Source organism: Thermalbibacter longus, assembly GCF_023806485.1.
GTDB classification, from domain to species: Bacteria; Chloroflexota; Chloroflexia; order Thermomicrobiales; family Thermomicrobiaceae; genus Thermalbibacter; species Thermalbibacter longus.
Genome location: NZ_JAMSLR010000001.1, coordinates 171,706 through 229,376 on the forward strand (window position 1 = coordinate 171,706; position 57,671 = coordinate 229,376).

Genomic DNA, 57,671 nt, shown 5'->3' on the forward strand with positions numbered 1-57,671 from the left:
CAAGGTCTACCGCTACCAGGTGCAGGGGCCGAACGCGAAGGCGGTGCTGGAGAAGCTCAATGGCGGGCCGCTACCGGACGTCAAGTTCTTCCACATGAGCTGGATCACCATCGGTGGTCACCGGGTGCGGATGCTGCACCATGGCATGTCGGGAGTGGCAGGCGCGGAGCTAATCGGTCCCTTCGAGGAGGGCCCGGCGGTCAAGGCAGCCATTCTGGAGGCCGGCCAGGAGTTCGGAATCCGGCACGTCGGCTCGCGGGCCTATGCAACCAACACGCTCGAGTCGGGCTGGATCCCGTCGCCGCTGCCGGCGGTCTACACCGGGGAGGAGCTACGCGCCTACCGGGAGTGGCTACCGGCCACGAGCTACGAGGCAGTAGGGTCGCTGGGCGGTAGCTTCTACTCGCCGAACATTGAGGATTACTACCTTACCCCTTGGGATCTGGGGTACGGGCCCATCCTCAAGTTCGACCACGACTTCATCGGTCGGGAGGCGCTGGAAGAGAAGGCGAAGGGGCCGCATCGCAAGAAGGTGACGCTCGCGTGGAACGGCGAGGACGTCGCCCGCGCCTATGCCACGCTCTTTACTGAGCCGAAGGGCCAGCGAGCGAAGTACATCGACCTGCCGCTCTCCCAGTACGCCACCTGGATGTACGACAAGGTGCTGAACCGGCAGGGAGAACTGGTCGGCATCTCCACCTTCTGCGGCTACAGCTCGAACGAGGGCAAGATGCTGTCCCTGGCGATGCTGCAGGAAGAGTACGCCGAGCCGGGCACCGAGGTAACGCTGGTGTGGGGCGAAGAGGGTGGGGGCTCGCGCAAGCCGAGTGTCGAGCGCCACGTGCAGGTCGAGATCCGGGCGACGGTCGGGCCGGTGCCGTATTCCGAGGCAGCCCGCCAGTACCGTGCCACAGTGGCCCGCCGGTAGACATCCCGCCCTCTAGTGGTATGCGTGCGCCCTGAGGGTACGGCCCTCAGGGCGCATCCCTTCCACGCTGCTCTGGCTACCGCGGTATCAGCGCGCTCGCTGGCGTGCCCGCGAACTGCCGTGTTGCGAGTTGCGCGGCTTCCTGCGAGTGTGACCCTAGCGAAGCCCGTGGATAACGCCGTGCTCGTCGACGTCGATCTCCGCGCCGAGCGGGTGACGACCGAGTGCGGGCATCGTCTGAATATCTCCCAGGAGCACGGTGACGAAGCCAGCCCCGGCCAAGAGTCGAAGCTCCCGGACCTGCACCTCGAATCCCTCTGGCCGGCCCAGCACCGTCGGATCCGCGCTCAGCGAGAGCGGCGTCTTGGCCATGCAGACCGGCAGGCGGTCGTACCCGTGCCTCGTGAGTACAGCAAGTTGTCGCCTGGCGGCCGCGGTGAAGCGCACGCTCCCTGCGCCGTAGAGCGTGCGCGCAATGACCTCGACCTTCCGCTCGAACGGCGCGTCGAGGTCGTACAGCGGGCGAAACGCCTTCGGCTTCTCGAAGGCGCGCAGGAGAGCGCGAGCAACCTCTAGCCCGCCCGGACCGCCGTCCGCATAGACGCTGGCCACGGCGGCTCCCTCGGCGCCGAGGTCCAGCGCCGCGCAGCAGACACGGTCGAGCTCGCGCTCGCTATCGGTTGGGAACCGGTTAACCGCCACGACCACCGGCACCCCGAACGCCTTGATGTTCTCGATATGCTTGGCCAGATTCGGCAACCCGGCCTCGACTGCGCCGAGATCCTCGCGGGCCAGCTCCTGTTCGTCGATGCGACCGCGACGACCACTCAGGCCGCCCTGCGCCTTGATGCTGCGTACTGAGGTCACCAGCACCGCGGCGTCTGGAACCAACCCGCTCCCCCGGCACTTAATGTGGAAGAACTTCTCGGCTCCCAACTCGGTGCCGAACCCGGCTTCAGTCAGCACCACTTCGGCCAGACGAGTAGCGATCAGATCGGCAATGACCGAGCTATTGCCGTGCGCGATGTTCCCGAACGGCCCGGTGTGGACGAACGCAGGCGTGTGTTCGGTTGTCTGGACGAGATTGGGCTTCAAAGCATCCACCAGCAGCGCGGTCATCGGCCCGGCAACGCGCAACTGCTCTGCGGTCACCGGTTGATTGTCATAGGTGAAACCGACAACGATGCGCCCGATGCGTTCCCGGAGATCGCGATAGTCCCTGGCCAACGCGAGGATCGCCATCACTTCCGAAGCGGCAGTAATGTCGAATCGGGTGGAGCGCGTTAGCCCGCCGCTCTCGTTGAGCCCGGTGACGATGTGCCGCAGGGCGCGATCGTTAACATCGAGCACTCGAGGCCAGGTGACGGTTCTCGGATCCAGAACGACATCGCCGTGGTACAGCGCATTGTCGAGGAATGCCGAGCACAGGTTGTGGGCCGCGGTGACGGCGTGGCCGTCGCCGGTGAAGTGGAGCGCGATGTCGGGGAAGGGAAGGACTTGTGCTGCTCCTCCGCCAGCGCCCGCCCCCTTCGTACCGAACACCGGCCCCAGCGAAGACTGCCGGACCGTAACGACCGAGCGCAGGCCCAGGTGCTTGAACGCTTGCCCGAGGCCGATCGTCATTGTGGTCTTGCCTTCGCCGAACTGGGTGGGAGTGGTTCCGGTGACGAGGACGTACTTCGCTCGCGGAGCGGTGAGCCGCTCGAGCACCTCGAGCTTGACCTTCGCCTTGTATTGCCCGTAGAGTTCGATCTCGTCCTGCTCGAGCCCCAGCTCTTCGGCGATCTCGACGATCGGCCGTGGAACAGCGCTCATCGTCCCTCCTCACCCTCCAGTTCTCGCGGTTTTCAGCCTCGTGCGACCGGCCGAATGCCCTTCAATCGATTACTACGTCGATTATCCTACGATCCCGCAAATCCTCGTTCCCCGAGCGCAACGAGGGACTTACCGGGCAGTGACTCTCAACTCCCGCTGCCTGCTCTCGATCCACTCGACCGTTCGTGTGAGCTCATTGAAGGTGCTCCAGTGGATGCCGACGATCTGCTCGTGATCGGGCCCGAACTGCTCGAGGAGCGACTCGATGAGCGACCACGGATCGTACCGGTATCCACCGGTTAGGAGCTGCGGCAGTAACCCCTGCTGCTTCTCGAGATAGCGAAGGGATTGCCCGATCCCGAGGCGTACCGCGATTCGGAGGAGACGATCGATACGGAGCGTCCCGGGGAGACAGAGATAGACCGGCAGATGGAAGCCCTGACTCCTGGCAGCCCTGAGCCAGCCCAGGATCGCCCCGGCATCGAAGCTCATCTGCAATATGGCGTACGTCGCGTAGGGCTGTTTTTTCAGCAGCATGTCCATCAATACACTCGAGGGTATCTTCGGGTGCCCCTCGGGATAGGCAGCGACACCGATAGTCTGTGGCCGGCGATCCAGCGTGCTCAGCACTTCGAGCAGCTCGAGCGCGCCGGTAAACGCGCCGAGCGGTTGCTCCTGGTCGCCACCGATGACAAAGACCTCGTCGATGCCAGCATCGACAAGCGCGTCGATGATGCGCGCTAACTCGTGCCTGTCGCGCACCGCGCGAGCTGCCAGATGTGGGACCACGGTAAATCCCCGGCGCCGCAGCTCGGTGGCCAGCTCGACCGTGCGCGCGACGCCGAGTTTCGGCGAGCTGGTCACCGTGAGCTTGTAGCGCTCAGGGATGCCCTTCGCGATTTCATCTGCTTTGGCTGTAGGCAAGATCTCTAATCGCGCATTGTCGAGGAGACGGCACACCCATTCCACTTCTGCGCCATCAGCGAACTGGCTCGCCCCCTGCCGATCGGACACAGTCCATCGATCCTTTCCGTATCCATTCCCCAAGAAAGATCTACTTCAGCAATTTCTACCATCTTCTGACCAGAATACCTCCTCGGCAAGACCCGCTAGATGTCATCTGTTCAGCTATTCTGAACAGATGACACTCACTGCTCTTCAACTCCATAGTACTACGACCTGACCGTGTACGCAATTCCCTCTTTGCCCGAGGGTCGATGACGCGCTGTCACCCTCACCGCGTTGCCTTCTTCCATGCTTGCAACCGCAGGGGCTCAGGGTATCGCGGCGACGAAGCTCTCCCAGGGCAATCGCGAGCCGGTGAGAAGCTACAGTCGATCTCTCGGCAGTCGCCGCGCAAATGAGCCTTCACCGCGAGACGAGCGTGCCGCCCTAACCCAAAAGCACTGGCGCCACCGGGATGAGCCGGATAGCTCCAACTCCCGTCATCGGCTTACGGGAGAGGTGCGGAGACGCGTAACGCTTCAGGGGAGACGTGCCATTCTTCTGGTGGAAGGGAACACCGATGGTCACGGACGAGCTAGTGCAGCGTGCGCAGCAGGGCGACCGGGAGGCGATCGAAGAGCTCTTCCGGCGCGAGTGGCCCGCGGTCTATCGCCAGATCTCCCGGGCCGTGCCGAACCCGGCCGAGGCCCAAGATCTGACCCAGGAGGTCTTCATCCGCGCGCTCAAGGGGCTGGATCGCTACCAGCCGACCGGCGCTCCGTTCCGGGCCTACCTGCACGCGATCGCCCGTAATCTGGTCCGGGAACGCCAGCGCCGGCAGCGCATGCGCCTGATCGCCCTGGAGCAGGCCGGCGACCTCGCTGGCCCGGTGACACCGGAGGAGCAGGTGCTCGACGCCTTCGCCAGCGCCGACCTGCTCCGTGCCCTGGCCGCGCTCCCTCCCGACTACCAGACGGTCATCCGGCTCAGGCTCCTCGAGGGCCGCTCGACCGCGGAGGTGGCCGCTCTGATGAACCGGACTCCCGGCGCCGTCCGCGTGTTGCAGTACCGGGCCCTGGCCATGCTGCGAAGCCTGCTGCGTGAAGGGGCACGACCATGAACGACCGAGAGCGCGCCGAACAGCTCGACCGGTTCATCGACCGCCTGCTGGCTGGTGAGGCCCCCGACCTCGATGAGGTCGCCGACCCAGAGCTGCGAGAGCTGTGTGCCCTGGCGCTGGAGGTTCGGAACGCCCGCGAGCCGCAGGCCGTTCGGCCCGAGGAGCTCGCGGTGATGGCCGCGCGGGTCGCACAGGAGGTGAGGATGAGCCGCCGGCCGGCCGCGCCGGGCGATGGGGCGCGCCTGCCTGATGGCGGACTCGACGAAGGTGGGCCGGAGAGTGCAGGGGAGCCCGTCACACGGGTAACGGTGGGAGATCGACGGCCTCGCCGGTTGAAGCATGCGGCCGAGCTGCTGGCGGCGGCGATCGTACTGGGGCTCTTCACCGGTCTCCTGATCCTCCTGCTGGGCGGGCGCGCGGAGCGGGGGCTCGGCGGCTCGCCCGCGAGACCGCCGACACCGGCACCCTCGCCGACCCCTCAGCGCCAGCCCGAGCTTCCGGGAACGGCCGTCTCACCGCCATACCGGCTAATAGGGACAGCCCGCACGGACGGTGAATATGCCGTCTGGGTGGCTCCGATGGATCCCGAGTTGACTCGCTTCGAAATCCAGGCGGCCCGGCTCGACGGAGGGCAGATCATCACGGTCGCCTCCTCCGTCGTGCATCCTAGACGATTCGACATCGATGGCGGCATCGTCGTGTGGGACCAGGCCGACCCGACCTGCCCGACCGGCTGCCCCAGTGTGCACGCGAAGAACCTCGCCACCGAGGAGACGTTCGTGGTCGCCGACAGCGAGGGCGAGGTCCACGACGAGGCCCCGGCTCTCTCGGGGAGCTGGGTCGTCTGGCTCCGCATCGACCCCCGCACCGGCTATCAGGCCATCATGGCGCGCGATATCGGCAGCATGGCCAAGCCGATCGTCCTCACCGAGCGCACGCGCGAGCAGTTGGAGCTGAGCCCACCGGCCATCGACGGCGAGTGGGTCGCTTGGACGGAGGGGGACGACGACGCGTCCCAGCACCCCCTGTTGCTCACCCGGATCGGATCGGGCGAACCGGAAACGATCTCCGTGGACGCGCGGCCGGAGAGCTATGCCATCGGTGGCGGCGTCCTCGTCTACATCGAGCGGAGCGGCTCACCGGGAGTCGAGGGCTCGACCGGGGTCGAGACCCTGCTCGCCCGGCGTCTCGACACCGGGGAGACCATGACCGTGCGCGGGCCGCTCCCAGCTGATATCCTCGGGCCGAGCGCACCGGTAACGGACGGCCGCCACGTCTTCTGGGTCGAGGTGTCCCCTGGTGAGCAGTACCCGCAGATCTGGGGCCATGATCTCGCTACTGGGAAGGCTTTCCATGTCACGGGATACGGCATCGACACGTATCCCCATGCAGCCGGTGGCTGGCTCGTTTGGGTGCACCGTCCCGGCCCCGACGCTCCTGCCCAGGTCTACGCCGCGCGGTTCGAGGAGATCGTCGCGCCGAGCGGGGGGGCCGTGATCCGGCGCAGGCTGCCCGCCTCTCCGGCCTCGCGCGGCTCCGGTATTGCCTGGGACCCGGTTCGCCATCGCGGTATTTCCACCGGCTGGCCGGATCGGCTCGATCGCGCTGATCCTGGCCTCCGCAGATCAGTGGTCGGCGTGAAGCCTGGGAGGACGCAGGGCATGCCAGCAGCGTGCCAGGAGGAGCATGCCCTGCCCACCCAGCCAGCCCACGATCGGACCGCCGACCAGCGCGATCGTCGTGTAGAGCAAGAAGTCGTGCCCCACCATCTGGTGGATCCGCAGTGCGACCACGCCTCGCCACCAGGCCTCCCACCCCTGGTCCAAGCGCACCCCGAGCTGCGGCCCACCGAAGCCGAGCAAGAGCGTGCCGGCGTAGAGCGCGTAGTACGCGACAAGCGCGGCGGTCCAGCAGAGCGTCACCGCCAGCGCGGCCAGCTCAGGGCGCCGGCTGGCTCGCATCTCGATCACGATGATCGGCAGTACAGGCAACAGCCAGAGAAGAAACATCAGCCAATCATTGACGAGATCGTACAGAAGTGGATAGTTGATCAGTGCCTTCGGCGGGCGCCACCACGGATCAGAGCCAAGGATGTTCGCTGGAGCGTACCAGTTCAGGAAAACGAGCGTGAGCCAGACCACGAGCCCGAAGAGGATACCGGCGACGCCGTAGGCGAAGCAACGTGTCGATGCACTTCTCATCTAGCGACCTCCGTGTTATGAGCGCAAGCTCGCAGCCTAAGGTCGGAGCTGTCGGCTGGAAATAGGCCGGACAACCCATTGATCATTCTGGGGCAGAGGCCCTTACCGGGTCAAAGACGCTCTGTACACGGTTTTAGTCGAAGTACCAGTATCCGTAGTACGTTATGCATCGCAAGAATGAGCATCGCTCCGTCTGATTGGTGTACTGCCAACCGATATACGAGTCTGGCACAGTCCACCATGCGGTATAGGTTCCAGAGAGCGGGATGTCTCGCACGTGACAGTTATAGAACAGCCCATTCGAGCACGACCGAAGCCACCGGGCTCCGTTGTAGGTCGATCGATCCCTGTCCCAAACATCGCTGACATAACAGCTTGGCTCGACCGTGTACCTCATTTCGTACTCCACAATGTACCCATCGCCGATGTTGTAGCGTCCCCGGATAGTCTTCGAGTGAGCGCTACAGGCTGTCGGTGTGATTCCTTGTGCCCTCAGGCCATCGTGCAGCTCCTGGACGGCCTTGGCGATCAATGCCGCGTCTGTGTCCTCGTTACCGGTAAGCTCGACTATCACGCTCCGCGGATGCCGATCGGCAAGGTCTCGCGGCAAGATCTCAGCGGCCATGATCGTACCAGGCGCGCATGGCTGCGTCTCCCAAGGGCCATTGTCGACCTGCACCTCAAGATGACATTCGAAGTCGCGTCGTAGACCACAGCCACGAGATGATCTTTCTCTGAGCTATTCTTATTCTCAGCGCTGGCAGATCCCCATGCGACCAGCAGCACGAGTCCTGTGAGAATGAGCGAGTATGTGGGTTTCATCATGACACCTCCTCTGAGCTGATCACCGTCTCTCTGCCCGCGAGCGAGCGAGGCGTTCGGATCAAACGGGACTATGGCAAAGCCGCGGCGTCGCCTGCTTCCCTGTCAGGGTGCACCGGCCCACTTCCACTCTAGTCGAGATGCCGCAGATCGGCGCTAGGGAAATCCCCAGGTTTTGTTTGGGTCATGGCGAGGTCGGTGCCGCGCCTTCCTTGCCGAATGGACCGGTGCCTCTTCGGCGACGAGGAGCATGAGGGCATCAAGCGAGGCGCTGCCCAAGTTGTCATTCAGGCTGGGCCGTGACCCAGGGTTTTCCCCAGGACCCTAACCGAGGCACATGCTGTACCATGCGATCAGTTGGTATGGTTGAAGCGCGCGAGGTGGGTTCGCGACGGAGACTCCCATGCCCCCGCGCTTCCAGGTGCCGCGCCCGCAGCGGTGGGCCGTCGCGGCCATCGTCATCCTGGGTCTGGTCTCGCTCGGCGACCTCAGCCTGGCGACGGCCGAGCAGCCGCCAGCGCTCGGCGTGCGAGCGCGCCAGGCAAGCGGGGGACTGATCGTAAGCTGGGTCCAACCGGGTGGCCTGGCCTGGGACGCCGGCGTCCGCCCGGGAGACCGCATCATCGCGGTCGATGGGCGACCAGTCGTCGCGACCGATGCCCCATCGACTGTGGCCTCCACTTCGGAGATTACGACGGAGTCCGGAGATGGGCTGGTCCGGACCGTGCCCTCCAGGGTATTGGAGCCGTTTACCCTGTCCCGGCTCTACCGGCTCGCCTTCATCGCTATCGCGGCCAGCTTCGCGGTCGTCGGCGTCCTCATCTACGTGCTCGCCGGCGATGCGATCGTGGGAGCGATCGCGCTCGGCTTCAGCGTCGCCGGCGCGGTCCTGTTCCTCTCTTTGATCGCCGCACCCTCTGGGGCGGACTGGGCGGTGACCGCTCGTCACGCGGCGGCGCTCGCCTTCGGCGCGGGTGCTCTCCTCCTCTTCCTCGCCTTTCCGGTGGATCGCCTCCGCGCACCGCGGGGCCGCCGGCTCGCGATCGGCTGCCTGTCGGCGACCGCTGTGCTCCTCGCTGCCTATGGCTGGACCTACTTCTTCCGTCCGGCAGCCTACGATGCACTCCGTCCGGTCACCTACGCGGTGCTCATCGGCGAGGTCGTCGGGGCGGGCGCGCTGCTCGTGGCCGGCCTGCTCGCCACCCCGGCCGAACGGCGCGACATCGCCACGCCGCTCAGCGTGGTGGCGGTGGGCGCGTTCGTGGCACTGGCTCCGCCGGTGTGCCTGATACTGGTCCCCTCTCTGCTGGATATCAGCTCCATCGTCCGGCCGGAGATCGCCCTGCTGAGCCTGGCGGCTCTCCCGGCTAGCCTAGGGACGGCCGTACTGAGCCGCCGGTTCTTCGGTATCACCCGGATCCTCCGCCGCGGTCTCGTCGCGCTGCTGGTCTGGATAGCGTTGGTCGGCTCGTACACTGCCGGGTTCGCGGGGCTCGCTCGCTGGTCATCCGGGCAGAATGCACCGGTTCCTGTCGACCTGGCGGCACCGGCTGCGACCGTTGCCCTGGTCGCTGCGACGTTCTGGCCCCTGCAGCACCGGCTGCGGCGGGCGCTGGAGCGCCGGCTCTTCCGCGACGTCTACGACTACCGCGCGACGCTTCGCGAGCTGAGCGCCGAGCTCGTCCAGTTCGGCGAACTCTCTGCGGTTGCGAGGCATGCCCTCGACCGCTTGGGCCGGACGCTCGATCTCTCCTGGGCCGCGATCGAGCTCACCGCCGAGCCCGCGCCGCTCCGGTTTCGCTGGGAAGGCGACGCAGTCATCGCTGCTCCTGACGAAGGCGGGCGGCACGTCATCGCGACTTCTCCCGCTGCGTACCAGGTGCCGCTGATCGCCGATGGCGAGACTATCGGAATGCTGCAGGTGGGTGCCAAGCGGCACGACATCGATCTCCTGCCGGAGGACCGCGAGCTGATCGCCACGGTGGCTCCGCACCTTGCGACGGCCCTGCGCAACGCGCTTCTGATCCGGCAGCTCGAGGCGCAGGTGGAAGCCCTGGCAGATCGGGAGCGGACGCTGGCGACGCTGAACGATCGCCTGCTGAGCGTGCAAGAGGAGGAGCGGCGGCGGCTTGCGCTCGAGCTGCACGACGATCCGCTCCAGCGGGCCATCCAGCTCTCGCGGGAGCTGGGTGCATGGGCGGACTGCCCCCGAGCCGGGCACTGGCAGGAGATTGTCGAGGATATCATCGCATCGCTCCGGGCCATCTGTGACGGCCTTCATCCGCCGGTCCTCGACGACTTCGGGCTTCCGGCGGGCCTGGAGTGGCTGGCCGCGCGACTGCGCGCTGAGACAGACCTGGACGTCCGGGTGGCCATCGAGGCCGTCGACGGCGATCCGTTCGGGCGTTTGGAGCCGGACCTGGAGCTCGCGCTCTATCGGGTCGCTCAGGAGGCGCTCAACAACTGTCTCAAGCACGCGGAGGCGCGGTCGATCACCGTCACGCTCCGGCGAGAGCCGGCTCGGGTGCTGCTCCGGGTGGCGGACGACGGGCGGGGCCCGGCTGCGAACGGTGTTACCGGCGGATCACAGGTCGGGCTCGGCCTGCTCGGCATGCGGGAACGGCTGCAGCGCTGGCACGGCAGGGTCGCGCTGGAAGGTGGGCAACCGCGGGGAGCTGTGCTCACGGCCGAGGTTCGACTCGGGGAGGCCCATGGTGACGAGACCGATAGGTAAGACGATCCGGGTGGTCATCGTCGACGATCACCCGATGCTCCGGGAGGGGACGCGGGTGTGCCTGGAGCGCGCGCCAGGCATCGCCGTCGTCGGCGTCACCGGAATAGGACGCGAGGCGATCCACCTGGTCGCCGAGCACCGCCCGGATGTCCTGCTCCTCGATCTGCGCCTGCCGGACATCAGTGGCGTCGAGGTGGCGCGGCAGGTACGGGCAGCCTACGCCGATACCGCGATCGTCGTCCTCACCGGCTACGGGGACGCCGGCTATCTCCGGGCGTTGCGGCCGCTCGGCATTCGAGGCTATCTGGCGAAGACGGCGACCGATGCTGAGATCGTCGACGCTGTCAGGCGGGCAGCGGCCGGCTGCACGATGGTCACGTCGCAATCCGAAGGCGAGATCCTCACCGAGCCGCTGACGCCGCGCGAGCGCGAGATTCTTCGCCGGCTGGTTGCCGGCCAGCGAAATGCCGAGATCGCCGCCGCGCTCCTGATCTCGGCCAAGACGGTCGAGTATCACGTGAGCAACATCTTCACGAAGCTCGGCGCCCGCTCACGGGCCGAGGCGATCCGCATCGCCCACGAGCAGGGCATCCTCCTGCTCGAGGATGCTGGCCGAAACCAGGAGTGACCCGCGGGTAGAACCCAGGGTTTTCCCTAGGGTGCTGCGCGCCGCCCTGGTGTAGGCTGATTGCAGCGCGCTACAGTCCTCCCAGTCGGGGGGACGCTCCCGAACGCTCCTCCTCTTCCCCACCTGCCGCCCGGGCATGCCCCTGCCCGGGCGGTTCGGTCCTCTGGTACCCGGCTCACCACCCATCCAGGGCACTGCTCATGGTAGAACCAAGCACAAGGACAAGGCTGTGCACCGATTCGACTCCAGGTCGCCATCGCGAACGTTCGTACGTACACTATGACGTGGTGATGACGCGAGGAGCAGCGCATGGAACCGGTCGCCATCCGCCAGCGGATCGAGGCGCGCGAGGAGCAGTGGCTGCACCCGGCCGCGACCCGTAGCCGCGATGCCCGCCGTCCCCGCCCTGAGCCACCCTGCAGCGTGCGCACGGAGTTCCAGCGCGACCGTGACCGGATCATCCACTCCAAGGCATTCCGCCGGCTCAAGCACAAAACCCAGGTCTTCATCGCTCCCGAGGGCGATCACTTCCGCACCAGGCTTACCCATACGCTCGAGGTGACGCAGATTGCACGGACCATCGGGCGCGCGCTCGGGCTCAACGAGGACCTTATCGAGGCGATCGGGCTCGGTCACGACCTGGGGCACACGCCCTTCGGCCACACCGGTGAGCGGGCGCTGGCTGCCGTCTTTCCCGGCTTCCGGCACAACGAGCAGAGCCTCCGGGTCGTCGACCGGATCGAGCGAGATGGCCGCGGGCTGAACTTGACCGATCCGGTGCGCGACGGCATCCTCCGGCACTCCAAGCCGGTGACCAGCATCGCCGGCGAAGCCGCTGGCCGGCCGCAGACCCCCGAGGCCCAGGTAGTCAAGATCAGCGATGGCATCGCCTACATCAACCACGACCTGGACGATGCCATCCGTGCCGGCATGGTGCGGGCGGAGGAGGTCCCCAGGGACGCGCTCGAGGTGCTGGGCTACACGCACGGGGAGCGCATCGACCGGCTGGTGCGCGACGTCATCGAGACCTCGGCGCCGCTGCTCGATCGTTACCTTCCCGGAGAGCAGGTGATCCAGTTCTCCGAGCCGGTCAGGCAGGCGGCCGACGCGCTGCGGGACTTCCTGTTCGAGCGGGTTTACGATCCGCTCAACCGTGTCGAGGCGACGCGCAAGGCCGAGCACCTGGTGCAGATCCTGTTCGAGTACTACGTCGAGCATCCGCATGAGGTTCCCCAGGAGTTCGCCCGTGCCCTGGCTGACGATGGGGTGGAGCGGGTCGCAGCCGATTACGTCGCGAGTATGACCGACCGCTATGCCCTCTCTCGCTTCGAGCTGATCTACGTGCCGCGCTTCTGGTCGGTGCTGGGGTGATGGCGATGCAGCGAGACGATCTCGAACGGGTGCGCGACGCGACCGACATCGTGGAATTGATCAGCTCGTACGTGGCGCTGCGCAAGGCTGGGAAAAACTTCAAGGGGCTCTGCCCCTTCCACCAGGAGAAGACCCCCTCGTTCATCGTCTTTCCGGAAACCCAGACATTTCACTGCTTCGGCTGTGGCGCCGGGGGCGACGCGATCGGCTTTGTCATGCGGGCCGAGAATCTGAGTTTCCGCGAAGCCCTCGAGCGACTGGCCGAGCGCGCTGGGATCACGCTTACCCCGTCACGCCCGCCCGACCCCGAGCTCGATGCCCGGCTCCTCAGGTTGGCTGAACGGAACGCGCTTGCGGCTGCCTGGTTCAGCCATGTGCTCTGGAACACCGCGCACGGCGAGCCGGGCCGGCGCCTGCTCGAACAGCGGGGCGTCGACCGCGATACCGCCGAGCGCTTCCAGCTCGGATTCGCGCCGGAGAGCTGGGACGCCCTGCTCGGCCACCTGACGCGCCAGGGTGCGACGCCGGATGAGCTGGTCGAAGCCGGTCTCGCCGGCCGGCGAGACGATGGGAGCGTTTACGATCGCTTCCGCTACCGGCTGATGTTCCCGATTCGCGACCGTGATGGCCGGGTGATCGGCTTCGGCGCGCGAGCGCTGGGCGAAGCCCAGCCGAAATACCTGAACTCGCCCCAGACCCCCCTCTTCGACAAGAGCGCCAGCCTCTACGCCATCGACCTGGCGCTCGAGCACATCCGCCGCACCCGCGAGGTGATCGTGGTCGAGGGCTACATGGATGCGATCGCCGCGCACCAGTTCGGCTACCTGAACGTCGTCGCGTCGATGGGCACCGCCTTGACGGAACGGCAGGTGCGGCTCGTGCGGCGGGCAGTCGACCGTATCGTCCTGGCCCTCGACGCGGATGCGGCGGGCCAGGCGGCCACGCTGCGCGGGCTGGACGTGCTGCGCGATTCGCTCGCCGAGCCGGCTCGGCCAGCGCCCGATCCCCAGCAACTCGTCCGTTTCGAGCGAACGCTGAGGGTCGATCTGCGGATCGCTCGCCTGCCGGAGGGCAAAGATCCCGATGAGCTGATCCGGCGTAACCGGGAGGCCTGGGAGCAGGCGATCCGCCAGCCGGTACCGCTGCTCGACTTCTATCTCGATGCCCTGATCGGCCCTGCGCCGCCAGGGGATCCGCGAGCGAAATCGCAACTTCTGCAGCGGATCGCCCCGGTGCTGTACGAGATCGGCGACCGGGTGGTACAGGAGCACTACATCCGCGAGGTCGCCCGGCGCCTCCAGGTTCGAGAGGAGATCGTGCGGCGAATGCCGCGCGCAGTTCGCCGGGCGAACGCCCAGGTAATCGAGCGGTCGACACGCCGGCCGATGACGCCGGAAGAGCACCTGATGGCGCTGCTGCTCCGCTATCCGGCTGTGGTGCCCTCGGTGATCGAGGAGATCGCGGAGGGGGATATCGTCGATGCTCGCCACCTGGCCATTCTCGCGGCTGTCCGCTCGGCGGATGGCGGTGGGGATCAGCCCCCGCTGCCGGAGTCGCTGCAGCCCTATGCCGAGGCCCTGCTCGCGCGGCTGGGCCAGTTCCCGGAAACGCCGCCGAGGCTGGCTCTCCAGATGATCCGAGAGACCCTGCGCCGGCTCCGCCGCGAGCGCCACGACGAGCGCATGCGCCTGCTCCAGGCCGACATCCGGGCTGCCGAGGCGAGCGGAGACCGCGAGGCACTGCTTCAGGCGCTGGCGCTGGTTGAGCAGCTCAAGCGCCGCTACCCCGAGTTCTACCCGGCACCGAGCCCGTATTTCCCCGACACCCGTACCAATACCTTTGGGTCTTGAGTGCCGGTGAAGTCCGGCAACTGTGCGGACTGGACTCTCCCGGCGCGCCCTGTTTCGCGCGCCTGTCGACTCCCGGCCGAGCTGCTCGTCCTGACCTCACTCGACGCCGAGTAACTCCGAGTCGATCAGGCGGGTGGTTCCCAGCCAGGCGGCGAGGGAGAGGATCGCCGGGCGGTCGACGACTACGAGCTCCTCCATCGTAGCGGCATCGGCAACGCTCACGTAGTCCACCCTGAGCAGGGGCTCATCGGCCAGTCGAGCGCGCACAGCCTGGCGTAACCTCTCGGCATCCCGCTCGCCTTCCTGCCAGAGCGCCCTCGCGCGGGCAAGCGCGGCGTAGAGCGCCGGGGCGACCCGTCGCTCCTCGGGGCTGAGGTAGACGTTGCGGCTGCTGCACGCCAGGCCGTCTGGCTCGCGGACAGTAGGCACCGCCACGATCTCGACCGGGATCGCGAGGTCTGCCACCAGCTTGCGGATCACGACCACCTGCTGGGCATCTTTCCAGCCGAAGTAGGCGCGGTGTGGCTGCACGATCATGAAGAGCTTGGTCACCACGGTCGCGACGCCGCGGAAGTGGCCCGGCCGGCTCGCCCCTTCCAGCCGCTCGCCGATCGGCCCGACATCCACCTGGGTCGTGAAGCCGGGCGGGTAGATCTCTGCTATCTCGGGAGCGAAGACGAGATTTACTCGCTCGCCCTGCAGCAGCCGGAGGTCACGCTGAAGATCGCGCGGATACCGGGCGAAGTCCTCGTGTGGCCCGAACTGCAGGGGATTGACGAAAATGCTGACGACGACCGCGTCGTTCTCGCGCCGCGCCCGCCGTACCAACTCGAGGTGGCCAACATGGAGATACCCCATCGTGGGCACGAAGCCGACCGAGCCCTCGACGTGCCCGCGCCATGCTCGAACCTGCTCGATCCGCTCGGCGACGAGCATCAGCCTGCCCCGGAAGAGCGCGCTCGCTCCGCGAACTGCCGCGCAAGGTCGTCGAGCCAAGCCGTATCGAAGCCCTTCGGAAGCTGGAAGCTCTCGGCCGTGCCCGGGAACTCGCCGTTCTGCACCGCCTCCGCGTAGCGGGCGAGCGCGTCGCGGATGAGCTCTCCGGCTTCTAGGAAGGGCCGGGCATGCCGTGGCAGTGGTCCGGGTAGGAGGTGAAGGAGGTCGGCGATCACCTGCACTTGCCCGTCGCAGTGCGGCCCGGCGCCGATGCCGATCGTCGGGACATCCAGGATCTCGGTGACCGCTCTGGCGACAGGGGCGGGGATTCCTTCCAGCACGAGCGAGAAAATGCCGGCCTCTCGGAGCAGGAGGGCATCCTCGATGAGGATCTGGATCTGCTCTCTCGCCCTGGCCTGTACCCGGAAGCCTCCCATCTGGTGAACTGACTGCGGGAGCAGCCCCAAGTGTCCCATCACCGGGATCCCGGCAGCCACGATCCTGCGCACCTGGTCGACGACGGATCGTCCGCCTTCCAGCTTGACGGCCTGCGCGCCGCCTTCCTGGATCAGCCGGCCGGCGTTGCGCACCGCCTCCTCGCTGCTGATCTGATAGGTGAGAAACGGCATATCGGCGACGACCATCGCGCGCTGTGTCCCGCGTACGACCGCCTTCGTGTGGTGGATCATCTCCTCCAGCGTGACCGGAAGCGTCGTCTCGTACCCCAGGGCCGTCATCCCGAGCGAGTCACCCACCAAGACGATCGGAATCCCAGCCTCATCGAGCAAACGAGCCAGCGGATAATCGTAGGCTGTCACCATGGCGATCCGCTGGCCGCTGCGCTTCATCTCCGCCAAATCGCGCACCGTGATCCGCATCGCCGTTCCCTCACGACTCCTGCGCCGTCTCGACCGCCTCGAGGATTGCCTGGGCCGTCACTCGGTCGAGCCCTCGCTGTTCCGCGAGTGCGACTGTCTGCCGGGTTATCTCCCGGTACAAGCCTAGCAACTCGGGAAACCGGCCCGCCAGCGCGGAGACATGCCGCCGCACCGTCTCGACGTCGCCCCGGGCGACCGGTCCGGTCAGAGCCTGTGCCGTGCCGAGGCGTTCGATGTTCTCCACGGTGGTGCGCATCAGCGGCGCCAGCCCGCGCGTCGCCTGCTCGGCCGGCAAACCGAGTTCCTGCCAGATCCGCGCCGCGACCGCTGCGAGCGTTACCACCGCGTTGGAGGCGAAGACTGCCGCCGCGTGGTACAGCACCCGGTTCGAGCCCTCGACCGCCAGCGGGTAGCCTCCGAGCCGGTAGGCGAGCTCTTCCAGATAGCGACGCAGTGGCTCTCCGGCCTCGATCCCGAAGACGCACCCGGCGAGCCGCTCGGCGTCCGCCTCCGTCCCGGCGAACGTCTGCACCGGGTGAAAGCCACCGATCCAGGCGCCGGCTCGCCGCGCCGGCTCGAGCACGTCCAGTCCATGCGCGCCGCTGCAGTGGACAGCCGCCGTGCCGGGGCGCCACCGCAGTGCCGAGCAGGTTGCCTCGATCAGATCGTCGGGCACGGTAAGGAACACCCGGTCGCACGAGTCGACCACATCTTGGGCAGAGGCGGCAACCGAGCAGCCGGGGATGCGACGAGCCAGAGCCCCAGCGCGCTCATTCTCGCGGTCGAACACGACGAGCACCGGCTCACCGCGACGCGCGAGCGCAACCGCGAGCGCGCTTCCCAACCTCCCCGTCCCGATCAGGCCGACGCGCCAGCGAGTCGTGTCCGGCATCGATTACTCCCTGCCGCGAATTGATCCCGCGTCACGAGTTGCAGCCCGGTCGCAAGAGCGCCGCTTCCCGGGGCCAGCGCCGGTAAGCTGGGCGCCGGCTCGCTCAGCCTGCCCGGACGCTGGCGATGGCGTCCACGGCGGCGGGGTTCTCCAGTGCCGAGAGGTCACCGGGATCCTGTCCCAGGTAGGCGGCTCGGACTACCCGGCGCATGATCTTCGCATTGCGCGTGCGCGGCAGATCGGAGACGAACACCACGCGCTCGGGCTGCAGCGGCCGGCCGAGCTGGCGTGCCACCGTCGCCTGGACTTCGCGCGCCAGATCCTCGCCTGGCTCCCAGCCCGGGCGCAACACCGCGAACACGACGATCGCCTCGCCCTTCACGGCATCAGGAACGCCGATCGCGGCCGCCTCCTGGACCGCCGGGTGTGCCACCGCCGCTGACTCGATCTCCGCTGGGCCGACCCGCTTGCCGGCTGCCTTGATGGTATCGTCGGACCGTCCGAGGATGTACCAGAACCCGTCCTCATCGATCAGTGCCCAGTCGCCGTGCACCCACACGTTCGGCCAGCGGGACCAGTAGGTCGCCAGGTAACGCTCCGGGTCGCGCCAGAATCCGCGCGTCATGCCGACCCAGGGGAACTTAATGACCAGCTCGCCGACCTGGCCCCGCACCGGCCGGCCGTCCTCGTCGACGACATCAGCGGCCATCCCGGGGACCGGACCGGTGAATGCGCAGGGTTTGATCGGCTCGATCGTCGTACAGCCGACGATTCCGCCACTGATCTCAGTGCCGCCCGAATAGTTGATGATCGGGCAGCGCCCCTCACCGGCAACTGAGAAAAGCCAGTGCCAGGGAGCGGGGTTCCAGGGCTCTCCGGTGGATCCGAAGGCGCGCAGGCTGGACCGATCGCGTGCCGTTACCCAGTGGTCGCCCTGGCTCATCAGTGCGCGTACGGCCGTGGGCGAGACGCCGAGCACGGTGATGCGGTGACGCTCCACGAGCCGCCAGAGGCGATCGGGCTGCGGCCAGTCCGGCGTGCCCTCGTAGAGGACGAGGGTGGCGCCGAGGATGAGCGTGCCCTCGATGGCCCAGGGGCCCATCATCCAGCCCAGGTCGGTCAGCCAGAGGAGCCGGTCATCCTCCTGCAAGTCGAAGCAGACGGCCAGATCGTGGGCGGCCTTGATCGGGAAGCCGGCGTGGACGTGGACAGCTCCCTTGGGCCGCCCGGTGGTGCCCGAGGTGTAGATGATCATGAACGGGTCGTCGGCACCCGTCGGCTCGGCCGGGGACTCGATGGGCTGGCTGGCGACCAGCTCGTCCCACCAGTGATCGCGGCCGCTCTTCCACGCCACCTCGCTGCCGATCCGTCGCACGACAACGACGCGCTCGACACTGGGGGCAGCGGCGAGCGCCGCGTCGGCAGTCGCCTTCATGGCCACGACCCGGCCGCGGCGGGGGAAGCCATCGGCAGTGATCAACAGGCGCGCGTCGCAGTCGCGCAGCCGGGTCGCGACCGCCTCTGGGCCGTAGCCGGAGAAGATCGGGACAAAAACGGCGCCGATCTGACTGCAAGCCAGGGTGGCGATCGCCGTCTCCGGGAGCATCGGTAGGAAGATGCCGACACGATCGCCGCAGCCGATCCCCAGGCGTCGCAGCGCGTTCGCGAACCGGTTGGTCTCCGCGGCCAGTTCGCCGTAGGTGAGCGTCCGCGTTTCGCCGCCGTCGCCTTCCCAGACAAGCGCGGGCCGGTCGCGTTCGGGGCCGATAGCGCGCTTGCCCACCGCATCGTGGACGTAGTTGTACCCAGCGCCCACGAACCAGCGGGCCCAGGGGATCCCGTCGGACAGGTCGAGCACCGCATCGTAGGGGCGGTGCCAGGTCAGGCCGAGGTGATCGACCATCGCGGCCCAGTACCACTCGGGGTTCTCGACTGCGCGGGCATGCAGTGCCGGAAGGCTCTCGATCCCCTGAGTGGCCATGAACCGCCGGAGACGGCTGCGCTCCAGGTGCTCCGGTTCGGGCTCCCAGACGATCCGGCTCGCGTGCTCTGTGGTCATGGGGCGCCTCCTCGTGGCTGTCTGACCCCACCACTCGGTGGGACCCAGGTTCGCGCCTGTCGTTCGCGTCACCGGATGGTGTCCGGACGCCAGCATGCAGGTGAGCCGCACCTGATTGCTGCACTCTTTAGGATGGTCCCGCACCTTTTCATCGTCAAGCCGATGGCTGGCCGTCGCAGGCGTCTCGTTGCCCGCTCATCGGATCTGGTAAGCTTATCGTTAGCGGCGGTCGTGCACCCCGGCGGCGGCGACCGCCGCTTTGCTTGAACGCCGGGACAGGAGAGGCACGCGCACATTCTCGATGGCGACTGTGATGACTGAGACACGCATGCAACCCAATGGAAACCCGTTCGCCGGCCTAGGCCTGAGCGATCCGCTGCTGCGGGCGATCCGCGAGGTCGGCTTCGAGGAGCCGATGCCAGTGCAGGCAGAGGCGATCCCGATCATGCTCGCTGGGCGAGACCTGATTGCCCAGGCACATACTGGTACCGGCAAGACGGCCGCGTTTGCCTTGCCGATCCTCCAGCGGCTGGAACCAGACGGGACGGCTCCGCAAGCTCTGGTTCTGACTCCGACCCGTGAGCTGGCCGTCCAGGTTGCCCAGACGTTCCACCGGCTCGGCAAATATCTCGATACCCGGGTGCTGGCCGTCTACGGCGGGCAGCCGATCGAGCGGCAGCTCCGGGCGCTGCGTCATCCGGTCGATGTAGTGGTCGGCACTCCAGGGCGGGTGATGGATCACTTGCGCCGGGAGACACTGCGGCTGGATCAGGTCCGCGTGGTGATCCTCGATGAGGCCGATGAGATGCTCAACATGGGCTTCATCGAGGACGTCGAGTGGATCCTGGAACGGACGCCGCGAGAGCGCCAGACGGGCCTCTTTTCCGCCACGATTCCGGATCGGGTGGCCGAGCTAGCCAGGCGATACCTGCGCGATCCGGTGCGGATCGCGATCGAGCCGGAGCGGGTGACCGCGCCGCGGACGACGCAGGTCTTCTACGAGGTCGCGCCGCGAGCCAAGGTCGAGGCGCTGGCGCGCATCCTCGACCTGGAGACGCCGGCATCGGCCATCGTCTTCTGCCGCACGAAGAGCGGCGTCGATGAGCTCGCGCACGCGCTCCAAGCCCTCGGCTATGCCGCCGAGGCCATCCACGGCGACATGAGCCAAGTCCAGCGGGATCGCGTGATGGCCCGCTTCCGCAGTGGGCAGGCCGAGCTCTTGATCGCCACCGATCTGGCTGCCCGCGGGCTCGACATCCCCATCGTCAGCCACGTGATCAACTACGACATCCCGTCTGATCCCGAGAGCTACGTGCACCGGATCGGCCGCACCGGGCGGGCAGGGGCACCGGGAGTGGCGATCACGCTGGTCACGCCGCGCGAGCGCTGGATGCTGCGGACGATCGAACGGGCCATCGGGCAGCGACTCCAGCAGCGGACGACCCCGACGAGACAGCAGATCGTGCAGCGACAGCGCGAGCTGCTAGGCGCCTCGCTGATCGAGATGATCGAGAGGAACGACCTGGACTGGGCGATGCGGCTGGTCGACGAGTTGGCCGCGTACCATGACCCTGCGGTGATCGCGGCGGCTGCGGTCAAGCTGCTGGCGCAGCAGCGCAACCTCGACCCCGAGCGGGCTGAATCGCTCTTCGAGGAGGAGACGGATCAGCCAGAACCGGGGATGACGCGGCTCATCCTCAACCTGGGCCGGCGGGACGGTATCCGCCCGATGGACGTGGTCGGTGCCATCGCCAACGAAGCCCGCATCCCGGGCAAGCGCATCGGCCAGATCGAGATCGGTGAGCGGCAGACGACAGTCGAGATCCCGGAGGAGCTCACCGAGCGCGTGGCGCGGGCGCTGAGCCGGACACGGCTGCGCGGCAAGCCGGTGCGCGTGGAGACGACCCGAACGCGGCCTGCGGTGCGCTAACATCCTCACCACCCTGCTGAACGTTCAGTCGTGGCTTGCCGCAGCGACGTCGATTCGGCAGAATTAACAGAGAAGCCGTTGCCCTGCGGGCTCTTCAGGCTCGACGCTCTCTCCGAGAGAGAGCAAGCGACGCGAGGAACACACCGTGACAACCTGAAGCGAGAGCGGGGTCGCGCCGCGGCCTGGGGCCTCACCTGTGCGGCGGCGCGAGGCTGGAAGCCAGAACCAGGGGGTGCGAGCTATGGCCGGGCATTCCAAGTGGGCACAGATCAAGCGGCAGAAGGCGGCGGCCGACTTTCGCAAGGGACAGGTCTTCAGCAAGCTGGCGCGGGAAATCCAGGTCGCGGTGCGCGAGGGTGGGCCGAATCCCGAGGCGAACGTCCGGCTGCGGATGGCAATCGAACGCGCGAGGCGCGAAGGGATGCCCAAGGACACGATCGAGGGGGCGATCGCCAAGGCGAGCGGCGCTACCGGTGGCGGTGAGCAGTACGAGACCGTCGTCTACGAAGGCTATGGCCCTGGCGGCATCGCCATCATGGCGATTGCTCTAACCGATAACCGCAACCGGACAGCCTCCGAAGTACGCCATGCGTTCACCAAGCATGGCGGGTCTCTGGGCGAGTCCGGCAGCGTCGCCTGGCAGTTCGACACTGTCGGGCAAATCGTCGTGCCGCTGGGTGGGCGCGACGCTGATGAGGTCGCGCTGCTCGCGATCGATGCCGGCGCCCGTGACTTCGAGATCGACGATGGGACACTCGTTGTCACCACTGAGCCTGAGCTGCTGAGCGACGTGGTCGAAAAGCTCCAGGAGGCCGGCATCCCTGTCCAGCAAGCCGACATCCAGCGGGTGCCGCAAACGACGGTCGAGCTGGAGGGGAGCCAGGCGCAGACCGCGCTGAAGCTCCTGGAGACGCTCGAGGATCTGGACGATATCCAGGAGGTCTACACGAACGCGAGTTTCCCCGCGGAGGTGCGTGAGGCTGCCGTTTGAGCACGCGATGGTGACCCGGAGACTGAGGAACGAGCGGGCCACCGGCCCGCTCGTTCGATCAGGATCGGTTCTCGACGACCGGATGCGACCGTTTCGGCAGCTCCCCTAACCTCAGACCCGATGAGCTCGCCCGTTACTCAGCGGCTTCAAGTGCCAGCAATGTCCCGGGTTCTCGACCTCGAGACAGTTCTCAGCGTCTTCTGCTGTCGGGATCGCGTAGCCCAGCGCGCATCGCCACACTGACCGCTGACTCCCCTTGACAGACACTGAAGCGCGACGAAGCATCGGGCACCCAAAGTGGAGCTGACCATTCGGTTCAACATCCGGCGCCACTTCCGACACCTCGGGTCGTAGCATGGCGCCTGTCGCTTCCCTGGCTTAGGATCTCATCCCAGCCGCCAAACCGAATATCCTCCGTGCGACCGGATCAACACAACAGGCCTGAAAATCAACATAATACAGCGGCCCATTGTACTGATACGGTCCCACTCATATGCAAGTATACCGGATCGGCTGCTGGCGGGGTAACTGCATGGCAGTACCCGGTCACCCGCGCTCAGCTATCGGGTGATCGCGATGATCCCCGGGTCCGTTCTCCGCGCGCAGAATTCCCACAGGGTCAGGCGAAGATCTGGCGAGCAACCGCTAGTACCCGATCGACATCGGCACGGCTGACCGCGTAGTGGGTGGCGAAGCGCAGCCGGCGTGGCCCGAAGACCGAGCAGCGGATCCCTTCCTCCTCGAAGCGGGCCGCGACGCCCTCCGCTGTCAGTGGCGGGCGCACATCGAAGAAGACGAGGTTCGTCTGCACTGTCTCCAGGTCGATCTCGACTGCTGGGTACTCTGCGAGCCCCTCGGCGAGCCGGCGCGCGTTCGCGTGGTCTTCCGGCAGGCGGTCCACCATCTGCTCCAGGGCCACGATGCCGGCAGCCGCGATCACGCCGGCCTGCCGCATCGCGCCGCCCAGGAGCTTCCGCTTCTGGCGTGCCCGCTCGATCACGTCGGCCGGACCGCAGACGACTGAGCCGACCGGCGCCGCCAGTCCCTTGGAGAGGCAAAACGTGACGGTGTCGACATGGGCTGCCAGGTCGGCTGCCGGGATACCGAGCGCGGCCGCGGCGTTGAAGATGCGCGAGCCGTCGAGATGGACCGGGATACCGTGCCGGTGTGCGACCGCGCACAGCTCGGCGGTTTGCTGCGGGGTGAGTACCGTGCCGCCGCAGAGGTTATGCGTGTTCTCCAGCATCAGCAGGCCGGTGCGAGCGCAATGGATATCGAGCGGGTTAATCGCCTCCTCCACGGATGTCGGATCGAGCATTCCGAAGCGGTCGTTGGGCACGGGGCGAAAGGGATGACCGCCGATAACGGCGGCCCCACCGGCTTCGGAGAGGTAGGCATGCGATTTGTCACCCAGGATGATCTCGGTTCCGTATTCGGCCAGGGCGAGCACGCTCACCAGGTTACCCATGGTGCCGCTCGGGACGAAGAGAGCAGCCTCCTTGCCCATGCGCTCGGCTGAGAGTTCCTCTAGCCGGATGACGGTCGGATCTTCGTGCGAGTTGTCGTCACCCACCTCGGCTTCGGCCATTGCCCGGCGCATCGCCGGAGTGGGCGGCGTGGCCCAATCGCCTCGCAGATCGATGATCTCCGGCATCGGACTTCCTCCTCATCGAGCCGGTTTCGTGCTGCCAGCGCCCTCGCGACATCAGGCGGCGACCGTCCCTGCGGAGTGTAGCACGTCGATGGGAGGGTTCAGACCGAGCCGGCTGTTACAATCAACCGGAACGGGTCCGACGAGGAGTTGCCGATGTCGACCTTCCTGCTCTTCCAGCTCGCCAGCGTGCTCCTCGCCATCGTCGCGATCGGCGTGCTGGTGACGACCGTGCGCGCTCGCCGGACGCTCTTCGACGAGACGTTGACGCTCGCTGACCGGCAACAGCTCAGCGAGGCCGCGTTCTTCCTCCTTCTGCCGCTGGGCGTGCTCCTGCACGAGCTCGGACATGCGATCGCCGTCCGCCTCGCGGGCGGGCAGGTGGTAGGCTTCGGTTTCCTCTTCTTCCTCGGCTGGGTCGAGCATACCGGGAGCTACACGCCTGCCGAGCTCTACTGGATCGCGCTGTCCGGCAACCTGGTAAGTTTGGGGTTGGGATTGGGGGCCCTCGCTCTGGCGCTCTTCGGCCCCTTCGGCCGCGCGGTGAACTGGCTCCTGCTCGTCTTCAGTGGCCTCGAGCTCGGAACCACGCTCGTCTTCTACCCGCTGCTCGATCTGGTCAGCGATCTCCACGGGGATTGGGCCACGATCTACCGCGAAGGCACGCCGGTTCTCTCGGGGGTGACGGCGCTGGCTCATGCCGGCATGGTCGTCGCCGGGCTTTTCCTCTGGCGGAGCTCGCGCTTCCGGCTCCTGGTCGAGCAGCGTACTGGTGCTCGTTGGCCGAGGCGACTGACCGCCGGCCAGCGACGCGCGCTCGCCTCGAACCTGGCTGAGGCGGCCGAGCGTGTCGCTGGAAGCTGGGGCAGCCCGGTCGAAGCGATAACCGGCTTGGGGCTCGATCATGCGGGGGTGGCACTCCGCTGGGAGAGCGGCGGACTGCGGCGGCGGATCGAGGCACTCCTCGTCCCCGAGAGCGGGCTACTCGAGCTGCGGGCCGAACTCGACAGCCTGGCATCGCCGGGCGCGCGGCTGCGCCAGCGGCTCGGTGTCCTAGACCGGCCGCTGCCGCCGGAGGATCTGGCCGGCATCCTGAGGCGGATGATGGAGATCGTCGACCGGTGGCCAGCCCAGGCTATCGTCGAGCAGGCCGGTGATGGGTAGTCTGGGAGGAAACCGTATGGCCTGGTGGAGATTGCGACGGCGAGCCGTCCCGGAACACAGCCCGAGCGCTGCTGGCACGACCGGCCAGGAGACAGCCCAGCCGTACATCCGGGAGGCCGAGCAGAGGCGGTTGCTGCGGCTGCTGAAACGACGGGCGGAGCTGGCTTACGATCTGGAACAATCTGAGCAAGCTCTGCAGCCGGTCAATCGCTGGACCGAACGGTTGGACGAGTTGAGCGCCGCCATCGCGCAGGCCGAGGCCGACCTGGACGCATTGAAGCCACCGCCTCCCCGCGATCTGCCGCCTCCCCTCCCACCGATCCCCATCGAGGTCATCTCCGTGTCGAGCGGGCCGCCGGCTCAGGTTGAGGTGCGGATCGACACCGAGACGTTCGCCTGGCGCGAGGAGGTCGACTGGTCGGAACGGGGACACCAGCTCGCGCCCTCGCGGCTGCTCCGCCACCGTGGCGACCCGGCCTCGGTTGCACCGGCCAGCCTGCCCGAGCACCTGCGCGAGCCGTTGATCGAGCGGCTGAGCGCGAGCCTCGACCAGCTCGCGGAAGACCTGCTCGGGACAGTGTCCGCCGCTGAACCCTTGCCCTCGCTGACGCTGGCCGACCTCGCTAGGCCATGCCCGAGCTGTGGCGGCTGGCAGGACCTGCGGGGTCGCTGCCCGGTCTGCACGGGCTTAGCCTGGCGGCGCCAGCAGCTTCAGGCCGACGTGCGGCGGCTGCGCAAGGAGCGCGACGCGACGCTCGCCGACCTCCAGCGGGCACGCGATCGACTGCCGGTGATCCGGCGCCAGCTTGCCGAGGTCGAGGCTGACATCGCCGCGCTCCGCGCCAAGGGAGTCGAACCCGCGTAGCGGCTCGTGCCTGCGCGCAGCGTGGTGGCACGAGGCGAGGCGGTGACGTGGTGAGCCGGGAGCGGCGAGCGCAATTTGCTACAATTCCGCGTTGGCATGGTCTACCTGGCGAAACAGGCCTGCCGAGGCTTGCAGCCGGGTGATTCAACCGATCGGGAGCAGCCAGCGTGGCCAAGCAGCTCGGCATCGATCTGGGTACCGCGAACGTGCTCGTCTACGTCAGGGGCCGGGGGATCGTGATCAACGAGCCGTCGGTCGTCGCCATCTCGGCGAAGGACGGCAAGGTGAAGGCGGTCGGCATCGAGGCCCGGAACATGCTCGGGCGAGAGCCGCGCGACACGATCGAGGTCGTCCGGCCGATGCGTAACGGGGTGATCGCCGACTACATGGTCACCCAGGAGATGCTTCGCTACTTCATCAACAAAGCGGTCGGGCGCTTTTCGCTGATCCGACCAGAGGTGATGATCTGCGTCCCGGCTGGGGTGACCAGCGTCGAGCGGCGAGCAGTGCGCGACGCGGCGCTCAATGCCGGTGCCCGGCGGGCCTATCTGATCGCCGAGCCGCTGGCGGCGGCCATCGGGGCGAAGGTGCCGGTTGCCGATCCGAGCGGGAACCTGGTGATCGACATCGGTGGCGGGACGACCGAGGTTGCCGTCATCTCGTTGAACGGCATCGTCGTCGCTCACTCGATCCGCAAGGGAGGCAACCACATCGACGACGCCATCGCCACCTACGTCAAACGAAAGCACAACCTCCGGATCGGCGAGCGGACGGCAGAGGAGGTGAAGATCGCTATCGGCTCGGCCCTACCGGTAGACGAAGACCTGGTCATGGAGGTACGGGGTCGCGACGAGGTCACCGGTCTGCCGCGGACGATCCTGCTCCATGCCAACGAAGTCGTCGAGGCGATCACCGAGCCGCTGGAGGCGATCATCAGTACTGTCCGTGCCGTGCTCGAAGAGACGCCACCGGAACTCGCGTCGGACATTATCGACAAGGGCATGGTTCTCACCGGAGGTGGGGCGCTGCTCCGCAACCTCGACCGGCTGTTGACCGAGGTAACCGGCGTTCCCTGCTACGTGGCCGATGACCCGCTGAGCTGCGTGGCCATCGGCACCGGCCTGGCGCTCGAATACTTCGACGTCATCCGGGATAGCCTCGAGGAGCTGTAACCCCTCTTTCTGGCCGCGCTGCCGGCCCCGGCGCCAATGATCCAGGGGCGAGCAGCACTCCCCGTTCACATTCGGAGATCGACACCCCTCACCCGGTACCTGTTCGGGAATAACATAATGTTCGCTCTATCGTCTAACAATGGGTTAGGCCTTGACGCGGGTTGGTGACCGCGTTATCATGAGGCGAGCACAACATAAAGCGTGGCTGCGATACTCCTACCACGCAGTTAGCGGCCCGGCATATGGCCTGAGCCTGGTCGAGACCCCGCGCTTGAACCCTACCGATACGCTGTCACCTCTCTCCAGCCTCCATCCACGCGGCCCGCAGCCCTTTCTCCTCGTACACTGCTGTGTTGAACAATCAAGTCTGAGGGGCTATAAGGGCGGTGGAGGGATTTGCGATGACCGAGGAGAGACAGCCCGAGTGGGACTGGAAGGGATACAACGAGCACCTCGTCCAGCGGGGAGAGATCCTACTCAATGGGGAGAGCTTGCAAGCCTGGAAGGAGGAGCGAAAGAAGATGAACCTGGGGAAGAGGGGGCGGCCCTTCAGATATCCCCACAGCCTGATGTTTTTGTTCGGGACACTCCGGGTGGTCTTCAGGCCTCCCTACCGCCAGTTGGAGGGGTTGGCTTGAGGCTTGGGCACGCTTTGCTCCATCCCCGCTCCGGATTACAGCACTTTGTCCTTGCGTATCCCTTCCTTAGACCTCGACCCGGATCTGGGCTACCGGCTCCCGGCGGGGGAAGAGGTGATAAGCCCTGTCGACCGCACCGGGATCAAGGTGACCAATCGCGGGGAATGGATGCGCCGGCAGCGGAAGGGCTACACCAAGATCCATGTAGGGGTTGATATGAAGACCAAGCAGGTGGTGAGCCTGGAAGTGAGCGATGAGCGCACTTCCGATGGAGAGAAGCTCAAGCCGTTGGTGAAGAAGGATGGAAGGAAGGTGAAGGGCAAGCGGGTCCTGGGGGATGGCGGCGACGACACCCACGACCACTTCAATTTCTGAGCCTCTTGTGGGACTGAGGCCGGCATCAAGGTGCGGGAGGATTCGGATCCTACTTGTGGTGGGGTGAGAGAGAAGGTGGTGCGAGCCTCCCTCGAGGACCCTCCAGGAGGGAAGGGGCGGGTAGGCTCTAGGAAGCGGTGGATGGCCGAGGCGTTCTGCGCTGGATTCAAGCGGCCGTTTGGGGAGGCCGTCCAGGCGGTGAGGTTTGAATGGATGTGAAGGAGATCCCGCTCAAGGTCTGGGGCTACAACTGGATGCTGGGCTTGAGTGCGGTCTCCGTTCCTGCTCTCTCCGCAGCGGAGACTTGACAGGCGGGGGTAGAGGTGTATCATAAGGCTGGAAGCTTGAGCTGGAAGTTATTCAACAAAGCAACGCAAAGCCAAATACGATGATGCCGATTTGTTTGATAATCCCTACCGCGTCCCCTATCATTGACATGTCCTTTAGTATCTCCTTTCGCGCGACCTGAGGATGCTTGGAGACGCTGGAGGTGGACGCCGATAAGAATGCTGTCAAGGTGGACCTGAGCAAAGTTTCCGAGGGCGTCGACATCGCTGAGACGCTTTCCCACCTGATGGGCAAGTAGGTCAAGCGCGTTACTGCCGATTCGGTGGAGTTTGAGGATGGCGAGGTTATCAACACGAAAAACCTGGACTGGAAACGGATTAAACCTATGATCTAGTGGTGAGAAGCGTGAGCGAAATCATAAAGCTTGGTTGTGGAGGAGAGAGAATGAATAAAGACTGGAATGCCTTGTGTGACCCGTTCGTGGGGGCCAAGATTGAAGACGATGGTGGGGCGCGTTTGCTTCAGCGCTTCGACGAGTCCGTCTCCGCCCTCCGTTCCAAGGTGGAAGAAGGTTATAATCACTGGATTATCACCTTCTCAGGTGGCAAGGATTCGACCACTGCCGTAGTTGTTGCGCTGGAAACCGCCTTGACTTGCTTAGGGCAAATAGAAGCAATCGATATTGTATACTCTGATACAATGGTGGAAATACCCGTCATCCGGCAATTCGCTTTAAGTTTTTTGGAAAGGCTTAAGAGTCTTGACCGAATCGCTGGGCTGCCAGTATACTATCATGCGGTCTATCCCGCTGTAGAAGAGCGATTTTGGGTTTGCTTGCTTGGCAAAGGGTATCCGCCCCCACACCAGCGGTTCCGATGGTGTACGCGGCGCTTAAAGATCCAGCCTGTTGAACATGCTTTGAAGGCGTTCATTACGGCGGGCAGAACTCTTATTCTTACTGGGGTCCGATTGGGCGAATCGCGCAGCAGGGACATCAGTCTGTATCGGTCGTGTAAGCGCGGCGGCGAATGTGGGCAAGGGCTTTGGTTCCGATATAGTTCCCGCCTTCAAGCCGGTTATATGGCGCCGATAGTCGAATGGAGCGAGTGCGACGTTTGGGACTTTCTACGATTTTACGCACCGACACTGGGCTACCCGACAGGCTACTTGGAGGACGAAGTCTACAACGGCCGAGAGACAAGGTTCGGATGCTGGATGTGCACCGTTGTGAGACAAGACAAAGCGATGGAGAAGATCACGTCGCTTCCAGAGTGGGCTCATCTCAGACCCCTGCTCAATTTTCGCCAGCATGTGAAAGATCTTACAAGAGCTCCTGAGTCCCGAGTTCCCCGCGCGGACGGAAAGCTGGGACGTTTGACCTTAGAAATCAGGCAACAATTGCTCGATGAATTGTTAAAATTAGAGGAAAAGATTGGGATGACACTTATATCACCCGATGAGATTCAAGCCATCCGAGAAATTTGGCAACAGGAGGTTGACCGATGACCATTGGTCGAGTGGTAATCACGCAGAAAGAGCCTGCTAAGCCATACGAGTTCTGGTGCTGGCTGAAAAACGACCCTTCCGTAAACGTTGAAGTCGGTACCATTTTAATTGCCGAAGGCGATTCAGGTGAAAAAGCGCTTGCTTTAGTCGAAGATATGCAAAGTACCAGCGCAGCCTCAGATCACTTATTAGACTTCTACGGTAGTGGATACGGCAATCCTGACATCGACCCGCCAACCCGGCCAACTCTTATCCGGTTGGCGAAACTCCGAGCGCTTTATCGGGAGCCTTCAACCGCTTCTCCTCCGACAGGGCGGTGGCGAGTCAGATTTGCTCAAGCCGCAGATGTGAACCTCCTCGCTCAGCGGATCCCTGAGAGATACCGTGTGCTGGCCGGATTTTTGCGTGTCGGGAGTGACGAGACCGATCCAGGAAGTTGGCTGCCTGTTTTCGCTCACGCTCAATTTCTGCTTGGGCCTGAAGGAGCTCACGTTAACATCACAGGAGCTACAGGGTTGGCAACCAAGAGCAGTTATGCCCTCTTTCTCAGTTATGCGGTTTTGTCCTGGGCGAAGAAAGCCGAAGAGAATGTAGCAGTAGTTCTTTTCAACGTGAAACGACGGGATTTTCTGAGCCTCCATCAACTGCCGGAGGACTGGGATGAGGCAGACCAATGGTGCCACCAATGGGCGGCAAGTATCGGAGAGACGAACCTGGCAAGCCGTGTTCAGGCGATGTGGAAACAGGCAAAAGAACAAGGCGTAGACCCGATCGCACATAAGTTTCCGGTGCGGTACTTTACCTATCAAGGTGATCCGGATAGGTCGTCCATGCAAAATCCGCAAATCTACAGTTATGGGTTTGATGATCTGGAACGCGGGGATTTCGAAGCAGCGTTATTTACTGCCGCTTACAGTTCAACGGACCCTCAGGTGATTCTGCTGACAGCTTATTTGGATGCTAAGTTAGGGCAAGGAACTTCATTTCAGACTATGGAGCAAGACCTTGACAGGCGAAATCTCATAAAGGTATCTGGCAGTAATGAGGTTCAGGTACGTGGGGTCAGTGGTTCCTGGATGAGCGGTGTTCCGCCAGCGCTCGGACGACGGCTATCAGGGTTTCTGAGTCGAGCCTCGCATGTGGTGGAAAAGAACCAGCCACACGGGCAACCGTTCAGCTTTAGCGCCCTGGTGCCTTATGGGCTTCATGTCATCCAACTCTACCGGTTAACGGAAGAAGAAAAGCGTCTTGCGGTAAACGCTGTCATAAGGAAGATTTCTCAAGGCCTCGAAGGGCCCGACAGGCATATAGACCGGGTCTTGGTCATCGCGGATGAGCTCAACAAGTATGCCCCAAGTGGGGCCATGTCCCCTATGAAAGAGCAGATTATTGATGTAGTAGCCCGGGGCCGTGATCTCCAGCTGACGCTCATAGGAGCCCAGCAATTCGCCTCGCAGGTGGACGATCAGGTGTATGGAAACTCTGAGACGAAAGTTGTGGGCTATTCTGACGAGTCGGAGCTAACCAATTCGATCTATAAGTACTTGGTCGATCTACGCGCTCAAGTTCCCAACCTGAAGAAGGGGCAACTTATCCTTCGGCACCCAGTGTATCCATCGCCACTCATCTTCTGGTTTCCAACCCCGCTCCATGAGATGAAACCATAGGGAGATGACCATGGCAACGGATCCCCTGGATTTATTGAGAGGGTATCTACTAGACAACGCGGGGGCTAGTCCCCTCCCACCGAGCGACCTCCCGGAGGAGCGGGCGCCCGATCTCCCGACGGCGACATCTTCTTCTCCAGCCCAGGAGATGGCGCGCCTGGAGATCGACCCGTTTCCGGAAGGTTCGGCCCTGTTCCGCTTCTTTGTGGACGGAGTGCAGCGCACAGTCCCGGTAGCCGAGATCCTTGTCAACAAAGTGCGAGTCCCCTTGCACCTTTCACACCTGATTGTTGGGGCTATGGAGCGGGCAGATAGAGAGCTCCGACCATTTAAGGTGCGGGAAGCTCTTGTGCTGCTCCTCCCTTATCAAGCCTTACAAGTCGCTGACTCAGCATGGTCTAGCAGAAGACCCCCCGGCCGAGAACTGGGATCTGCTGGCCGCATCTATGAAGCGGTACAGAGCGGCAAGTTACTGTATTCGGACACCTCTCTCACTTTGCGCCTCGGTTCGGATGGTCGCCCCGGCATTTTGCTTCAGGCAGGCGACCTGATTCGCACCGGAGAAGTGCGTCGGAAGGCACTTGACCGCGCAAAGGAATTGCTGCGGATTATGGAAATAGGCATCTTGTGGGAGTTGAGGCAGGAATGCCCCGAGAATTGGATATTATTGGACGGGCCTGTAGCACCGCCGCTCAAATATGGTCGCCTTGTGGCCCCGGCTCTCCAGGGGCTAGAAGAAATAGCCAGACCCGATATAGCCTTTGACTTTCTCCGTCGTGTTGTTGGAGCTGTTAAGAGAGTCCAGATTGTCCCCCAAAGCGGACTGGAAGTGGCGCTGAGTTCTGATAAGCGTCCGGTGCTTCCCATTTACAGATTTGGAGAGGTAATCGAAGAGGACGACGCAGTAACTAAGGAGATCCTCTCGGCCTTTCTTTGGCTGAGACGGGAACTGGCAGGAGAAATCTCTGCCCTATGGTCCACTGTCAGCGGCCTTGCTCGAATCGATATCCCTATTCCAGCCGTATTTGACGACCCTGCCCGGAGAAACGGATGGAACACCCTTGACGAGAGAGATATCACAGATCTCCTTGCTGACCGCAGCAGTGCCGAGCGCCAGAGGCTTGAAGAGATATTGCGATCTATAGTGACAGAACGCTGGCCGGTACCGGCGTCCACCGTGACCAGAATGCTTGTGGAGTTGTTTCCCATTGCTGAAACCGAGCTTTGGTTAACAGCCCAGTTACGCACCGTGTACGAAATGCGGAGCGTGTTTTCTTTCTCACATCAGTAGCGTTGCGATGACGGCCGGGAAATGAAGATCATCTTAGAGGTCAAGGGCTTTGAGACCGAGCAGGACGGGCAGAAAGAAGCTGACGCTAAGCGCTAGGTGCGGGCGGTCAATTATCGCGGCGGGTTCGGACGGTGGACCTTCGTGCTGTGCAAGGATTCGGACCGTCTCTCCGAGGACGTCCGCCGGTCGGTTAACCATCTTCGCAGCAGCGCTCCTGACTCAAATTGGAACGGGCGCAATTGCTGGCGGAAGGGGCCAACGCCTGCCTGAAGGGATGGAATTGATGGCAGAGGCGTTCTCCTCTGGATTCAAGCGGCCATTTTTCGAAGACCACTTCATCCTGCTCGCCAATATCTTCCCGACCGGCTACCACGGCGCTGAGCTGGCCGATGTCCGGCCAGGGGAGAGCGTGGCAGTCTTCGGCGCTGGGCCGGTCGGCTTGATGGCGGCCTATAGCTGTCTGCTGCGCGGCGCCTCGAAGGTCTTCGTAGTGGACCGCATCAAGGAGCGGCTCGACAAGGCGCGGGAGATCGGCTGCATTCCGGTCAACTTCGACGAGGTCAACCCGGTCGAGTTCATCAAGGAGCAGTCGCCCGGCGACCGGCTGGCCACCGGCTCGGTACCCAACAAGGCGTTTGCCGGCGTCGACAAGGGGATCGACGCTGTTGGCTACCAGGCACACGTGCGCGGCGCAGCGCGCGAGGATCCGGCTATCGTCCTCAACACCCTGATCGAGGTCGTGCGGCCGACGGGCGCGATCGGTGTGCCAGGTCTCTATGTCCCCGCCGATCCCGGCGCGCCCGACGAGGAAGCGAAGCAGGGACGCCTGCGGTTGGCGATCGGGCGGCTCTTCGAGAAGGGGATCCGGCTCGGAACCGGCCAGTGCAACGTCAAGCGATATAACCAGTACCTGCGCGACCTGATCATCGCCGGCCGGGCTAAGCCCTCCTTCGTCGTCTCGCACCGCCATCGTCTGGAGGAAGCCCCGCTGGCTTACGAGAAGTTCGACAAGCGGGTGGAAGGCTACGTCAAGGTCGTGCTCAAGCCGCAGATGGCGGCCTAGCCGGCCGGCGTGCTCAGGGGTGGCACGGCACCGCGCTACCCCCTTCTCGCTGTGAAAGACGCTCTCCATTGGGAGGTCGCCCCAGCCTTGCCCAGGAATGCGAGCTGGCCGATACTGGCCGTGCGCCGGTAGACGGGCAGGCGAGGTGCGAGCGGATGGGCGAGCGCGCAGCAGCCGAGGTCGTAGTCGTCGGCGGTGGCGTGATCGGCTCTGCAATCGGCTACGAGCTGGCCCGCCAGGGCGTCGCGGTGACGCTGGTCGAGGCGGCCACGATCGCGGCGGGGGCCTCGGGTGCCAGTGCCGGCGGGGTGCGGCAGCAAGGCCGCGACCTGCGCGAGCTGCCGATCGCCCTGCGCGCCATTCGGCGCTGGCCGCACCTGGCCGAGGAACTGGGCGCGGATCTGCACTACCGGCAGGACGGCAACCTGACGCTGGCCGAGCGGCCGGAAGACGTCGCCGCACTGGAGCGTCGGGTGGCCGAGGAGCGGGCTCTCGGGCTGGACGTCCGGATGATCGGCCAGGCCGAGCTGCGCGAGCTGGTTCCGGACATCGCCCCCACGGTGCTCGCAGCGAGCTGGTGCCCGAGCGACGGCCACGCGATGCCGAGCCTGGTGACCCATGCCTTCGCTCGAGCGGCGACCCGTCTCGGGGCCCGGATTCTTCAGCAGACACAGGTGACCGGCATCTCGCATCATCGGGGCCAGGTGGCCAGCGTGACGACGACGCGGGGCCAGATCTCTTGCCGCTGGGTCGTGAACGCGGCCGGTGCCTGGAGCGCCGTGATCGCGCGGATGGTTGGGCTCAGGATCCCGATCGAGCCGCGGGCGCTCCAGATGCTGGTGACCGAGCCGATGCCGCCACGGCTACGGCCGGTGCTGGGAAGCGTGCATCGCCCGCTCAGCCTCAAGCAGTTGCCGGGAGGCTCGTACCTGATCGGGGGTGGCTGGCCTGGCCGGCTCGACCTCGCGACCCGGCGCACGCGGCTGCTTCAGGCGAGCATCGCTGGCAGCGTTCGGGAGGCGAGCGCGGTCTATCCTCTGCTCGGCCGGGCCCGGCTCGAGCGTGGCTGGGCGGGCATCGAGGCGATCGCCGTCGACGAGGTGCCGATCCTAGGGATGGGCGGTGAGGTCGAGAGATTCGTCTTCGCCTGCGGGTTCTCCGGGCACGGCTTCGCGCTGGCTCCCGCCATCGGTCAGTCGATCGCCGAGCTGATCACGGAGGGGCGCTCGAGTCTCCCGCTCGATGCGCTCTCGCCCGCGCGGTTCGGTGTTTGAGGAAAAGGTTGCAAACGGGAGCGGCGACTGATCATTCGCCCGTGCTCGCTGCCTACCTACCAGAGGTTTGTGGTCGATACGGCTATACTTGGGCTCGGGCCATCGGTGGAGAGGTCGTGCGATGAGCACCAACGGCGAATCGATCCCGGAGATCATCGGCGAGGCGGCTGCAGTGCGAGCCACCAAGCCGGAGGCTGCCGCTCGTCCAGCGGCGGTCGCGCTGCCGATCACGGTCGCTGACCTCGAAAAGGACCCCGAGGTGCGCGCCTATATCGAGGCCGGCAACGCCAACCTGGCGGTGATCGGCTTCACCGAGCACGGGCTTCGGCATGCCAACCTGGTGTCGCACATCGCGCGCAACGTGCTGCGCCGGCTGGGCTACGACCAGCGCGAGCAGGAGCTGGCTGCCATCGCTGGCTATCTCCACGATATCGGCAACGCGATCAGCCGCTATGACCATAGCCTGACCGGCGCGCTGCTGGCGCGAGACATCCTGCGCCGCTACGGCGTGGCTCCTGAGGACATCGCGATCGTGATGGGTGCCATCGGTAGCCACGGTGACGACACGCAGCGGCTCGGCGAGCCGGTGCACGCGGTGTCAGCCGCGCTAATTCTGGCCGACAAGTCGGACGTCCACCGCAGCCGGGTGCAGAACCCGGATCAGAGCAAGTTCGACCAGCACGACCGGGTGAACTACGCGGCCGTCTCGTCCTTCCTGCGCGTCGACCCGGGGGAGAAATCGATTACTCTGGAACTGACGATCGACACGACGATCGCGCCGGTCATGCACTACTTCGAGATCTTCCTGCCGCGGATGGTGATGAGCGTGCGGGCCGCCGAGTTCCTCGGCTGTACCTTCCACATCAACATCAACGGCGTGGAGCTGCTCTGAGCCATGGGTACGGTCGTTACCTCGCTCCAGACGCACCGTCGCGCCGCAAGCTGGGCCGCGTTCGATCCCTACATGGCGATCACCACGCTGGTTCTCATCGGCTTCGGGCTCGTCGCGATCTGGAGCGCCGAAGGGGGAGGGGCGCTGCGGCTCGACAGCCTGGCGGTGCGCCAGTTCATCTACGCGCTCATCGGCCTTCCGTTGCTGATCGGCCTGTCCTGGGTCGACTACCGCTACATCAAGTCGATGGCGTGGCCGATCTACGGCCTGACCCTGGCGCTCCTGATCCTCGTGATGCTAGTCGGAACGAACATCGGTGGCTCGGTTCGCTGGATCGAGCTGGGGCCGATCACTGTCCAGCCATCGGAGCCGGCCAAGCTGGGGGTGATCGTCGCACTGGCGGCGTTCATCGCCAACCGGGGCGAGGAGATGAGCCGGCTGAAGAACTTCGTGCTGAGCGGCCTGCTGGTGGCTCTGCCGGCCCTACTGGTGTACCAGCAGCCTGACCTCGGCACGGCTGGCGTCTTCGCCGCTATCTGGCTGGCGATGGTTCTCTTCAGCCCGACCCGGCTGCTCTATGTTGCCGGTGTCCTGCTCGCCTCGCCCGTCGTCGCCCTGTTCGCCTGGAAGTACGTCCTGCACGATTACATGCGGGAGCGGCTGCTGATCTCGTTCGAGCCGGAGCGGGACTATTTCGGCGCTGGCTTCAACATCATCCAGGCTCAGATCACGATCGGCACCGGTGGCTGGTACGGTAACGGGCTGGCCGGCAGCATGCAGAGCCAGCTCGACCTGCTCCGGGTACGGACGACCGACTTCATCTTCGCCCATGCGATGGGCATGTTCGGGTTCATCGGCGGCGTCGCCCTGATCGTCACCTACCTGATCCTGCTATGGCGCACCAGTCACGTCGTGACCGTCGCCCCCGACCTGTTCGGCCGGCTGCTGGCGGTCGGCGTCACCGTGATGATCTTCTTCCAGGCGTTCGTGAATATGGGGATGAACGTCGGGATCATGCCGGTGACGGGCCTGCCGCTTCCCTTCATCAGTCTCGGTGGCAGCTCGCTGTGGACGCTGCTGGCCAGCCTAGGGGTGCTCCAGAGCGTGCTGATCCATCGGCGGCGCATCGGATTCAAGCTCGGATAGCTGGCCCCGGGCCCATCTGACCGATCGAGCGGTAGTAGAGTCCTGCTGTCCTGTTTGACAGCCTTTCCCACACGATCGCGAGAACGGGGTCGGACGACCCGCTGCTGCCGCCGCGCCGCGCGATGGATGCCCCTGGAGTGCGTGAGACGAATGATGCAGTGCCCCGCCATTGCGGGATCCTTCGACTGGCTCGCCCGGGAACCTGACGTCGGTAGGGAGCAGCGGGCCCTGGCAGCGGCCTAGTGCGCGGGCGTGAAGACGGCTCGAGCGTCTCCGCCGCTGACCACGGGCACCGACCACGGGAATGGCTCGTCGTTCTGCCGCAGAAAGGCGAGGAGATCGTCCGGCTCGACCAGCCAGTCGTCCGCGGGCTCGAGGCGAGTTCCACGTAGCTCGCCCACCCGAAGCCAGTAGCGGACGGCTTCTGGGTGGAACTGGAGCAGTTGAGCAGCTTCCTGGACCGTCAGCCCGCGCCGTAGCCCTTTCGCCAGCATGCGCATCTCCCCCACGGACTGTTTGCCTCGACCGAACCCGCGTACGTACACCTCGTATGGTAGCAGAGGTGTGTCTCGCTGGCAAGGATTCGGGGCGGGAGTGCGACTGCAACGCAGGGCCTACCGTGCGCCGCGGGTCGCTGGCTCTAGCTGGACGGCCGGCGAGTGCTCGCGGGCCAGCCGGCAAAACCAGGCGTGAAAGCGGTCGTCGCCGGTCAGCTCCGGATGGAAGGCAGTGCCGATCAGGTTGCCCTGGCGTACCGCGGCTACCGTGCCGTCCGTCAGCCGGGCCAGGGGCTCGACCGCCGGCCCCATCTCGGCTACCACTGGAGCTCGGATGAACACCGCGCGAACCGGCTCGCTCCCAACTGCCGGGATCTCCAGATCGGTCTCGAAGCTCTCGATCTGAGGCCCGAACGCGTTCCGCCGCACGACGATGTCCAGCAGGCCGAGGAGGTGCTGGGTGCGAGCGCGCGTCTCGGGGTCGACTTCCCGGGCCAGGACGATCATCCCCGCGCAGGTGCCCCAGATCGGCCGCCCTGACCTGGCGAACTCCACGATCGGCTCGCGCAGGCCGAATCGCTCGATCAGCCGGCCAATCGTGGTGCTCTCGCCACCGGGGATGATCAGCCCGCTGATCCCCGCGAGCTCGCTCGGCAGGCGGATCTCGCGCCCCTCGACGCCCAGCCGGGCCAGCGCTGCTAGGTGCTCGCGAAAGTCCCCCTGCAGGGCCAGGACGCCGATGACTGGCTGCATTCGCTCCCTCCCCTCACCAGCCACGGGGGGCGAGGCGCTGGCCGGCCGGGATCGCCTCCAGCTCCAGCCCGCGCATCGGCTCGCCGAGGCCACGGCTGACCTCGGCCAGGATCGCTGGATTGCGGTAGTGAGTCACGGCCTCGACGATGGCCCGCGCTCGCGCCCTCGGGTTCTCCGACTTGAAGATGCCAGAGCCGACGAAGACGCCCTCGGCGCCGAGCTGCATGACCAGCGCGGCGTCGGCCGGGGTTGCGACGCCGCCGGCGCAGAACAGCACCACCGGAAGGCGGCCAGTCTCGGCGACCTCGCAGACGAGCTCGTACGGGGCGCCCAGCTCCTTCGCTGTCGTCATCAACTCTTCCTTCGGCAGCGCTTGGAGCCGGCGGATGCCGTCCAGGATATCGCGCAGGTGGCGAACCGCCTCGACGATGTTGCCGGTTCCAGCCTCACCCTTGCTGCGGATCATCGCGGCACCCTCGCCGATGCGCCGTAGCGCCTCGCCGAGATCGCGGGCGCCGCAGACGAACGGCACCTTGAACTGATGCTTGTCGATGTGGTAGCGGTCGTCTGCCGGGGTCAGCACCTCGCTCTCGTCGATGTAGTCGATGCCGATCGCTTCCAGGATCTGCGCCTCGACGAAGTGGCCGATCCTCACCTTCGCCATCACCGGGATGGTCACCGCCTCCTTGATCCGGAGGATCAGCTCCGGGTCGCTCATCCGGGCGACCCCGCCCTCCCGGCGGATATCGGCGGGCACCCGCTCGAGCGCCATCACCGCGACCGCGCCTGCTTCTTCGGCGATCTGCGCCTGCTCCGGCGTGACCACGTCCATGATCACCCCGCCCTTGAGCATCTGAGCCAGGCCTACCTTCGTCGTCCAGGTCGACTTCTCCATCTGCCGCGACCTCCTCGCTGCTCACCGATCGCTGACGCTCGATCCAGTTCACTTAGCCTGATGGTTTTGGGCTTGTTCCGCCCGTGCTCTGCCCGCTCGCCCGCGCGGCACGGACGACTAGACGATCGGAGCCACGACTCTCGCCCGCCGACTCCCTTCGCCGTTGAGCCGGATGCTTCTGAGCGCCTGCACTGCTTCGGCCAGCCGTGCGATACCCGGCTCGATCGCTGTTACCGGCGGGAAGGTGAAGTTGAGGCGCAGCGTGCCGGTTCCCGCATCGTCGGGATGGAAGCTCTCGCCCGGCGCGAAGGCGACGCCGCGCCGGGCCGCCTCCGGCAGCAGGTCGCGGGCGCGGAGCCCGTCAGTCAACCGGCACCAGACGTAGAAGCCCCCGGCCGGCCTCGTCCACTCCAGCACCCCGGTCGCGTATCGCTCCAGGGCGGCCAGCATCCGCTCGAGCCGCTCTGGGTAGTGCCGGCGCAGCCGCTCCAGGTGAGCGTCGAGCAGGCCGCGGGTGATGAAGGCCCAGACAGCCCACTGCGCCAGTGGGTTGGTATCTAGATCCACGATCTGCTTGAGGATCGCCAGTCGCTCGATGACTGGCCTGGGGCCGGCGATCCAGCCGATCCGAAAGCCGGGGAACAGGATCTTGGACACCGTGCTCAGGTAGAGTACCACCCCGTGCTGGTCGAGCGCGGCCAGGGGCGGAATCGACTCGCCCGCATAGCGGAGCGCGCCGTAGGGGTCGTCCTCGATGACCGGCACCTGGTAGCGGGCAGCGAGCGCCAGCAGGCGCTCCCTCCGGTCGCGGCTCATCGTTGTGCCCGTCGGGTTCTGGAAGGTCGGGAGCGTGTAGATGAGCTTGGGGCGTCGCCGGGCGACCACGTCCTCCAGCAATCCCACTCGCATGCCGTGTTGATCGACCGGGATCGGCAGCAAGCGGGCGCCGACCGCCCGGAAGACCTGAAGCGCGCCCAGGTAGGTCGGCGACTCGACCGCGACGATGTCTCCAGGTTCGAGCAGCGCGCGGGCCAGCAGGTAGAGCCCCTGCTGCGATCCAGCCACCACCAGGACGTCATCTGGGCCGAAGCGCATGCCGGATGGTGCGATCCAGCTCGCCAGCGCCTCGCGGAGCGGTGGGTAGCCTTCAGCCGGGCAGTACTGGAGCAAGCTCTGGCCGGCCTGGTGAAGCGCCTCGTCGAGGAGCTGGCGCATGGTCGCGATCGGGTAGAGCTCCGGGGCCGGCATGCCGGTTGCGAAGGTGATCACGTCGGGGCGGGACGACACCAGCATGGTGTCTTGCAGCAGCGGATCGTTCATCACGTCAGTGGCCGGCGTGAAGAGCTGGGGCCAGGGGATACCGCTGGCCGGCGTTCCCGGTTCGTGGAGGCGGCTGGGGTCGGCGACGATCGTCCCTCGTCCGACATGGCCGACAATGAGCCCGTCAGCGGCCAGCTCGCGGTAGGCGTTCACCACCGTCGTCCGGTTGACGCCTAGGACGGCCGCGAGCCGGCGCTCCGGCGGCAGGCGGGTGCCGGGGACCAGCTCGCCGCTGCTGATCCGCGCGCGGAGCTGCTCGGCGATCTGCCGGTACAGCGGGACGGTGCTGGTGCGGTCGAGCTCGATCAACATGACATCCTCCCGATTGGATGCATCCAGAAGAGACGCTACCGGGTCAACTGCCAGCGCGCAAGAGCCAATCGCCAGCATCACCAGCAGTCCAAGACAACCAATTATGGCATATTGGTCGGTATACGGGTTCCCGTATACTGACGATGCGCCCTTCCCGAAGCGGAAGGACTAGCCGGCGTGGGAGGAGGCATGTCCGAGATCACGCTACGCGATCTCTGCCGCTGGGACCGTCGCTTCACGCTCGTCGTGCCGTCCGGCATGCAGGAGGAGACGATCCTCGATCGCGCGATCTCCTGGGCGGTGTCGGTGCGCGTGGGTGCGCCGCACCTGCCGCCGCTGCGCGGTGACGAGCTGATCGTGCTCTCCGGGCGCGTCCTCCACGAGATCGAGTCGACTGCCTCGCTAACACGCGACGAGCTACTGGTGACGCTCAGCCAAGCACCGGTAACGGCGCTGGTGACGGAGCCAGGGCTCTTCTCCGGGCCAGTCGGCTCGCTGCCGCTCTTGCTGATGCCAGGCCCCCTGCCGCTCGATCTCGAACTCACGCTGAACCGGCTGCTCACCGAGCAACGCAGCGCGCTCTACCGGCTCACGACCGAGCTGTCGCGCGATCTGTCACGGGCAGCGGTCGGCGGAGGAGGCTTGGAGGCGGTGCTCCAGGTCGCGGCGCTGGCCAGCGGTCGCTCGCTCGCCCTGCAGGATGCCGAGGGACAGGTCCTGGCGCAGGCAGGGCCCGAGCCGGCGCCGGTTTCGCCAGGCGTGCTCGGGCGGGCGCGGCCGTACCCGGCGGCGGCACTGCTACCCTCGCGGGGAGGGGGTGAGTTGCTGCTCACAACGATGACGGCCGGCGGCCGGCCAGCGTACCTGGCGCTCTCCTCCGCCGCCGGCGGGCTAACCGAGCGCGACCGGTTGGTTCTCTCGATCACTGCTGGGGTCTGTACCAGCCTGCTGGCACGCGATCCACGGCGCGCCGGACGTGTCAACATCACTGGGGAGCTGGTTGCCGACCTCTTGCTGGGCCGGGCGAGTAGCGAGGCTGCCGTGCATACGCGAGCGCAGCGCCTGGGGCTCGATCCCCAGGCGCCCGTCGTCGTCGGCCTGGTCGCTGCGCCGGAAAACCCGCAGCGGGGGATTGACGTAGTGCGCCGCGCGACTGGCCGGCTAGCCAGGGAACGCTGGGTCGAGCTGGGCGACGAGGTAGCGTTCCTGGTGCCAGCGATCGAGTTGCAGGGGGTTATCGAGGCGTTTCGGTCGCTGGCGCGATCGGCAGACTCGGCCGGCTGGTCAGTGGCACTCAGCGCGTGCTTGTCCCGGCTGCGCGAGGCTCCGGAGGGTCTCCGGCAGGCGCGGTTCGCGCTCGCTCTGTGGCGGAGCGGCGCCGTGCCCGGCCCGCTGCTCCGGTTCGAGGCGGTGGAGGACCTCGGGCTGTTCAGCCTGCTCTACTACCTGTGGGGCAACCGGGCCGGTGAAGCATTTCGCCGCGCGGTTCTGGGTCCGCTGGCCGATCGCTCGAACCGAACGGCAGACCTGATCGAGACCTTGCAGGCGTACCTTACCTGGGGGAGCGCCGGAGAGGTCGCGGCGCGGTTGGGCCTCCATCGCAACACGGTGGGCTATCGCCTGAACCGGATCAGCCAGCTCACCGGCCGCGATCTGAACAACCCGCAGCATCGGCTCCTCCTCCACGTGGCTGTCCTGCTGGGCCTGCTGCCACCACCTGAGCCGCAGCCGGTCGACCGCGAAGCGGACTAACTCCGCGAGTGCTCAGCTCCCCCGCGCTCACGCGCGGCAGATTCGTGCGCATGGCTGGATTGGCCGCGCCGCGCTAGTTCGGCCGCCGTCCGCCGTAGCACGACACGCTCCAGCGACACCGCCAGCACGTTATCGAGCGACACCTCGCGCCACCCGATCGGCACCGGGAGGCGACCGAAAACCAGACGCCCCTGCCCGATCGGAGGTGCCCCATCGGGCTGGCTGGCGAAGCGTCGCCGGGCTGATTGGGTGGACGGGCCCGGGTTGCCGATCGTCGCAGTGGGCATGGGGCCGAGCAGTTCGCCTGGTAGCTGGCTAGCCTGGAAGTCCTGGGGGCCAACCGCCCGTCGCGGGGCCGGTTCGGGCATGACACGGCGTACGGTTCCCAGGTAGACATTGTCGAAGCTGTACACATCCATTCCGGGGCGGATATCCCGCAGGTCGAAGCTCATGGGTGTTCCCCCGCTTACCCGATCGACAGCCACTGCTCCAATCATATGCAATGGGCTACGCCAGGATGCGAGAGAGCGATGCTGACGGGACGAGAGGCCTGGCGAGACCGGCATTGACATAATATCGCTCTTGACAACGGAATCGATTATCCGTAGGCTGACCGTGTATACCGCTCTTGTCATTTAGGTACCGACAGCGTGTCTCTGACGATCCGGAGCTAGCTTGCCGATCGATCCGGTGGGTGTACTGGTGAAGGGAGGCGGTGAGCGAGAGGCACATCGAGAGCTTCTGAATACCCTGTGATGTGATGATAAGTCGACATGATCACTCAAAGTGGGGAGGAGTTACCGATGCTCGAGCGCGATGGCCGGAAAGCGCCAGGACACGACCAGGGCAACATCGGGGACATCTTGCAGCTCCGGTACTCTCGCCGCCAGATCCTACGCCGGGCAGCGACGTTCGGTCTCTCGGTGCCGGTCGTGAGCGCGCTGCTGGCGGCCTGCGGCGGCGAGGAGGCGACACCGACTACCGCGCCTGCCGCACCGGCCGCATCACCGACGGCGGCGGCCGGCCAGACTCCGGCGGCGGGCCAAACGCCGGAGGCCGGCGCCACGCCAACCGGCGCGCCCGCGGTGCTCAAGGGGACGCAGCTTACGCTCTTGTTCGGTACTTTCTTCGTCCCTGAGACGCAGGATCTCATGAAAGAGCAACTCGAGGAGTGGGGGAAGCAGAACGGCGTCCAGACGGCGATCGACTTCGTCAACTGGCCCGACCTGCAGCCGAAGATCAGCGCGGCGGTTCAAGCGGGTGCCGGGCCAGATATTGTCCACTTCTGGCCAGGATGGCCGTATCTCTACAAGGACGCGCTCGTCGAGGTCAACGACCTGGCCGAGAAGGTCGCCCAGACCGAGGGGGACTACTTCGACTGGGCGATGAAGACCGTGCGGGTCGACGATACCTGGCTGAGTGTCCCGATCGGCACGTCCACGAGTGCGCAGGTCTACCGCATCAGCTTCTTCCAGGAGGCCGGCTGGGATGACCCGGTCAACAACCCGCCGGATACCTGGGAAGATCTGTTCCGGATCGGCGTGGAGCTGAAAAAGCGAGGGACACCGCTCGGCCAGGCGTTCGGTCACAGCACCGGAGACCCGCCGTCCTTTGCCTACTCGTTCATGTGGGCGCACGGCGCCATGGAAGTCGAGGAGGATGGCAAGACCGTTGCCTTCAACAAGCCCGAGTTCGTGGAGGGCATGAAGCTGCTCCTGAGCTACTGGACACAGGCCTTCGACGAGACCGGCCTCTCCTGGGACGACGCGACCAACAACCGTGCCTTCCTGGCGGGCCAGATCGCCTGGACGTTCAATGGGAGCAGCATCTACATCGCGGCACAGAAGGATGCGCCCGACATCGCCGAGGACACCATGCACCACATCTTCCCGCAAGGGCCGGCCGGGCGGTTCAACAACCTGGGCAGCCAGTCGGTCGGGATTCTGAGCTACTCCAAGAACGTCGAGGGCGCCAAGGCGTTCCTGGAGTGGTGGCGGTCTCCTGAGCAGTTCCGGCGCTGGCTGGAGATCCAAAAAGGCTACCAGCTCACGCCGACCCCGTACTACATCGAGGATCCGTACTACACGCAGGATCCGAAGCTGAAGCCATATGCCGAGGTCGGCAAGTACGGGCGCAACATCGGGTTCGCCGGGCCCACCAACGAGAAGGCGGCGGAGGCGTCGGCCCGCTACATCGTCGTCGATACCTTCGCTCGGGCGATTCAGTCGGGGAATGCCGAAGAGGCGATCCAGTGGGGCGCGAGCGAACTGGAGCGCATCTACGGCGGGTAATCTGAGCTGGCGCGGGGAGCCGGGACGAGCCCCGGCTCCCCGCGCCCCCTCTGATACTGGTGTGGCTTGAAGATGTGAGGTGCTGGATGACCACGGCACCGGTCAGAACCATCGCGCAGGTAGCGCCGCTCCCGCTGAGGCAGCGGGTTCGGCTATGGGTCGAGAGCGAGCCGGTGCTCGCGTACCTCTTCATGACGCCCGGCTGGCTCATCTTGCTCCTGTTCATGAGTTACCCGTTCTTCCTCGGCATCTGGATCTCGCTGACCGATCGCACGGTCGGCTTGCCGACCGGTGAATTCGTCGGCTTGCAGAACTATCGAGACCTGCTGCGCGATGGCGTGTTCCGCCTGACCGTGCTCAACACGTTCATCTACGGCTTCGTGACGGTGCCCTTCAAGCTGCTCCTCGGATTGTTGCTGGCGCTACTCCTGAACCAGGCCTTCCGGTTGCGCAACGTGCTGCGAGCCGCGTTGCTGCTCCCCTGGATCGTCCCTACCGCGCTCAGCAGCCTCGCCTGGCTCATGCTCTACGACCCGGTGCTCAGCCCGTTCTCCTGGCTGCTGAAGGACCTGGGACTGATCGACGCAAGCATCTCGTTCCTCGGGAGCCGGGGCCATGCCATCCTGTCGCTCTGTCTCGCCAACATCTGGCGTGGAACGCCGTTCTTTGCCGTCGCCATCCTGGCCGGGCTCCAGGCCGTGCCTCAGGAACTGCACGAGGCGGCAGCGATCGAGGGAGCGAACGCGGTCCAGCGTTTCTTCGCGGTGACGCTCCCAGTGATCAGAGGTATCGTGGTGATCACCACGCTGTTCTCGATCATCTGGACCTTCGCTGACTTCCAGCTCGTTTACGTCCTGACGAAGGGTGGCCCGGCGAACTCGACCCACATCTTCGGCACGTTTGCCTGGCAGGAGGGGATCGGCGGAGCGGGGAAGCTCGGCATGGGCGCGGCGGTGTCCTTGTACATGTTCCCGATCCTGGCTGTGCTCTCGGCGATCCTCCTCCGCCACGTGCGCTCGCAGGAGGCCTGAGATGGTTGGGAGCAACCGACTGAGCAGCCGTATCGTCTTCCTCTACATACCGCTGGCGCTGTTCACGATCTTCCTGCTTTTTCCCTTCTATTGGATGCTCATCATCTCGCTCAAGCCGAACAGCCTGCTCTTGAACACGCGGGTAAACCCGCTCTATCTCACGGAGTTCACCCTGCGTCACTATCGCTACCTCTTCGAGAACACCGACTTCCCGCGCTGGGCGTGGAACACGGCGGTCGTGACCTTCGGTGCGACGCTCCTGTCGCTTACCTGCAGCATCCTGATGGGCTACGCGCTCGGTCGTTTCCGTTTCAAGGGCGGGAACCTGATGGGGACTGCGGTCTTCCTGGCCTATCTGATCCCTCCGACGCTCCTCTTCATCCCGCTGAGCCAGGTTGTCGTCCGGTTCGGTATCTACAACGAGTACTGGGCGCTGATTCTCACCTATCCGACCTTCCTCATCCCATTCGCGAGCTGGCTGCTGATGGGCTACTTCCGGACCATCCCGCGCGAGCTGGAAGAGTGTGCCATGATCGACGGGGCCAGCCGCATCCAGGCGATGCGGAGAATCATCCTACCCCTGGCACTGCCGGGCGTGCTCTCGGCCGCGATCTTCTCGTTCACGCTCTCCTGGAACGAGTTTCTCTACGCGCTCGTCTTCATGGGCTCAGGGCATATGAAGACGATCCCGGTGGGTACCGTCAACGATCTGATCCGGGCAGACGTGTTTCAGTGGGGGCCGCTGATGGCGGCAGCCGTGCTCGGCTCGGTGCCGGTCGCCGTGGTGTACATGTTCTTCGTGGACCATTACGTCTCAGGCATGACAGCGGGCGCGGTGAAGGGATAGGATACAGCTCGTCCTGACAGCAATGCCGAAGTCTGCGATACTTGACAGTGGTGATCCCTGAGGAGATCTGCAGCGAGGTAGCGCAGCGGAGGGTTAGGTATGGCGGAGGTAATCTACGACCACGTCACCAAGCGCTTCGACAGCGTGGTGGCGGTCAACGACCTGACGCTCGAGGTGGAGGACGGCGAGTTCCTGGTGCTGGTCGGTCCGTCCGGCTGTGGAAAGACGACAGCGCTCCGATGCCTTGCCGGGCTGGAGGAAGTCACCAGCGGTGACATCGTTATTGGCGACCGGGTCGTGACCCACATCCCACCGAAAGACCGCGACATCGCCATGGTCTTCCAGAACTACGCCCTCTATCCTCACATGACGGTGTACGACAACATGGCCTTCGGCCTGAAGCTGCGCAAAGTGCCTAAGCAGGAAATCGACCGGCGGGTCAAGGAGGCAGCGGAGATCCTGGGCATTCAGGATCTCCTGAACCGCAAGCCGCGCCAGCTTTCGGGTGGCCAGCGGCAACGCGTGGCGCTCGGTCGCGCGATTGTCCGTGAGCCGCAGGTCTTCCTCATGGACGAGCCGCTGTCCAACCTCGATGCCAAGCTCCGCGTGCAGACGCGCGGTGAGCTGATCAAATTGCAGCGCCGGCTCGGCGTTACCACGATCTACGTCACCCATGACCAGGTCGAAGCGATGACGATGGGACATCGCATCGCCGTCATGAACCAGGGCGTCCTCCAGCAGCTCGACACGCCGGAGAATCTCTACGACCGCCCGGCGAACCTGTTCGTGGCGACCTTCATCGGTAGCCCGGCGATGAACATCTTCCCAGCCCAGGTCGTCGGCGGAGACGGTACGGTGCAGCTCGTTGCCGGCGACGTCAAACTCGAAGCCCCACCGAGTCATCGCAATCGCCTGGCCGACTACGTCGGTCGGGAGGTGCTCGTCGGTATCCGACCCGAAGATCTGGAGGTCGTGGCGGGGAATCCGGAGTCCGAGGGTGGCGACACGGTGCGGCTGCCAGTCGAGCTGATCGAGCCGCTCGGTGCGGAGACGCTCGTCCACCTGCGTGGTCCGGCTGGCACGCTGATCGCTCAGGGCGAGCCACGCATCCATCTCGACCCCGGCGATGTCGTGACGATCCGGGTCCGGAAGGACCACCTGCACACCTTCGATCCGCAGACCGAGCTGGCGCTCTTCTAGCCAGCTCCGCGCTCGTCACCGAACCTGCTCGGGGCGCATCCCCGCCTGTCCCGCGGCCGATGCCGTGGTGGCACGGGAGGCGCCCCTCACTGTTTCGGCGTCTGGAGAAGGGAGCGACGATGCGCCTTGCTGACAAAGTCGCGCTGGTGACGGGCAGTGGTTCGGGCATCGGGCGGGCTATCGCCGAGCGCTTCGCCCGCGAGGGAGCGCGGGTGATCGTCAATGACCTCCACCGCGATCGAGCCGAAGAGACGGTTCAGCGCATCGCCGCGGCCGGCGGGGAGGCGCTGGCGATCCAGGCGGACGTGACGCAGAGCGCAGCGGTCCAGGCGATGGTCGAGCAGGGAATAGCCGCATTCGGCCAGATCGATATCCTGGTCAACAACGCCGGCGCCTCGCAGGGCGACGATATCCTGACGTTCGACGAGGCCACTTGGGATTGGAATCTGGCCGTCGTCTTGAAAAGCGCCTATCTCTGCTCGCGGGCAGTGCTGCCGCGGATGATCGAACGCCGGAGCGGCGCGATCGTCAACATCTCCTCGGTCAACGGCATCGCCGGGCTGGGCGAGGAGGCGTACAGCGCCGCCAAAGCCGGGATGAACGTGCTGACGAAGAACATGGCGGTCAAGTACGGCCGCTTCGGCATCCGGGTCAATGTCATCTGTCCGGGTACCATCCGCACGCCGATCTGGGGCCCGCGCCTGGAGAAAGACCCGCTGATCTTCGAGAAGCTGGCCAAATGGTACCCGCTGGGGCGGGTGGGCGAGCCAGAGGACATCGCCAATGCGGCGCTCTTTCTTGCCTCGGACGAGGCGTCCTGGATCACCGGCACCGTCCTCATCGTCGATGGGGGCCTCCTGGCCGGCAGCTACCGGATGACACTGGAGCTCGAGGGGAAATCAGAGGAGTAGTCAGTCGCCCACTCTCCTTCCGGCCGTTGCCTGAATGATCGCCGTGACCCGCTCAGCGATCAGCTCCTCCTCGCCGGTTTCGAGCGTGTCCGGAGTGATGTAGACGCCACGATCGCCCGCCGGGGCTACCGCGATGCGCGGGTCGCCCTCCCAGAGCCGTTGCCGCAGCTCGCCGCCGGTTAGCCCAGCCTGCTCCGGATCGAGTTCGAGCAACAGCCGGGGCACGGGCTGGCCGGCCTCGTTCGGGAAGTCGCGGCGCGCCTTCGCGCCCGGCAGCCGGCTGAACTGCTCGACCCAGCCCTGGACGATCGCCTCGCAGCGGGCGATCCGCGCCGCGTGGTCTTGCTGAAGGTACAGCTCGAGGGCGGTGAGGAGGCCGATCATCTCCTCGCGCCCCACCTTCATCGGCCGGCCGAGCCGCTGGTGCGGCGCGCCGTGGTGGAAGACAGCTTCGATCAGGTCGGCCCGGCCGACGATCAGCCCGCTCGCCTGCGGGCCGCGCAGGTCTTTCCCACCGCTGAAGATGGCCAGATCCGCTCCGAGATCGCGGGTGAATCGCCAAAGGTTCTCCGGCGGCGGGAGCTGGGCCGCGGCGTCGACGATGACCGGCACCCCGTGCGCGTGGGCGATCTCGATTACCTGGGACAAGGGGAGCGCTCCGCGACTCAGGTGCTCGCCGGCCATGTAGACCACCGCCGCCGTGCGCTCGGAGATGGCGGCCTCCAGCTCCCAGGGGAAAGTCTGGAGCACGTTGCCGATCTCGACCAGGCGGGCGCCGGCCAGCCGGATGGCAGGGTCGTAGGGGATGCGGTGGGCGGTGTGGATGATCACCTCATCCCTGGCCAAGACCGGATCGGGCATCTGGTCCACCAACTGGCTGATCGCTCTCAGGTCCGGGCCGGTCAGGCAGGCGAGTGTGGCGAGGAAGAGGCCGGCTGAGGCGCCGGTACAGACGTAGGCCGCCTCGTTGTGGGTCAGCTCGGCGATGCGCCGGCCAACGGCGCGTTGGAGTTCGAAGAGATCGACGTACCACTGGGCCGCCTCGGCCATCGCGGCCAGCACCTCAGGCGGCATGATGGAGCCACCCAGCCGGGTCAGGCGAGCATCGGCGTTGATCACGCGGCGCAGGCCGAGTCGCTGGTAGACATGCATCGGACTGCTCCTTCCACTGGCTTCGCTGGGCCTGGAGCCACGTGCCTGGTCGAGAGGCTTACCCGAGCACTGATCGTTAGCGGCAGTATCGTCTGGAGCCGCCGGAGGTGCAATCGCTGCCGCGGCCTAACGGCCGTTCTAGGCACAGAGGCTTGACGGAGCCGGCTGATGAGTGGTAGGATATCTGTACCGGTTTAGTGAAACGGTACAGAGAACGTGCGCGAGCGAGCGAATCGAACGACGATCCGGCGAGTTGCCCGCGAGGCGGGAGTCTCGGTCACGACGGTCTCGAACTACCTCAACGGCCGGCACTCGCAGATGAGCGCCGCCACCCGCGAGCGCGTCCGCGAGGCCATCGAGCGGCTGGGCTATCACCCCAACCACGTCGCGCGCAGCCTGGCCACTCGGCGTACCGCGACCATCGGGCTGATCATCAGCGAGCTGACCAATGCGCTGTATCCTCCGGTGATCCTGGGGGCGGAAGCGGCCTGTCGCCAGGCGCAGTACAGCTTGCTCCTCGCCAACGCCCCGGACGCCGGTTCGGAGCGCCGAGCTGTCGAGCTGATGCGGCGCAAGCAGGTCGATGGCTTGATCCTCTTCTCCGTCTCGTTCATCGACATTGCCAACGACCACCTGCTGCGTGCCCATGAGGAGGGGGTGCCGATCGTCGTGATCAACCGCACCATGCCGGAGGGGGCCCCCATTCCCAGGGTCGTGCTCGACAACTTCCGCGGGGCTTACCTGGCAACCCGGCACCTCGTCGAGCTCGGTCACCGGCGCATCGCGCATATCGCCGGGCCATCCAACCGCTTTACCGGACTGGATCGCCGAGCCGGCTACCTGGCTGCGCTGGCCGAAGCAGGGCTGGAGAGCGACCCGAGGCTGGTGGTCGAAGGCGACTACAGCTTCGAGAGTGGCTATCAGGGCATGCGCACACTGCTCGACCACCGGCCGAGCGCCGTCTTCGTCGGCGGCGACGCGATGGCACTCGGCGCCCTGCGTGCGATCCGCGATTCCGGCCTGCGCGTTCCTGACGATCTCTCGCTGGTGGCGTTCGGGAACCCGGATTTCGTCCACTACGCCACGCCGGCGCTCACCACGGTCGATCTCCCGATCGTCGAAGCTGGGCAGATTGCGGTCGAGCTACTGCTGGAACGGATCGCAGTGCCGGAGACGCCGGAGGAGACGCGAGTGCTCCAGCCCGGCCTGCTTGTGCGCGAATCGGCGATCCCCCTCGCGTGAGGAGGCGCAGGCGGAAGGAGGACGATATCGAAAGATGGCTCGAGCATGAGCTACCAGCAACGGTGATGACCGAGGGCCAGGGTTGATGGAGGAGGAGTCGACCCTGAGCATTCGCCATCGATCATCGAGCCTGTCCGCACGACTGAGCCGGCGTGATCTGCTGCGCCGCGCAGCGCTGCTCGGTGCCGGGACTGGTCTCGTGCCCCTGCTAGCCGCATGTGCTCGAGAGGAGGCCGCCGCCCCTGGTGCACCCACCACGCCGCAGGCAGCTCCTTCCCCGGCGGCAGGGCAGACACCGGCTGCAGGCGCGAAGGCAGTGACGCTGGACTTCGTCGTTTGGAGCTACAGCGTCGAGACGATTCAGGACAACATCAAACGCTTCCAGGAAAAGTATCCTGGCATCACCGTGAATCTCAGCGACTTTTCGTGGAACGCCTACCATGAGACGATGGTTAACCGGTTCCAATCGAAGACACCGACCGATGTCGCCTACAACGGCGAGGATTGGCTGCCGGAATTCGCCGCGGCCGGCTGGGTCGTGCCGCTGGAGGACTACTTCGACTGGGTCAAGGGTTACGAGGACAAGACTTTCCCCTTTGCCTGGCAGAGCATGATCTACCAGGGCAAGGTATACGGCCTGCCGTACTACGCCGACACGATCACCTTCCTGTACAACGAGAAGGTGCTCCAAGACGCAGGCATCAACGCCCCTCCCGAGACCTGGGAGGAGGTCACCGAGCAGGCCAAGTTCCTCCAGCAGCGGGGAATGGAGTTCCCATTCATTGCCGAGATCGCTCAAGACCTGCCGAACACCACCTCGGCGTTCGCGAGCATGGTCTTCGGCCGGGGCGGCGACCTCTTCGATGAAGAGGGCAACCTCCTGTTGAGCGACCCCAACAGCCCGGCGGCGCAGCAGTTCCGCTGGATCGTGGACGCGCGGAACCAGGACAAGATTCTGACGTATGTGCCACACGAGACCGATGTGATCAAGGCTATGAACACTGGCCAGCATGCCTTCACGGTGCTGTTTAACTATAATCTGGCCGAGCTCAACAACAAGGCGCGCTCGCCGCTGGCCGGGCAGTTCAAGCTCGGGCTGATGCCGGGCGAAACCCACGAGTGCTACGGCTTCGCCAAGTTCTACAACATGACCCAGATGGCCGTAGACCGCGGGCCGGACGTGATCGACGCCTGCGGCAAGTTCATCCAGTACTTCGGTGGCGAGGTCGACGGCGAATACCACGTGGCCAAGCGCTGGGCAGTCGAGAAGGGGCTCGGCTTCGGCCAGAAGCCGCTGATGGACGACCCGGACGTGCAGCAGACCTTCTCCCAGTGGATCGATGTCGATCTCTGGAAGCAGCAGCTCGAGAAGGCGAAGGCGCTCCGCCAGTTCGTCTGGTACGGCATCTGGAGCGAGTTCTTCCGCCGCGAGTATGTCCGCGCGATCGCTGGCGAGACGAGCGTGGAGGACGCGCTGGAGTCAGTCACCCGGCAGTGGGATCAGCTCAAGCAGCAATATGGCGGTTGACGGTCGCTGGGAAGAGTCTGGTACCTGAAGCCCGGTGAGGGAGGATGGCACGGAGCGACAGGGGGTACCCGGACCCAGGCCAGTCGCTCCCCACCGGGCCGAAGCGCGGGAGGCTACATGGGCGATACGACCGCGCCGCGTGGCGAGGCGCAGGCGCTGGCAGTCGAGCAACGATGGTCATACCGGTGGCGAGTCGCGCGTTCAGGCGCCTTGATGACGTTGCCGGCGCTGCTGGTGATCGCTCTCTTCACCATCTATCCATTCTGGTACGCGCTCAACGAGAGCCTGCACCTCTCCTCGCCGATTCTGGGGCGCCGGTTCGTCGGCCTGGATAACTTCCGCAACGTGATAACCAGCCCGTACTTCCTCGACGCGGCGCGCACGACGCTGATCTTCGCTGCCATTGCCGTGCCCGTGCTGGTGGTGCTTGGGGTGCTGGTCGCTCTGCTTCTCAACGAGCGATTTCCCGGGAACACGCTTTTGCGCGCCGGGATGCTCCTGCCCTGGGCTATCCCGGCCAGCGTCGTCGGGGTCATCTGGAAGTGGGTTTTTCTCGATAGCTGGGGCGCGCTGAATGCTGGCCTCTACTCCCTGGGCTTGATCGATAACTATATCTCCTGGCTGACCACGCCCTGGCTGGCGCGCTTCGCTGTGATCGTCGCCTTCACCTGGTCACAGCTCCCGCTCGTCGCCATCTTGCTCCTGGCGGCGTTGCAGGCGATTCCTGACGAGCTGTACGAGGCCGCGGCGATCGATGGGGCAAGTGCCGTGTCCCGCTTCTGGGCCGTCACGCTCCCGGGCATCCGGCCGATGCTCGTGATCGTGACACTGTACGAGATCCTGATGGCGCTGAATGTCTTCGATATCACCTACGCGATGACTGGAGGCGGCCCCGGTACGGCGACGAGCCTGCTGACCTACTACATCTGGGCTGAGACCTTCAAGATGCTGAACTTCGGTAACGGTGCCGCCCTGGCGGTCGTGATCGCTCTTCTCGCGCTGGCGTTCATCGCCGCGATCGTCCGGGCCCTGCCGAAGGAGGCGCTGTTGGGAGAGCATGCATGAGACGACGCTCGCCTGCTCAACGCGCGCTGATCGCTGCTGGTGCGGTGCTGCTAGCGCTATTCTGGTTCGGCCCCTTCGTGCTGGTGGGGATCGGCAGCGTCATTCCGGAGGGAAACCTGCTCTCGTTCCCGCCGCGCTGGTTTGCGAACCCACCGTTCCTCGGGAACTACCGGTATATCTTTACCGGTGAGATTCCGCAGACCTATCTGGAGCGTGGCGCGCTTAGGAGCATGATCTCGCAGGAGGTCCGGCTCGTCCCCCGAGCGATGCTCAATAGCGTGCTGATCGCGACGGCGGTGATGTTCTCGAGCCTCACGCTGGGGAGTCTGGCAGCCTACGCATACGCCCGGCTGCGCTTTCCTGGCCGGGCGGCCACCTTTAATTTCATCCTGGTCAGTCGCCTGATCCCCACAGTGGCGCTGGCTATCCCGTACTACGCGATCGTTCTCCGCTTGGGGCTGCTCAACACCCACTGGGCGTTGATTGCGATCTACACCGTCTTGACGTTGCCGTTCAGCATCCTTGTTCTAACGCTCTACTTCCGAACTATCCCTGCCGAGATCGATGAGGCCGCGCAGGTCGAGGGTGCATCGTCGCTGCAGGTGCTTCGCCACATCACCTTGCCGCTGTCGTTGCCCAGCCTGGTGGGTACCGGACTCTTCACGTTCATGCTGGCCTACAGCGAGTTCCTCTTCGGCCTTCTGATCAGCACTAGCGCTAGTACCCGTACTCTGCCGGTCACACTCGGAACGCTCTCGACCAATCCGGACGTCGCCTGGGGGCTGATGATGGCCAGTATCGTGGTCGGTAGCGTGCCGACGCTGATACTGGTGATTCCGGTATGGCGCTTCATGGTGCGTGGCCTCATGAGTGGCGCGGTGCACTGAGGGGCCCGGGTTTACGACGCGGGCATCCGGTGCGGTACCATGATCGGCTGCGGAGGCCGATCGATTCCTGAGTCGCGGAGCGGGAGAGAGGGATGGAGCAAACTGGGGAGGTTGAGCTCGGTCGCATGACCTCGCCGGAGGCCGCGACTGCTCTGGCCAGGGCGGAGGTGGCAATTATTCCCGTCGGAGCGACCGAGCAGCACGGGCCGAACCTGACACTCGAGACCGACACCACCATCGCGCATCGCCTGTCGGTGCTACTGGCGCGTAGACTGTACCCGTGCGCCGTCGTCGTGCCCCCCGTTCCCTTCGGTGTCAGTCATCACCATCTCGGCTTCGCCGGCACGCTCACGGTGGCGCCGGAGACGTTTATCGCGATCGTTCTGGATCTCGTCCGCAGCTTGCGGCATCACGGCATCCGGCGCTTCTTCATCATCGATGGTCATGCTGGCAACCAGGGGGTGCTCGAGGTGCTGATGACTAAGCTGCGCTTCGAGCTGGGGGTACAGGCGGCGTACCTCTTCTACTTCACCCTGGCGAGCGACGTGATCGAGCGAGGAGTGTGCAGCCAGCGCTGGGGACATGCCTGCGAAGTGGAAACGTCGGTCGCGCTGGCGCTCGAGCCGGGCCTGGTGCGGCAGCAGACGCTGGCCGCTGGCGAACTCCACCCGCCGAGCATGCCGTTCGTCGACCCGTGGAGGGCGCCTCGTCTGGGCGTGCCGCAGGCGTTCGAGGAGATCACAGGTAATGGGGCGCTTGGCGATGCGCGGCAGGCCAGCCCCGAATTCGGCCAGGCGATCGTCGATCGTGTCATCGAGCGGGCACAGACCTTCCTCGAGGCGTTTTTACGCCAGCCGGTTTGAACTCGCGCGTTGAGCCTGTGGGGGCTCGACCAGCATCCCGTGCTCGATCGTTCCGCGCCCCTTCCCGATCGAGCGGCTAACGGCCGGGCTCGCGATCATCGTGACGAGCCTCAGCCTATTCTCATCTGCGCTATCCTTGGGCTAAGCGTCTAGGTGATGCCCGGCTCGGGCGGCGCGGGAGGAGCTCGATGGCCCCGGTGGAGTACGATGCGATCGTCGTCGGAGCACGGATCGCCGGGAGCGCGACGGCCCTCCACCTTGCCCGGCACGGCTACACCGTGCTCCTGCTCGACCGCGATCGTTTCCCGAGCCCCACGCTCTCCACACACCTCTTCTTCACCGATACCCTCGGCGCCTTCCGCGAGCTGGGCGTACTCGAGCGGGTGCTGGCCGTCGACGCCCCTCGCCTGCGCTGGCTGCGCTTCCCGTACGTGGCGGCGCCGTTCCCTGAGCACGACGGGCTTGATTTCGCGCTCTGCATCCGCCGGGAGGTGCTGGACACGATTCTGCTGGAACAGGCCGCGGCCCAGCCCGGGATCACGGTTCAGGCCGGCACCCAGGTTACCGGGCTCATCTGGGATGACGACCGCGTCGTTGGTGTTCGCTACCGGGCTCGGAGGGGCCGGACCGAGGGCGAGGTTCGCGCTCGGATCGTGATCGGGGCCGATGGTCGCGGCTCATTCGTGGCGCGCGCCGCTGGAGCCGTCGAATACGACGCGGTCCCGCCGCTGTTCGCCTGGTACTACGCCTACATGATCGACGTTCCGCTCGACGATCCGCCGAGCGCTGCCGCCTTTCGTGGGCCGTTCCCGGAAGTCGGCGCTGAGTACTCGGCGGCCTTCATATTCCCGGCCGACGGTGGGTTGACGCTGGTCGGCTTCGGGGTCGAACATGCCGCTTTTGGCCGGTTTCGCCGGAATGTGCGTCAGAGCTTCTTCGCCGGCCTGCGGTCGCTGCCGGCCGTCTGGGAGCGGGTGGGGCAGGCCCGGCTGGTGAGCCGGGTCCTAGGCACGGGTCATCTCCCCAACTTCTTCCGCGCTGCCTGGGGGCCGGGCTGGGCACTGGTCGGTGATGCCGGGTGCCACAAGGATCCGCACACCGTGCAAGGTATGGGCGATGCGGTGCGCAGCGCCCGCTTACTGGCTACCGCGCTCGACCGGTGGTGGCGGGGGCAGGCGAGCGAGGAGGAGTCCCTTTCCTGGTACCAGCACGAACGGGATGCTGATCTCCGGCCGATGTACGACTTCACCACCTTTCGCTTGCAAGCACAGGTGGGCGACGAGATCTGGGAGCGCTTCAACCAGCTCACCTGGGAAGACGAGGGGCTGGCGTGCAGGCGCGTGGCCGCGATGACGCACGCGGTCCATCCCGCGGATGTCTACACGCCGGAAGCGGTGCTCCGGGCGGTGCATGCCCATTCGGCGGCCTGACCGCAAGCTGAGCCCGGAGCTGACAGCTCCGCCACTGATGGGTCAGGGTAGCGCCAGAGCGGCCGGCGACCGGCCCCTGGGCCAGACGGTGGCGGACGTACCCGTGTCTGGAGCCGTGATCGAGGAACAGGCGTTGACGCCCGTAGCGGCTGGCTCTCGCCAACGATATGGGAATCACTCCGATGGGGGACTTGACAACGGGGCTGCTCCGCAGCATGCTACTGGAGGTTGTGAAGACGCTCACAACGTGCGTCTTGACAACCGACCTCTGGCGGCGCATGCTACCGGCGAAATCGATTGACCCGCCGCCTGTTGGCTGCACGGCCTCCGGCCGTCGCGCGCGGACAGGGATGCGATCGTAGAGGGGGAGCGATGACGCCCGAGAATGTGACCAGTGAGCAGTGGCAGCAAATCAGCACGGCTCTGGTCTGGTTCTGGGCCTTCCTCGGTTGCGTCGTGGGCTTCGCTGCCAACTTCCTCGTCGGCTATGCCATCATCCCTTCTCTCGTCTCAACTCGCGATCTTCCAGCTCGCGCCATGACGGTGCGTCCAGTCCTCTTCGCCCTCGCTGTCGTGTTCCTTCTGGCGGCGATCTTCAGCTTC

General features: G+C 65.4%; 46 protein-coding genes and 1 pseudogene (2 of these 47 only partly in view). 34 read left to right on the forward strand and 13 right to left on the reverse strand.

Annotated elements, in window-relative coordinates; genetic code table 11:
• Positions 1-928, forward strand: partial view of a vanillate/3-O-methylgallate O-demethylase gene (ligM, locus tag NET02_RS00775; protein ID WP_284055458.1) — the 3' portion only. Its footprint begins 476 nt before the window's first position; the window shows 928 of its 1,404 coding nt (coding positions 477-1,404); its start codon lies off the left edge, out of view; the stop codon is at positions 926-928.
• A gap of 156 nt (positions 929-1,084) precedes the next feature.
• On the opposite strand, the gene NET02_RS00780 is transcribed toward ligM, so the two are convergent.
• The gene (locus NET02_RS00780) at positions 1,085-2,743 is read right to left on the reverse strand and encodes a formate--tetrahydrofolate ligase (RefSeq protein WP_284055459.1); all 1,659 of its coding nucleotides are present in this window, start codon (positions 2,741-2,743) and stop codon (positions 1,085-1,087) included.
• Positions 2,744-2,872: 129 nt separating this feature from the next.
• A complete protein-coding gene (locus NET02_RS00785; protein ID WP_284055460.1) occupies positions 2,873-3,757 on the reverse strand; it encodes a methylenetetrahydrofolate reductase in 885 nt (294 codons plus the stop codon).
• Between the two features lie 511 nt (positions 3,758-4,268).
• Here NET02_RS00785 and NET02_RS00790 point away from each other — a divergent pair.
• The 6 genes from NET02_RS00790 (at position 4,269) to dnaG (ending at position 14,414) form a co-directional block, all read left to right on the forward strand.
• The gene (locus tag NET02_RS00790) at positions 4,269-4,808 is read left to right on the forward strand and encodes an RNA polymerase sigma factor (protein WP_284055461.1); all 540 of its coding nucleotides are present in this window, start codon (positions 4,269-4,271) and stop codon (positions 4,806-4,808) included.
• Positions 4,805-7,030, forward strand: coding sequence for a hypothetical protein (locus NET02_RS00795; RefSeq protein WP_284055462.1), 2,226 nt, complete (start codon positions 4,805-4,807; stop codon positions 7,028-7,030). Before NET02_RS00790 ends, NET02_RS00795 begins: the two co-directional genes overlap by 4 nt.
• Positions 7,031-8,234: 1,204 nt before the next feature.
• The gene (locus NET02_RS00800) at positions 8,235-10,565 is read left to right on the forward strand and encodes a GAF domain-containing sensor histidine kinase (protein WP_284055463.1); all 2,331 of its coding nucleotides are present in this window, start codon (positions 8,235-8,237) and stop codon (positions 10,563-10,565) included.
• On the forward strand, positions 10,543-11,193 hold the full coding sequence (locus tag NET02_RS00805; RefSeq protein ID WP_347710983.1) for a response regulator: 651 nt from the start codon (positions 10,543-10,545) through the stop codon (positions 11,191-11,193). Before NET02_RS00800 ends, NET02_RS00805 begins: the two co-directional genes overlap by 23 nt.
• A 309-nt stretch (positions 11,194-11,502) precedes the next feature.
• On the forward strand, positions 11,503-12,564 hold the full coding sequence (locus tag NET02_RS00810; protein ID WP_284055465.1) for a deoxyguanosinetriphosphate triphosphohydrolase: 1,062 nt from the start codon (positions 11,503-11,505) through the stop codon (positions 12,562-12,564).
• Positions 12,565-12,569: 5 nt separating this feature from the next.
• A complete protein-coding gene (gene dnaG, locus NET02_RS00815) occupies positions 12,570-14,414 on the forward strand; it encodes a DNA primase (protein ID WP_284055466.1) in 1,845 nt (614 codons plus the stop codon).
• A 96-nt stretch (positions 14,415-14,510) separates the two neighbouring features.
• Here the strand turns inward: dnaG and panC are convergent, their stop codons facing one another.
• The 4 genes from panC to NET02_RS00835 all read right to left on the reverse strand — a co-directional run bounded on the left by panC (position 14,511) and on the right by NET02_RS00835 (position 19,179).
• Positions 14,511-15,350, reverse strand: coding sequence for a pantoate--beta-alanine ligase (panC, locus tag NET02_RS00820; protein WP_284055467.1), 840 nt, complete (start codon positions 15,348-15,350; stop codon positions 14,511-14,513).
• A complete protein-coding gene (panB, locus tag NET02_RS00825; protein ID WP_284055468.1) occupies positions 15,350-16,228 on the reverse strand; it encodes a 3-methyl-2-oxobutanoate hydroxymethyltransferase in 879 nt (292 codons plus the stop codon). Before panB ends, panC begins: the two co-directional genes overlap by 1 nt.
• Before the next feature lie 10 nt (positions 16,229-16,238).
• A complete protein-coding gene (locus NET02_RS00830) occupies positions 16,239-17,120 on the reverse strand; it encodes a Rossmann-like and DUF2520 domain-containing protein (protein WP_284055469.1) in 882 nt (293 codons plus the stop codon).
• A gap of 103 nt (positions 17,121-17,223) precedes the next feature.
• Positions 17,224-19,179 (reverse strand): AMP-binding protein, encoded by a 1,956-nt coding sequence (locus tag NET02_RS00835; protein WP_284055470.1) that lies wholly within the window; start codon positions 19,177-19,179, stop codon positions 17,224-17,226.
• A gap of 313 nt (positions 19,180-19,492) precedes the next feature.
• Between NET02_RS00835 and NET02_RS00840 the strand changes: the two genes are divergently transcribed.
• Positions 19,493-21,109, forward strand: coding sequence for a DEAD/DEAH box helicase (locus NET02_RS00840; RefSeq protein WP_284055471.1), 1,617 nt, complete (start codon positions 19,493-19,495; stop codon positions 21,107-21,109).
• A gap of 241 nt (positions 21,110-21,350) precedes the next feature.
• Complete coding sequence (locus NET02_RS00845) at positions 21,351-22,100, forward strand: YebC/PmpR family DNA-binding transcriptional regulator (RefSeq protein WP_284055472.1); 750 nt, start codon at positions 21,351-21,353, stop codon at positions 22,098-22,100.
• 619 nt (positions 22,101-22,719) lie between these two features.
• Here the strand turns inward: NET02_RS00845 and NET02_RS00850 are convergent.
• Positions 22,720-23,754: a GntG family PLP-dependent aldolase gene (locus NET02_RS00850; RefSeq protein WP_284055473.1), complete on the reverse strand. Its 1,035-nt coding sequence runs from the start codon at positions 23,752-23,754 to the stop codon at positions 22,720-22,722.
• A 153-nt stretch (positions 23,755-23,907) separates the two neighbouring features.
• On the opposite strand from NET02_RS00850, the gene NET02_RS00855 reads away from it, so the two are divergent.
• The 12 genes and pseudogenes from NET02_RS00855 to NET02_RS00910 all read left to right on the forward strand — a co-directional run bounded on the left by NET02_RS00855 (position 23,908) and on the right by NET02_RS00910 (position 37,092).
• On the forward strand, positions 23,908-24,915 hold the full coding sequence (locus NET02_RS00855) for a hypothetical protein (RefSeq protein WP_284055474.1): 1,008 nt from the start codon (positions 23,908-23,910) through the stop codon (positions 24,913-24,915).
• Between the two features lie 16 nt (positions 24,916-24,931).
• Positions 24,932-25,780 (forward strand): hypothetical protein, encoded by an 849-nt coding sequence (locus NET02_RS00860; RefSeq protein ID WP_284055475.1) that lies wholly within the window; start codon positions 24,932-24,934, stop codon positions 25,778-25,780.
• A 167-nt stretch (positions 25,781-25,947) separates the two neighbouring features.
• On the forward strand, positions 25,948-26,952 hold the full coding sequence (gene mreB / locus NET02_RS00865; RefSeq protein WP_284055476.1) for a rod shape-determining protein: 1,005 nt from the start codon (positions 25,948-25,950) through the stop codon (positions 26,950-26,952).
• Between the two features lie 401 nt (positions 26,953-27,353).
• Entirely contained in the window at positions 27,354-27,590 is a 237-nt protein-coding gene (locus NET02_RS00870; RefSeq protein WP_284055477.1) for a transposase, read from the forward strand.
• 3 nt (positions 27,591-27,593) lie between these two features.
• Positions 27,594-27,965 carry a transposase gene (locus NET02_RS00875; protein ID WP_284055478.1) on the forward strand — a complete coding sequence of 124 codons (372 nt, stop codon included), beginning with the start codon at positions 27,594-27,596 and terminating at the stop codon, positions 27,963-27,965.
• 693 nt (positions 27,966-28,658) lie between these two features.
• Positions 28,659-29,759, forward strand: coding sequence for a phosphoadenosine phosphosulfate reductase domain-containing protein (locus NET02_RS00880; RefSeq protein WP_284055479.1), 1,101 nt, complete (start codon positions 28,659-28,661; stop codon positions 29,757-29,759).
• On the forward strand, positions 29,756-31,426 hold the full coding sequence (locus tag NET02_RS00885) for an ATP-binding protein (RefSeq protein ID WP_284055480.1): 1,671 nt from the start codon (positions 29,756-29,758) through the stop codon (positions 31,424-31,426). The genes NET02_RS00880 and NET02_RS00885 overlap by 4 nt, the downstream gene beginning before the upstream one ends.
• A gap of 10 nt (positions 31,427-31,436) precedes the next feature.
• Positions 31,437-32,717 carry a hypothetical protein gene (locus NET02_RS00890; RefSeq protein WP_284055481.1) on the forward strand — a complete coding sequence of 427 codons (1,281 nt, stop codon included), beginning with the start codon at positions 31,437-31,439 and terminating at the stop codon, positions 32,715-32,717.
• A gap of 325 nt (positions 32,718-33,042) precedes the next feature.
• Positions 33,043-33,780, forward strand: a pseudogene (locus NET02_RS00895) (MDR/zinc-dependent alcohol dehydrogenase-like family protein); the annotation flags it as partial.
• Positions 33,781-33,935: 155 nt separating this feature from the next.
• Positions 33,936-35,054 (forward strand): NAD(P)/FAD-dependent oxidoreductase, encoded by a 1,119-nt coding sequence (locus NET02_RS00900; protein ID WP_284055483.1) that lies wholly within the window; start codon positions 33,936-33,938, stop codon positions 35,052-35,054.
• A 121-nt stretch (positions 35,055-35,175) separates the two neighbouring features.
• On the forward strand, positions 35,176-35,946 hold the full coding sequence (locus NET02_RS00905; protein ID WP_284055484.1) for an HD domain-containing protein: 771 nt from the start codon (positions 35,176-35,178) through the stop codon (positions 35,944-35,946).
• Between the two features lie 3 nt (positions 35,947-35,949).
• Positions 35,950-37,092, forward strand: coding sequence for an FtsW/RodA/SpoVE family cell cycle protein (locus NET02_RS00910; RefSeq protein WP_284055485.1), 1,143 nt, complete (start codon positions 35,950-35,952; stop codon positions 37,090-37,092).
• 239 nt (positions 37,093-37,331) lie between these two features.
• On the opposite strand, the gene NET02_RS00915 is transcribed toward NET02_RS00910, so the two are convergent.
• The 4 genes from NET02_RS00915 to pdxR all read right to left on the reverse strand — a co-directional run bounded on the left by NET02_RS00915 (position 37,332) and on the right by pdxR (position 40,869).
• Positions 37,332-37,586, reverse strand: coding sequence for a helix-turn-helix domain-containing protein (locus tag NET02_RS00915; RefSeq protein ID WP_284055486.1), 255 nt, complete (start codon positions 37,584-37,586; stop codon positions 37,332-37,334).
• A gap of 120 nt (positions 37,587-37,706) precedes the next feature.
• A complete protein-coding gene (gene pdxT / locus NET02_RS00920; protein WP_284055487.1) occupies positions 37,707-38,342 on the reverse strand; it encodes a pyridoxal 5'-phosphate synthase glutaminase subunit PdxT in 636 nt (211 codons plus the stop codon).
• Positions 38,343-38,355: 13 nt separating this feature from the next.
• On the reverse strand, positions 38,356-39,237 hold the full coding sequence (gene pdxS / locus NET02_RS00925) for a pyridoxal 5'-phosphate synthase lyase subunit PdxS (protein WP_284055488.1): 882 nt from the start codon (positions 39,235-39,237) through the stop codon (positions 38,356-38,358).
• 117 nt (positions 39,238-39,354) lie between these two features.
• The gene (pdxR, locus tag NET02_RS00930) at positions 39,355-40,869 is read right to left on the reverse strand and encodes a MocR-like pyridoxine biosynthesis transcription factor PdxR (RefSeq protein ID WP_284055489.1); all 1,515 of its coding nucleotides are present in this window, start codon (positions 40,867-40,869) and stop codon (positions 39,355-39,357) included.
• Positions 40,870-41,058: 189 nt separating this feature from the next.
• On the opposite strand from pdxR, the gene NET02_RS00935 reads away from it, so the two are divergent.
• Positions 41,059-42,621 (forward strand): PucR family transcriptional regulator, encoded by a 1,563-nt coding sequence (locus NET02_RS00935; protein WP_284055490.1) that lies wholly within the window; start codon positions 41,059-41,061, stop codon positions 42,619-42,621.
• On the opposite strand, the gene NET02_RS00940 is transcribed toward NET02_RS00935, so the two are convergent.
• On the reverse strand, positions 42,618-43,073 hold the full coding sequence (locus NET02_RS00940; protein WP_284055491.1) for a hypothetical protein: 456 nt from the start codon (positions 43,071-43,073) through the stop codon (positions 42,618-42,620). The two genes, NET02_RS00935 and NET02_RS00940, sit on opposite strands and share 4 nt — an antisense overlap.
• Positions 43,074-43,424: 351 nt before the next feature.
• Between NET02_RS00940 and NET02_RS00945 the strand changes: the two genes are divergently transcribed.
• From NET02_RS00945 to NET02_RS00965, 5 genes are all read left to right on the forward strand, one after another.
• Positions 43,425-44,912: an ABC transporter substrate-binding protein gene (locus NET02_RS00945; protein ID WP_284055492.1), complete on the forward strand. Its 1,488-nt coding sequence runs from the start codon at positions 43,425-43,427 to the stop codon at positions 44,910-44,912.
• Positions 44,913-44,998: 86 nt separating this feature from the next.
• Complete coding sequence (locus NET02_RS00950; protein ID WP_284055493.1) at positions 44,999-45,943, forward strand: carbohydrate ABC transporter permease; 945 nt, start codon at positions 44,999-45,001, stop codon at positions 45,941-45,943.
• Between the two features lies 1 nt (position 45,944).
• Entirely contained in the window at positions 45,945-46,790 is an 846-nt protein-coding gene (locus tag NET02_RS00955; RefSeq protein ID WP_284055494.1) for a carbohydrate ABC transporter permease, read from the forward strand.
• Between the two features lie 99 nt (positions 46,791-46,889).
• The gene (locus tag NET02_RS00960) at positions 46,890-47,990 is read left to right on the forward strand and encodes an ABC transporter ATP-binding protein (RefSeq protein ID WP_284055495.1); all 1,101 of its coding nucleotides are present in this window, start codon (positions 46,890-46,892) and stop codon (positions 47,988-47,990) included.
• Positions 47,991-48,109: 119 nt separating this feature from the next.
• A complete protein-coding gene (locus NET02_RS00965; protein ID WP_284055496.1) occupies positions 48,110-48,901 on the forward strand; it encodes an SDR family NAD(P)-dependent oxidoreductase in 792 nt (263 codons plus the stop codon).
• Here the strand turns inward: NET02_RS00965 and NET02_RS00970 are convergent, their stop codons facing one another.
• Positions 48,902-50,053, reverse strand: a complete 1,152-nt coding sequence (locus NET02_RS00970) for an aminotransferase class V-fold PLP-dependent enzyme (protein ID WP_284055497.1) — start codon at positions 50,051-50,053, stop codon at positions 48,902-48,904.
• 216 nt (positions 50,054-50,269) lie between these two features.
• On the opposite strand from NET02_RS00970, the gene NET02_RS00975 reads away from it, so the two are divergent.
• The 7 genes from NET02_RS00975 to NET02_RS01005 form a co-directional block, all read left to right on the forward strand.
• Entirely contained in the window at positions 50,270-51,295 is a 1,026-nt protein-coding gene (locus NET02_RS00975) for a LacI family DNA-binding transcriptional regulator (RefSeq protein ID WP_284055498.1), read from the forward strand.
• A 316-nt stretch (positions 51,296-51,611) separates the two neighbouring features.
• A complete protein-coding gene (locus NET02_RS00980; RefSeq protein WP_284055499.1) occupies positions 51,612-52,823 on the forward strand; it encodes an ABC transporter substrate-binding protein in 1,212 nt (403 codons plus the stop codon).
• A gap of 117 nt (positions 52,824-52,940) precedes the next feature.
• Positions 52,941-53,888: a carbohydrate ABC transporter permease gene (locus NET02_RS00985; RefSeq protein WP_284055500.1), complete on the forward strand. Its 948-nt coding sequence runs from the start codon at positions 52,941-52,943 to the stop codon at positions 53,886-53,888.
• Complete coding sequence (locus NET02_RS00990; protein WP_284055501.1) at positions 53,885-54,775, forward strand: carbohydrate ABC transporter permease; 891 nt, start codon at positions 53,885-53,887, stop codon at positions 54,773-54,775. The genes NET02_RS00985 and NET02_RS00990 overlap by 4 nt, the downstream gene beginning before the upstream one ends.
• 92 nt (positions 54,776-54,867) lie before the next feature.
• Positions 54,868-55,638, forward strand: a complete 771-nt coding sequence (locus tag NET02_RS00995; protein WP_284055502.1) for a creatininase family protein — start codon at positions 54,868-54,870, stop codon at positions 55,636-55,638.
• Between the two features lie 188 nt (positions 55,639-55,826).
• The gene (locus NET02_RS01000; RefSeq protein WP_284055503.1) at positions 55,827-57,068 is read left to right on the forward strand and encodes an NAD(P)/FAD-dependent oxidoreductase; all 1,242 of its coding nucleotides are present in this window, start codon (positions 55,827-55,829) and stop codon (positions 57,066-57,068) included.
• A 372-nt stretch (positions 57,069-57,440) separates the two neighbouring features.
• Positions 57,441-57,671, forward strand: partial view of a hypothetical protein gene (locus NET02_RS01005; protein ID WP_284055504.1) — the 5' portion only. 60 nt of this gene lie beyond the right edge of the window; 231 of the gene's 291 nt are visible here — the first part of the coding sequence; the start codon lies at positions 57,441-57,443; its stop codon lies beyond the right edge, outside the window.

Coding starts and splice junctions, on each gene's coding strand:
- NET02_RS00840 (WP_284055471.1), top strand. CDS start 19,493: ATGACTGAGACACGCATGCAACCCAATGGAAACCCGTTCGCCGGCCTA.
- pdxS (WP_284055488.1), bottom strand. CDS start 39,237: ATGGAGAAGTCGACCTGGACGACGAAGGTAGGCCTGGCTCAGATGCTC.
- NET02_RS00835 (WP_284055470.1), bottom strand. CDS start 19,179: ATGACCACAGAGCACGCGAGCCGGATCGTCTGGGAGCCCGAACCGGAG.
- NET02_RS00945 (WP_284055492.1), top strand. CDS start 43,425: ATGCTCGAGCGCGATGGCCGGAAAGCGCCAGGACACGACCAGGGCAAC.
- NET02_RS00900 (WP_284055483.1), top strand. CDS start 33,936: ATGGGCGAGCGCGCAGCAGCCGAGGTCGTAGTCGTCGGCGGTGGCGTG.
- NET02_RS00905 (WP_284055484.1), top strand. CDS start 35,176: ATGAGCACCAACGGCGAATCGATCCCGGAGATCATCGGCGAGGCGGCT.
- NET02_RS00860 (WP_284055475.1), top strand. CDS start 24,932: ATGGCCTGGTGGAGATTGCGACGGCGAGCCGTCCCGGAACACAGCCCG.
- NET02_RS00790 (WP_284055461.1), top strand. CDS start 4,269: ATGGTCACGGACGAGCTAGTGCAGCGTGCGCAGCAGGGCGACCGGGAG.
- NET02_RS00780 (WP_284055459.1), bottom strand. CDS start 2,743: ATGAGCGCTGTTCCACGGCCGATCGTCGAGATCGCCGAAGAGCTGGGG.
- NET02_RS00850 (WP_284055473.1), bottom strand. CDS start 23,754: ATGCCGGAGATCATCGATCTGCGAGGCGATTGGGCCACGCCGCCCACT.
- NET02_RS00950 (WP_284055493.1), top strand. CDS start 44,999: ATGACCACGGCACCGGTCAGAACCATCGCGCAGGTAGCGCCGCTCCCG.
- NET02_RS00855 (WP_284055474.1), top strand. CDS start 23,908: ATGTCGACCTTCCTGCTCTTCCAGCTCGCCAGCGTGCTCCTCGCCATC.
- NET02_RS00795 (WP_284055462.1), top strand. CDS start 4,805: ATGAACGACCGAGAGCGCGCCGAACAGCTCGACCGGTTCATCGACCGC.
- dnaG (WP_284055466.1), top strand. CDS start 12,570: ATGCAGCGAGACGATCTCGAACGGGTGCGCGACGCGACCGACATCGTG.
- NET02_RS00995 (WP_284055502.1), top strand. CDS start 54,868: ATGGAGCAAACTGGGGAGGTTGAGCTCGGTCGCATGACCTCGCCGGAG.
- panC (WP_284055467.1), bottom strand. CDS start 15,350: ATGCTCGTCGCCGAGCGGATCGAGCAGGTTCGAGCATGGCGCGGGCAC.
- NET02_RS00960 (WP_284055495.1), top strand. CDS start 46,890: ATGGCGGAGGTAATCTACGACCACGTCACCAAGCGCTTCGACAGCGTG.
- NET02_RS00955 (WP_284055494.1), top strand. CDS start 45,945: ATGGTTGGGAGCAACCGACTGAGCAGCCGTATCGTCTTCCTCTACATA.
- panB (WP_284055468.1), bottom strand. CDS start 16,228: ATGCGGATCACGGTGCGCGATTTGGCGGAGATGAAGCGCAGCGGCCAG.
- NET02_RS00805 (WP_347710983.1), top strand. CDS start 10,543: ATGGTGACGAGACCGATAGGTAAGACGATCCGGGTGGTCATCGTCGAC.
- NET02_RS00965 (WP_284055496.1), top strand. CDS start 48,110: ATGCGCCTTGCTGACAAAGTCGCGCTGGTGACGGGCAGTGGTTCGGGC.
- pdxR (WP_284055489.1), bottom strand. CDS start 40,869: ATGTTGATCGAGCTCGACCGCACCAGCACCGTCCCGCTGTACCGGCAG.
- NET02_RS00830 (WP_284055469.1), bottom strand. CDS start 17,120: ATGCCGGACACGACTCGCTGGCGCGTCGGCCTGATCGGGACGGGGAGG.
- NET02_RS00940 (WP_284055491.1), bottom strand. CDS start 43,073: ATGAGCTTCGACCTGCGGGATATCCGCCCCGGAATGGATGTGTACAGC.
- NET02_RS00970 (WP_284055497.1), bottom strand. CDS start 50,053: ATGCATGTCTACCAGCGACTCGGCCTGCGCCGCGTGATCAACGCCGAT.
- NET02_RS00890 (WP_284055481.1), top strand. CDS start 31,437: ATGGCAACGGATCCCCTGGATTTATTGAGAGGGTATCTACTAGACAAC.
- NET02_RS00985 (WP_284055500.1), top strand. CDS start 52,941: ATGGGCGATACGACCGCGCCGCGTGGCGAGGCGCAGGCGCTGGCAGTC.
- pdxT (WP_284055487.1), bottom strand. CDS start 38,342: ATGCAGCCAGTCATCGGCGTCCTGGCCCTGCAGGGGGACTTTCGCGAG.
- NET02_RS00885 (WP_284055480.1), top strand. CDS start 29,756: ATGACCATTGGTCGAGTGGTAATCACGCAGAAAGAGCCTGCTAAGCCA.
- NET02_RS00935 (WP_284055490.1), top strand. CDS start 41,059: ATGTCCGAGATCACGCTACGCGATCTCTGCCGCTGGGACCGTCGCTTC.
- NET02_RS00800 (WP_284055463.1), top strand. CDS start 8,235: ATGCCCCCGCGCTTCCAGGTGCCGCGCCCGCAGCGGTGGGCCGTCGCG.
- NET02_RS00810 (WP_284055465.1), top strand. CDS start 11,503: ATGGAACCGGTCGCCATCCGCCAGCGGATCGAGGCGCGCGAGGAGCAG.
- NET02_RS00845 (WP_284055472.1), top strand. CDS start 21,351: ATGGCCGGGCATTCCAAGTGGGCACAGATCAAGCGGCAGAAGGCGGCG.
- NET02_RS01000 (WP_284055503.1), top strand. CDS start 55,827: ATGGCCCCGGTGGAGTACGATGCGATCGTCGTCGGAGCACGGATCGCC.
- NET02_RS00910 (WP_284055485.1), top strand. CDS start 35,950: ATGGGTACGGTCGTTACCTCGCTCCAGACGCACCGTCGCGCCGCAAGC.
- NET02_RS00990 (WP_284055501.1), top strand. CDS start 53,885: ATGAGACGACGCTCGCCTGCTCAACGCGCGCTGATCGCTGCTGGTGCG.
- NET02_RS00915 (WP_284055486.1), bottom strand. CDS start 37,586: ATGCTGGCGAAAGGGCTACGGCGCGGGCTGACGGTCCAGGAAGCTGCT.
- NET02_RS00870 (WP_284055477.1), top strand. CDS start 27,354: ATGACCGAGGAGAGACAGCCCGAGTGGGACTGGAAGGGATACAACGAG.